The 57,671-nt window shown below is 62.9% G+C and carries 31 protein-coding genes and 2 pseudogenes (1 of these 33 cut by a window edge); 15 read left to right on the forward strand and 18 right to left on the reverse strand.

The window, feature by feature from the left end; translation table 11 throughout:
• Positions 1–389: the final stretch of a colicin-like pore-forming protein gene (locus FW789_RS13680; RefSeq protein ID WP_446431596.1), read on the forward strand. It extends 808 nt beyond the left edge of the window; only the last 389 of its 1,197 coding nucleotides appear in the window; its start codon lies off the left edge, out of view; its stop codon occupies positions 387–389.
• Between the two features lie 642 nt (positions 390–1,031).
• Here FW789_RS13680 and FW789_RS13685 read toward each other — a convergent pair.
• From FW789_RS13685 to FW789_RS13720, 8 genes and pseudogenes are all read right to left on the reverse strand, one after another.
• Entirely contained in the window at positions 1,032–11,501 is a 10,470-nt protein-coding gene (locus FW789_RS13685) for an amino acid adenylation domain-containing protein (protein ID WP_446431597.1), read from the reverse strand.
• On the reverse strand, positions 11,498–12,109 hold the full coding sequence (locus FW789_RS13690; RefSeq protein ID WP_431606909.1) for a phosphopantetheine-binding protein: 612 nt from the start codon (positions 12,107–12,109) through the stop codon (positions 11,498–11,500). The genes FW789_RS13685 and FW789_RS13690 overlap by 4 nt, the downstream gene beginning before the upstream one ends.
• A pseudogene (locus tag FW789_RS13695) lies at positions 12,086–13,276 on the reverse strand (amino acid adenylation domain-containing protein); the annotation flags it as partial. The pseudogene FW789_RS13695 and the gene FW789_RS13690, both read right to left, overlap by 24 nt.
• Positions 13,277–13,699: 423 nt before the next feature.
• A pseudogene (locus tag FW789_RS13700) lies at positions 13,700–14,578 on the reverse strand (condensation domain-containing protein); the annotation flags it as partial.
• 10 nt (positions 14,579–14,588) lie between these two features.
• Positions 14,589–15,647: a TauD/TfdA family dioxygenase gene (locus FW789_RS13705; RefSeq protein ID WP_207073357.1), complete on the reverse strand. Its 1,059-nt coding sequence runs from the start codon at positions 15,645–15,647 to the stop codon at positions 14,589–14,591.
• A 69-nt stretch (positions 15,648–15,716) separates the two neighbouring features.
• Positions 15,717–24,968 (reverse strand): amino acid adenylation domain-containing protein, encoded by a 9,252-nt coding sequence (locus FW789_RS13710; RefSeq protein ID WP_446431598.1) that lies wholly within the window; start codon positions 24,966–24,968, stop codon positions 15,717–15,719.
• A gap of 91 nt (positions 24,969–25,059) precedes the next feature.
• Positions 25,060–27,420: a DNA polymerase II gene (locus FW789_RS13715; RefSeq protein WP_103436958.1), complete on the reverse strand. Its 2,361-nt coding sequence runs from the start codon at positions 27,418–27,420 to the stop codon at positions 25,060–25,062.
• 52 nt (positions 27,421–27,472) lie between these two features.
• The gene (locus FW789_RS13720) at positions 27,473–28,393 is read right to left on the reverse strand and encodes a LysR substrate-binding domain-containing protein (protein ID WP_101318503.1); all 921 of its coding nucleotides are present in this window, start codon (positions 28,391–28,393) and stop codon (positions 27,473–27,475) included.
• Between the two features lie 159 nt (positions 28,394–28,552).
• Between FW789_RS13720 and FW789_RS13725 the strand changes: the two genes are divergently transcribed.
• The 8 genes from FW789_RS13725 to FW789_RS13760 all read left to right on the forward strand — a co-directional run bounded on the left by FW789_RS13725 (position 28,553) and on the right by FW789_RS13760 (position 34,134).
• Positions 28,553–29,329: a YqcI/YcgG family protein gene (locus tag FW789_RS13725; RefSeq protein WP_103436956.1), complete on the forward strand. Its 777-nt coding sequence runs from the start codon at positions 28,553–28,555 to the stop codon at positions 29,327–29,329.
• Positions 29,330–29,332: 3 nt separating this feature from the next.
• Positions 29,333–29,965 carry a LysE family translocator gene (locus FW789_RS13730; protein WP_103436955.1) on the forward strand — a complete coding sequence of 211 codons (633 nt, stop codon included), beginning with the start codon at positions 29,333–29,335 and terminating at the stop codon, positions 29,963–29,965.
• 35 nt (positions 29,966–30,000) lie between these two features.
• Positions 30,001–31,074, forward strand: a complete 1,074-nt coding sequence (locus tag FW789_RS13735) for a hypothetical protein (RefSeq protein ID WP_446431599.1) — start codon at positions 30,001–30,003, stop codon at positions 31,072–31,074.
• A 192-nt stretch (positions 31,075–31,266) separates the two neighbouring features.
• Entirely contained in the window at positions 31,267–31,911 is a 645-nt protein-coding gene (locus FW789_RS13740; protein WP_446431638.1) for a sel1 repeat family protein, read from the forward strand.
• Between the two features lie 92 nt (positions 31,912–32,003).
• The gene (locus FW789_RS13745; RefSeq protein WP_411561876.1) at positions 32,004–32,705 is read left to right on the forward strand and encodes an AzlC family ABC transporter permease; all 702 of its coding nucleotides are present in this window, start codon (positions 32,004–32,006) and stop codon (positions 32,703–32,705) included.
• Positions 32,702–33,016, forward strand: coding sequence for an AzlD domain-containing protein (locus tag FW789_RS13750; RefSeq protein WP_101318495.1), 315 nt, complete (start codon positions 32,702–32,704; stop codon positions 33,014–33,016). Before FW789_RS13745 ends, FW789_RS13750 begins: the two co-directional genes overlap by 4 nt.
• Positions 33,013–33,846 (forward strand): AraC family transcriptional regulator, encoded by an 834-nt coding sequence (locus FW789_RS13755; protein ID WP_186699696.1) that lies wholly within the window; start codon positions 33,013–33,015, stop codon positions 33,844–33,846. The genes FW789_RS13750 and FW789_RS13755 overlap by 4 nt, the downstream gene beginning before the upstream one ends.
• 60 nt (positions 33,847–33,906) lie before the next feature.
• The gene (locus FW789_RS13760; protein WP_101318491.1) at positions 33,907–34,134 is read left to right on the forward strand and encodes a hypothetical protein; all 228 of its coding nucleotides are present in this window, start codon (positions 33,907–33,909) and stop codon (positions 34,132–34,134) included.
• Between the two features lie 68 nt (positions 34,135–34,202).
• Here the strand turns inward: FW789_RS13760 and FW789_RS13765 are convergent, their stop codons facing one another.
• From FW789_RS13765 to FW789_RS13785, 5 genes are all read right to left on the reverse strand, one after another.
• Positions 34,203–34,685 (reverse strand): copper chaperone PCu(A)C, encoded by a 483-nt coding sequence (locus tag FW789_RS13765; RefSeq protein ID WP_446431639.1) that lies wholly within the window; start codon positions 34,683–34,685, stop codon positions 34,203–34,205.
• Between the two features lie 6 nt (positions 34,686–34,691).
• Positions 34,692–35,297 (reverse strand): SCO family protein, encoded by a 606-nt coding sequence (locus FW789_RS13770; protein ID WP_101318489.1) that lies wholly within the window; start codon positions 35,295–35,297, stop codon positions 34,692–34,694.
• A gap of 234 nt (positions 35,298–35,531) precedes the next feature.
• Positions 35,532–36,116: a Fe-S biogenesis protein NfuA gene (nfuA, locus tag FW789_RS13775; RefSeq protein ID WP_101318487.1), complete on the reverse strand. Its 585-nt coding sequence runs from the start codon at positions 36,114–36,116 to the stop codon at positions 35,532–35,534.
• Positions 36,117–36,174: 58 nt separating this feature from the next.
• Positions 36,175–37,209, reverse strand: a complete 1,035-nt coding sequence (locus FW789_RS13780) for an acyltransferase family protein (RefSeq protein WP_103436952.1) — start codon at positions 37,207–37,209, stop codon at positions 36,175–36,177.
• A 142-nt stretch (positions 37,210–37,351) separates the two neighbouring features.
• Entirely contained in the window at positions 37,352–39,661 is a 2,310-nt protein-coding gene (locus FW789_RS13785; protein WP_207073364.1) for a fatty acid cis/trans isomerase, read from the reverse strand.
• 164 nt (positions 39,662–39,825) lie between these two features.
• On the opposite strand from FW789_RS13785, the gene metH reads away from it, so the two are divergent.
• A complete protein-coding gene (gene metH, locus FW789_RS13790; RefSeq protein WP_446431600.1) occupies positions 39,826–43,533 on the forward strand; it encodes a methionine synthase in 3,708 nt (1,235 codons plus the stop codon).
• 102 nt (positions 43,534–43,635) lie between these two features.
• The gene (locus FW789_RS13795; RefSeq protein WP_101318479.1) at positions 43,636–43,854 is read left to right on the forward strand and encodes a DUF2970 domain-containing protein; all 219 of its coding nucleotides are present in this window, start codon (positions 43,636–43,638) and stop codon (positions 43,852–43,854) included.
• A gap of 272 nt (positions 43,855–44,126) precedes the next feature.
• On the opposite strand, the gene FW789_RS13800 is transcribed toward FW789_RS13795, so the two are convergent.
• Complete coding sequence (locus FW789_RS13800; protein WP_186699689.1) at positions 44,127–45,203, reverse strand: ABC transporter substrate-binding protein; 1,077 nt, start codon at positions 45,201–45,203, stop codon at positions 44,127–44,129.
• Between the two features lie 211 nt (positions 45,204–45,414).
• On the opposite strand from FW789_RS13800, the gene FW789_RS13805 reads away from it, so the two are divergent.
• The 4 genes from FW789_RS13805 (at position 45,415) to nhaA (ending at position 50,848) form a co-directional block, all read left to right on the forward strand.
• On the forward strand, positions 45,415–47,067 hold the full coding sequence (locus FW789_RS13805; protein ID WP_101318475.1) for a nitrite/sulfite reductase: 1,653 nt from the start codon (positions 45,415–45,417) through the stop codon (positions 47,065–47,067).
• The gene (locus FW789_RS13810) at positions 47,051–47,545 is read left to right on the forward strand and encodes a DUF934 domain-containing protein (protein WP_103436948.1); all 495 of its coding nucleotides are present in this window, start codon (positions 47,051–47,053) and stop codon (positions 47,543–47,545) included. Before FW789_RS13805 ends, FW789_RS13810 begins: the two co-directional genes overlap by 17 nt.
• A 149-nt stretch (positions 47,546–47,694) precedes the next feature.
• Positions 47,695–49,269 (forward strand): hypothetical protein, encoded by a 1,575-nt coding sequence (locus FW789_RS13815; protein ID WP_446431601.1) that lies wholly within the window; start codon positions 47,695–47,697, stop codon positions 49,267–49,269.
• A 388-nt stretch (positions 49,270–49,657) separates the two neighbouring features.
• Positions 49,658–50,848, forward strand: coding sequence for a Na+/H+ antiporter NhaA (gene nhaA / locus FW789_RS13820; RefSeq protein ID WP_446431602.1), 1,191 nt, complete (start codon positions 49,658–49,660; stop codon positions 50,846–50,848).
• A 61-nt stretch (positions 50,849–50,909) separates the two neighbouring features.
• On the opposite strand, the gene FW789_RS13825 is transcribed toward nhaA, so the two are convergent.
• From FW789_RS13825 to vasI, 4 genes are all read right to left on the reverse strand, one after another.
• Complete coding sequence (locus FW789_RS13825) at positions 50,910–51,779, reverse strand: EamA family transporter (protein ID WP_446431603.1); 870 nt, start codon at positions 51,777–51,779, stop codon at positions 50,910–50,912.
• Between the two features lie 63 nt (positions 51,780–51,842).
• On the reverse strand, positions 51,843–55,481 hold the full coding sequence (gene tssM / locus FW789_RS13830; protein ID WP_446431604.1) for a type VI secretion system membrane subunit TssM: 3,639 nt from the start codon (positions 55,479–55,481) through the stop codon (positions 51,843–51,845).
• 8 nt (positions 55,482–55,489) lie between these two features.
• Entirely contained in the window at positions 55,490–56,944 is a 1,455-nt protein-coding gene (tssA, locus tag FW789_RS13835; RefSeq protein WP_446431605.1) for a type VI secretion system protein TssA, read from the reverse strand.
• A complete protein-coding gene (vasI, locus tag FW789_RS13840; protein WP_446431606.1) occupies positions 56,932–57,522 on the reverse strand; it encodes a type VI secretion system-associated protein VasI in 591 nt (196 codons plus the stop codon). Before vasI ends, tssA begins: the two co-directional genes overlap by 13 nt.
• Between the last annotated feature and the right edge of the window lie 149 nt (positions 57,523–57,671).

Raw genomic sequence — 57,671 nt, forward strand, 5'->3', positions numbered from 1 at the left:
TTCAAAGGAAGTTCGGCGCCGCAGATAGGGCTGCAATCACCACAGCGCTGAAGGCCATGGACAAGAAACAAATGTCGGAGAACCTTGCACGTTTTGCAAAAGGTTTTGGCGTTACTGCCCTAGTCATGGATTTACAGGTCTTACATACCGCTGCAGTCGAAGGCTTCGAGACCAATAACTGGAATTCTTTTTTCCTGGCAACCGAAACTTTCGTGGCAGGGAAGCTCGCAGGAATACTGTTAGCAGCCGCCTTTAGTATGACTATCGGTATGCCGGCAGGGGCTGCTGGAATCCTAGCCTTCGCCGTACTAATGGCTGTAGTCAGCGCTACAATTGATGACAAGCAAATGAAGAAATTCAACGATTTTGTTTTGTCTCTCAAACCTTAATCGAACAAGCTGCCTTATTGAGTCAGCTTTTTCTCGCACTCGCACAGAGAAAATACAGCCCGCCAACTGGCAGCGCTACGACCAAACAAAAGACGTGATAGAGCATAATAAATCCGTTATTTCTGAGGGTTTCGACACCAAAACATCTATGCCACAGGCTATAGGTACGCGTAACATGCGCAAGCTGCTCGAAACACTTAGTAGCATAGGGAAACAATAAGCAACTGGCGACTACCAGCAAGGTATAGACGACATTAGCACCTAAGGGATACGCATCACGCCAATACCAGTTAATCAAAAACACGCCGCTATAGAGCAGCCCACGTTTACATTGCCGAAGATAATATTGAGTGTCCATTTTTGGTCTATCCTGACGTGCTTCAAAAAAAGGCCGCGCCCCTCTTTCGCGGCCTATCTACCTGAGCAATTCACCTGCATGATACCGTTTGGCACAGATGCATGCAAAATGCATATACCCATGCGAGTCTCCCTCATTCAGGTCTCTACGCAAAGCCAAGCGGCTGGGTCGCAACGACTTCAGGCAGCGCAAGTGAGCTACTGCTAACGGGTGCCGCCCATAAGTCATCGCAAAAAAAAGAGGCACCTTTCGGTGCCCCTTTTTCCACCCTTCACGACAAGCCATCACGCCGCCAACGGTCGTTTGCCCAATACCTCCCCCAGGTTGCGATCAACTCGCCCATCCACCAACTGCCACAGCACCTGCAACAATTGCTCGTTGAGCAGACCCACCGCATCCTCAGCGAATGCATCCAGTCGGTAGTCAAAGCGCAGCTGCAATTGGCCTTTCAGCTCCACATACAGCGTCAGCGGGGTATTGGCCTGTTCGACACTATTCATGGCCTGCAAGCGCAAGCCGCGACTGTCACCGCTCGCTTGTGCGGCGCTGACCGGATAGTTCTCAAAGACAATCACGGTATCCGCCAGAGCACCGCCCAGACCCGCCCAACCTTCGATCTCAGCCGGTGCGTTATAGCCATGCTCGCGCACTTGCAGGTTGCGCGCCTGCAAATCCTGCAGCCAGTCGCCCAGCCCTTGTAGGCGATCTATTTCGGCCACCAGCGGCACATCGTTGATATACAGGCCCAACTGCCGCTCGATATCGCGCAAGTGCGGCGGTCGTCCAGACAAGGTCACGCCGCAGGCGACTGTCGATTCACCCGTGTGATGGTGTAGCAGCAACAACCAGGCGGCCTGCATTAGCGTGTTGACGGTGATTTTCTGCCGGCGGGCAAAACTGGCAACCTGCTCGGTCTGCAGTGTGTCAAAGCGGTAGGCCAACTCGCCATGCCCTCCTGCCGCTGCCGCAGTGCGGCCGATGGCGCAGCGCTGCAGCAAGGTCGGCGTGTGCAACAAGGCCAGTTGCCCTTGCCAGAAGTGCTGATCGGCAGAACGGTCACGGCTTTGCAGCCAGGCAATGTAATCGCGATAGCCACCACCACTGCGCACCAGCGCCTGCCCGGTATAGGCAGCCAGGACATCGTTGAACAGCTGAAAACCACTCCAGCCATCCAGCAGAATATGGTGATTGGTACACAGCAGCCGATAGCGCGCGCCACCGCGGTGAATCAACACCAACCGCAACAACGGCTCAGCATCCAGTTCAAACCCACGCAGGCGCTCATCATTGGCCAACTGTTCAAGCTGAGCAGTGCTCAGTTCGCAACCATCCACCTGCCGCAACGGCAACCGTACCTGGCGATGCACCACCTGCACCGGAGCAGCCAACGGCGCCGCCCAGGCAAATCGGGTACGCAGGATCGGATGATGATCCATCGCCGCCTGCCAGGCCTGGCGCAGCCGCTCCGGGTCGACGCCATCGAGGTCCATGCACATCTGGTTGACGAAGTCGCCCGCCACAGCTTCATGCCGCTCATGTTGCAACAGGTACTGTTGCATCGGCGCCAGCGGATAGATGTCTTCGATGGCCGCAGGCGCGACGCCAAGTGCGTCCAGCTGGGGCTGCGCAAGCCCGGCCAAAGGGAAGTCGGACGGGGTGACGCCGGCGTGGCGCTCGTCACAGCAATGTTCGATCAGCTCGGCCAGCGCCTGCACATAGGCATCCGCCAACGCCTGCATCGGCGCAGGGTCGAACATCGTCTGGCTGAAACTCCAGTCCAGGCGTAGACGGCCGTCATACACCTTGCCACTGATCGACAGCCAATTGCCCAGCGGCGCCTCAGCGCTGGAATCGCTGCCATGGGCTTCGCTGGCCGGGCTGAACAAGGCATCATCCTGGCTGAAGCTGCCGTCGAACTGGCCGAGGTAGTTGAAGGTGATGCGCGGTACCGGCAGCGCAGCCAGTTGCCGACGAGTGTCCGCCGAACCGAGGTAACGCAGCACGCCGTAGCCCAAGCCTTTGTCGGGGATGGCGCGCAGTTGTTCTTTGATGGCTTTGATAGAGCTTGCAGGATCGTTAGCCGGTGTCAGCTTCAGCGGAAACACCGAGGTGAACCAGCCGACTGTGCGGCTGAGGTCGATGTCGCCAAACAGCGCCTCGCGGCCATGGCCTTCGAGCTGGATCAAGGTCGAGCCGGCGCCGGTCCACTGGCCGACCACCTGAGCCAACGCGGTGAGCAGCAGGTCATTGACCTGGGTCCGATAGGCTGCCGGCGCCACCTGCAACAGGCGACGGGTCTGTTCGGTGTCGAGCTTGGCGTGCACGCTGGTGGCATCGAGGCCGCTGGCGATCGCGTTGGCTGCAACACCGGGCAGACCGGTAACCGCGCCGCTGAGCTGGCTGCACCAGTAATCCAGTTCGGCCAGCGCGTCGGCGCGCTGCGCATGAGTTTGCAAGCGCTCGGCCCAGCGCTGATAGGCGCTGGATTTTGCCGGCAGTTGCACTGGCTGGTTTTGCAGCGCTTGCTGGTAGGCCTGTTGCAAGTCTTCGAACAGCACCCGCCAGGACACGCCGTCGACCACCAGATGATGCACCACCAGCAACAAGCGCTGGCTGCCATCAGTCAAGGTCGCCAGCACTGCCCGCAACAACGGCCCGGCAGCCAGATCAAAACTGCGCTGGGCAGCTTCGCAGCGTGCTTCCAGTTCAGCGGTATCCGCCACCTCGACCTGCCACAGCAGGCTCTGAGCAACGTCTACGTCACGGTAGTGCGCCTGCCAGCCATCGGCTTGCTCGACAAACGCCAGACGCAGCGCATCGTGGTGTCCAACCAAGGCCTGCAGCGCCTGCTCCAGCGCAGCTGCCTGCAACGGCTCACGGCCTTTGAGCAGTACCGACTGGTTCCAGTGATGCCGGCTCGGGATCGGCTCCTCGAAGAACCACTGCTGCACCGGCAGCAGCACCTGCGTGCCGGTTACCGGGCCTTGTTCGACCTGCTCGCCATCACCCACTTCGGCAACGGCAGCCAAGGCCTGAATGGTTTGCTGCTCGAACAGGTCTTTGGGCGTAAAGCGAATCGACGCCTGCCGCGCACGGCCAACCAGTTGCAGCGAGATGATCGAGTCGCCACCGAGTTCGAAGAAGTTGTCGCTGACGCCAACCTGCTCGACCTTGAGCACGTCCTGCCACAACGCAGCCAGCGTGCTTTCGACGTCATTGCGCGGCGCTACGTAGCTGCGCGCAGCGTGGTCAACCGTCGGCAGCGGCAAGGCCTTGCGGTCGAGCTTTCCATTGGGTGTCAGCGGCAGTTGCTCGAGCAGCAGCCAATGCGCGGGCAGCATGTAATCGGGCAACGCGGCCTTGAGTTCGGCCTTGATCGGCTCGAGCAAGGCTGCATCGGTATGCGCCTGGCGTTGGCCAGCGGCGGCCACCAGATAAGCCACCAGCCTGCGCCCTTGGGCAGTTTCCTGCGCCAGCACCACGGCTTCGCTGATGGCGGCAAAGCCCATCAGGCGCGCTTCGATCTCGCCTAGTTCGATACGGAAGCCGCGAATCTTGACCTGGTTGTCGATGCGGCCGAGGTACTCGAATACCCCCGCCTCGTCCTGGCGCACCACATCGCCGGTGCGGTACAACCGCGCACCGGCTTCGCCATAAGGATCGGGCACGAAGCGCTCGGCACTTTGTCCAGGGCGGTTGAGGTAGCCGCGAGCAAGGCCGGTGCCGCCGATGTACAACTCACCCGCCACACCGACCGGCAACAGGTTGAGGTCGGCGTCGAGCACGTACGCGCTGCGCTCGCCCACGCAACTGCCAATCGGTGCATAGGCCGCGCTGCAGACGTCATTCAAATCAGTGCGCCAGACCATCGGCGTGACCACGGTTTCGGTCGGGCCGTAGCCGTTGATCATCATCTTCGGCTTGAGCACCTGCTGCACCAGCTCGAAGCTGGCCTGCGGCATGGCATCGCCACCAAAGCTGTACAGACGCATCGGCGGTGGATTGCCGACCCGCTGCACGTGCTCGGCCAGCTGGTGCAGATAGGCCGGCGGGAACCCAGCCATGGTCGCGCCGTACTCGCGCAGCGCCTCGCAGGTCTGCTCCGGGGTCCACAGGCTGTCGTCGCGCAAGAGGATGCTGCTGCCATGCAGCAAGCCGGTCAGCCAGCGTTCATGAGCGCCGTCGAAGGCGAACGAGAGAAAGTGCAGTTCGCAATCGGCCGGCGTCATGCGATAGGCCTCGCCGGTGCTGCGACAGTGCATCGCCAGCGGGCCGTGGGCGACAGCGACGCCTTTGGGGCGGCCGGTGGAGCCTGAGGTGTAGATGAGGTAGGCCAGGCTTTCGGGTGCAACCTCGACGACAGGTGTGCTGCTCGCGTGCTGGCTGAGGTCAAGGTTGTTCAGCTCAAGCACCGCCAGCCCCGGCGGGATCGGCAGTTGCGCGCGCTGTGGCGCCACGGTCAGCAGCAGGCTGATGGCGGAATCTTCCATCAAGTACGCCAGACGCTCTCGCGGATAGCTGAGGTCCAGCGGCACGTAGGCGCCACCGGCCTTGAGCACGGCGAGCAAGGCCACCAGCAAGCCGTCACTGCGCGGCAACGCCACGCCCACCCGCAGCTCCTGGCCGACGCCGCGGGCGATCAGCTCATGGGCCAGGCGGTTGGCACGCTGGTCGAGCTCGCCATAGCTAAAGCGCTGGCCGTTGAAAATCAGCGCCTGACGCTCTGGCCAGGCCCTGGCCATGGCGCCAATGCCCAGGTGTACCGGCGGTTCGGCGAAGCGTGGCCAGTTATGGCACAGCGCAGCGCGCTCCGCTTCGGTCAGCAGTTCGATGCTGGCCAAGGGGCGCTCGGCGTCGACCATGAAGGCGGCTAACAGCTGCAACAGATGGCCATTGAGACGCTCGATGGTGACGCGGGTAAACGCTGCGCGGTCGTAGCCGTAGCTGATACTCAGGCGGCGTTCGGCTGCAACTGCCACGGCCAGCGGGTAGTTGGTCCGTTCGCGGCTGGAGACGTCGCCAAAGCGCACGCTACTCTCGGCTTGTTGGCCCAGTGCCTCGGCCACGGGATAGTTGTCGAACACCAGCAGGCTGTCGAACAGTGCCTCGCCGCCGGTGCCGGCCCAGCGCTGGATATCGTTGAGCGGCGTGTGCTCGAACTCACGCAGGGCGAGGTTTTCGGCCTGGACGCTGTGCAGCCAGTCGCCGACGCGCTGGCCTGCCTGCGGGGTGGCAATGACCGGCAAGGTGTTGATGAACAGCCCGACCTGCTGCTCGATCCCCGGCAGCTCTGCCGGCCGCCCGGCCACCGTGGCGCCAAAGGCTACGCTGGCTTGGCCGGTATAGCGCTGCAACAGCAGCAGCCAGGCCGCTTGCACCAGGGTGTTGACGGTGACTTTCTGTTGCCGGGCAAACGCCTGCAGGCGCTTGCTGTTGGCTTCGTCCCAGTCATGGTGGAACTCGCCATGACCGCTCGCACCCGTACCCCGGGCCAGGCTACCGGCCAACCGGGTAGGCTCGTCCAGGGCCGTCAGGCGCTGGCGCCAGAAGCTTTCGCAGGCGGCGCCGTCCTGGCGCTGCAGCCAGCCGATGTAGTCGCGATAACGACCAGGCTGACGGGCCGGCTGCAGGCCGTGATAGCGCTGCATCACTTCGCTCATCAGCTGCGAGCTGCTCCAGCCGTCCATCAGGATGTGATGGTTGGTGTAGATCAGGTGTTGCTTGCCGCCGCCCAGCTCCAGCAGGAGCAGACGCAGCAATGGCGCCTGATCAAAGCGCGAACAGGCCTGCCGCTCGGCAGCGGCAAGTGCCTCCAGATCCACGCCTTGGCCATCGAGCACCTGCAACGGCAGCTCGACCTGACGATGGACAATCTGCACCGGCTCACTCAGCTCGCCCTGCCAGTGGAAGGACGTACGCAGGATGTCGTGGGCTGCAATTGCATCCGCCCACGCCTTGCCGAAACGCTCGGCGTCGAGGCCTTGCACCGGCACCTGCAGTTGATTGACGTAGTCGTCCGAGGCGTGTTGGTAGAGGGTGTGAAAGAGCATGCCCTGCTGCATCGGCGCCAGTGGATACAGGTCGGCGATGGCCCGCGGTGCTACCGGCAAGACATCCAGCTGAGATTGCTCGAGCGCTGCCAGCGGGAAGTCGGACGGCGTAACTCCGCCGTTTGCCACCTGGCAGCAGTGCTCGATCAGCGCCAGCAGGGTCGCCTGATAGTCGTCGGCCAGCCGCTGCACCGTGGCATCGTCGAACACCTCGCTGCTGAAGCTCCAGCTCAGCGCCAACTCGCCGCCGTAGACCTGGCTGTTGAGGGTCAGCCAATTGCCCAGCGGGGCACGTCTGTCGCGCTCGTCCCCGGCGTTTTCCGCTGCCGGCGCAAACAGCGAATGCTCGTCGAAGCTCTGGTCGAACTGACCCAGGTAGTTGAAGGTGATCGCCGGTTTCGGCACTGCCGCCAACGCGGCGCGGCAGGCATCGTCACCGAGATGACGCAGCACACCGAAGCCCAGACCATTGCCCGGTACCTGGCGCAGTTGCTCCTTGATTGCCTTGATCGAACTGGCGATATCGTCGGCTGGGGCCAGACGCACGGGGTACAGGCTGGTGAACCAGCCCACCGTGCGTGACAGGTCGATTTCAGGGAACAGCTCTTCGCGGCCGTGACCTTCCAGTTGCACCAGCACATCAGGGCGACCGGTCCAGCGGCATACAACGTCGGCCAGGGCCAGCAACAGCAGGTCGTTGATCTGCGTGCGGTAGGCTCGTGCAGCGTCCTGCAGCAGGCGGGTGGTGGCCTCACGTGGCAGACGGGTGTTGATAGCGCGGCCATGGCAGGCCAGGTTGGCGCCGTGTGGGCGGTCCAGTGGCAGGCTGGCATCAGCGTCACGCAAGCGTTGCCAGTAGGCCAGTTCAGCCGCGGTCAGCGGACCGCGGGCGTGCTCGCGCAGGCGCAGGGCCCAGCTCTGGAACGCGCTGGTCTTGGCCGGCAGACGCGCCAGCGTGCCTTGTTGCAGATCCCGGTACAGCTGCTGCAAGTCTTCCAGCAACACCCGCCAGGACACGCCATCGACCACCAGATGGTGGATCACCAGCAATAGCCGCTGGCTGCCATCGGCAAGGTCCATCAGCACCGCGCGCAGCACTGGGCCGTTGCTCAGATCCAGACTGGCTTGTGCACGCTGGCCGAGATCGCGGACAGCGGCATCGTCGGCCACGGCTTCGTGCCACAGGCAAGCCTCGATGCTGTCGACGTGGCTGGCCTGCCATTGCCCGGCAACCTGCTGATAGCGCAGGCGCAAGGCGTCATGGTGCTGTTGCAGGCTGTTCAGTGCCTGGGCCAGCAGTGCCGCTTGCAGCGGGCTGCGTGGCGTCAACAGCACGGACTGGTTCCAGTGCTGCAACTGCGGGATGTCGCTGGCGAAAAACACCTGCTGGATCGGCGTCAGCAGCATCTCGCCGCGCACTGGGCCCTGGTCGATCTGCAGCACCTGGATACTACTGGCAACGGCTGCCAGCTCAAGGATGGTCTGGCAGCGGAAGACGTCTTTGGAGGCGATATGAATGCCCGCCTGACGCGCCCTGCCGACCATCTGGATGGCGATGATCGAGTCACCGCCAAGTTCGAAGAAGTTGTCGCTGATGCCCACCCGCTCGACACCGAGCAGCGCTTGCCAGATTTCTACCAGTTGACCTTGGACGTCGTTGGCGGCAGCGCGATAGTCGGCCTGGCTGCTGACGTCGGGTTGCGGCAGTGCCTTGTGATCCAGCTTGCCGTTGGCGGTCAGCGGCAGCGTGGGCAACAACAGCAGATGGCTCGGCACCTGATGCGCTGCCAACCGCTCGCCCAGCCACTGACGGATCCCGGGCAGATCGGCCTCGGCGGCGACCAGATAGGCCACCAGCTGTTTGCCGGTCGGGCCGTCCTGAGCAACCACGGCGCATTCACGCACCTGTGGGTGGCTCTGCAGGCAGGCCTGCACCTCGCCAGGTTCGACCCGGTAGCCGCGAATCTTGACCTGATGATCGACCCGGCCAATGAACTCCAGCAGGCCATCGGCGCGGTAGCGCGCCTGGTCACCGGTGCGGTACAGCCGTGTGCCGTCGGTGTTGAACGGGTTGGGCACGAAGCGCTCGGCGGTCATGCCCGGGCGCAGGTGATAGCCACGGGCGACGCCGGCACCGCCCAGGTACAGCTCACCGGCACAGTTCACCGGCAGCGCGCCAGCATCACTGTCGAGCACGTAGGCGCGCAGATTGGCCAGCGGCCGCCCCAGCGGCAGGCGTGTAGCGTGCGCCCAGTCGCCATCGAGGCTTTGGGTGATGGCGCCGACCGTGGTCTCGGTCGGGCCGTAATGGTTGACCACGCGGCAGGCCGGGGCCAGCTGCTGAATGCGTTGCAACAGGCTCGGCGGGCAGGCTTCGCCGCCCAGCACCAGGCACTGCCGGGGGATGACTGCGGCGTTGTCTTCGCCAAGCAGCGCCGCCAGGTGCGACGGGACGATCTTCAGCACATCGATCTGTTCGTTGTGCAGATAAGCACCCAGGGCGCTGCCATCGACCGCCATGTCGTTGTCGATCAGGTGCAAGGCCTGGCCGTGGCACAGCGCGCCAAACAGCACGGTATGACCAAGGTCAGCAGCCATGGTCGAGACCAGCGCCATGCTCCGCGCCTGAGTGATCGGCAGGCGTTCGCCGATGGCTGCAACGTAGTTGGCCAGCGCGCCGTGGCTGACGGTGACGCCCTTGGCGCGACCGGTGGAGCCGGAAGTAAAGATGACATAAGCCAATTGCTGCGGGTCGCTGATCGGCGCCAGCGCCCAGCCTGCGCCGGACAACGCCTGGGTCGGGTCGGGCAGCAGTTGCTGGTGCACGCCTGTCAGGTCGGCAAAGCGCTCAGCCAGCGGCGCCTGCACCAGCAGGTGCTCGAGGGCGCTGTCGGCGATCATCTGGTTGAGACGTTGCTGCGGGTACTCGGGCGCCAGCGGCACATAGGCGCCGCCGGCCTTGAGCACCGCCAGCAGGCCGACGACCATCTCCAGCGAACGCTCGGCAGCGATACCGACCAGTACATCGGCGCCCACTCCCTGCTCGCGCAAGCGCCCGGCCAAGGCTTCGGCCTGGGCGTCGAGTTGGGCATAGCTGAGGCGCCGTGCGCCTTGCACCACAGCGATGGCCTCAGGTGTGGTTTGCGCATGGGCACTGATCCGCGCCGGCACATCGAGGGCGCGCTGCTGCAACGGGCCGCCTTCGGCCCATTGCGCTAACTGCTGGTGTTCTGCCGGGCTGTACAGCGCAAGGTCGCCAATCGCCTGCTGAGGATCGCGCAGTGCATCAGCGAGCAGATTGCGCCAGTGCTTGGCTAGGCGGGCAATGGTGCTGGCGTCGAACAGATCAGTGGCGTACACCAAGGCTGCATACAAGCGGCCATCGGCTTCGCGGGTGCTCAGGGTCAGGTCGAAGCGCACCGCTTCATGCCCGCTGCCCTGCACCTCGACGGTCAGGCCCGGCAATTCCAGGCGGCCGGCGTCGGCTGCGTCGACCAGATGGTTGTAGAGCACTTGAAACAGCGGGCTACTGTCCAGATTGCGCTCGGGTTGCAGGGCATCGACCAGTTGTTCGAACGGCGTGTCCTGATGCGCCTGGGCCTCGAGGACCCGGCTTTTGACCTGGGCCAGCAGCGCGGCAAAGGTCTGCTGGGGCGTGATATCAGCCTGTAGCACCTGCGTGTTGACGAAAAAGCCGATCAACCCCTCGACTTCAGCGCGAGTACGGTTGGCCACGGGCGTGCCGACGCGGACCTGAGCGGCGCCACTGTAACGGTGCAGTACGGCCTGGAAGCTGGCCAGCAGCAGCATGAACAGCGTGCTGCCGGTCGCCGCCGACATAGCGCGCAGGCGCGCGCCAAAGGCTGCATCGAATTCGATTTCATGGCGCGCACCGTGGTTGCTGCGGCTGGCCGTGCGTGGCCGGTCCAGTGGCAAAGCCAGCTGCATGTGCTCGCTACCGAGTCGCTCGCGCCAGTAGCCCAGCTGCCGCTCGCCCTCACCGGCCTCCAGCCACAGCCGCTGCCAGTGGGCGTAGTCGGCGTAGTGTACGGCCAGAGGCGGCAACGCAGCGCGCTGCCCCTGCAAGGCCTGGCGATAACCTTCGCTGACTTCGCCAACCAGGATCGGCAACGACCAGGCATCGCAGACAATATGGTGGCTGCAGAACAACAGCACATGCTGCTCGGCATCGAGCTTGATCAGCGTTGCCCGCAGCAGCAAGTCACGCTCCAGATCGAAGGGCTGCTCGGCCAGCGCCGTCATCTGTTCGGCCAATAGCGCTTCGGCGCCCTCACCCGCGGCACTGAGGTCGAGCCGGGTCAGGGCAAACCGACGCTGCGGGTGGATCACCTGCAACACCTGCTGCTCGTGCCAGCGGAAGCTGGTGCGCAGCACTTCGTGCCGCTCGATCAACTGCCCGATCGCCTGCTCCAGCGCGGTGCTGTTCAGCTGTCCACGCAAGCGCAGCAGCGCGGGTTGGTTATAGGCGCTGGACTGCGGGTCCAGTTGCCATACCAACCACAGCCGCTGTTGCGCATACGAGGCCGGCAACTCGCTGATGCCCGCCTCGCGCGGCGGAATCGGCAGAATATCCAGCGACAGCCCCTGGGCGATCATCTTCGCCTGCAGGGCGCTGCGTTCCGCTGGGCTGAAGCCGGCAAAGCGTTTGGCCAGGGCCAACATCCGATCGGGTAGCTGACTCATTGCTGCTCAGCCTCGGCGAACAGGGCTTCGAGGGCATCGAGCTTGTCTTCGTTGACTTCGTTATCGCGGTGCAGCTCGACCTGCTGGGCCAGCAACTCGACGGTTTCACCTTCGAAAAATGCGCGCAGCGGCAGGTTGATATTGAGCTCGCTGTGTACCCGCGAGCGAATCCGCGTGGCCAGCAACGAGTGCCCGCCGAGGGCGAAGAAGTTGTCGTGGATACCGACTTGCGGCAGCTCCAGCGCCTCCTGCCAGATGCGCGCCAGCGTCTGCTCCAGCTCATTTCGCGGTGCGACATAGGCCTGACCGCGTTGCTCGCGGGCACTCAGCGCGTTGCGGTCTAGCTTGCCGTTGGGGGTCAACGGCATGCGCTCGAGCGCGTTGATGAAGGCTGGCACCATATGCTCGGGCAATTGCTCGCGCAGCAGCTCCAGCAGCGCCGCTTCACTGGCCTCGGCAGGCGCGTCGGCGTGCAATACCACATAGGCCGCCAACTGCTTGCCGGCCGCGGTATCACGGGCAACCACCGCCGCTTCGCGTACGCGGCTGTCAGCGCCAAGACGCGCTTCGATCTCGCCCAGCTCAATACGGAAGCCGCGAATCTTCAGCTGGAAATCGAGGCGCCCAAGGTAGTCGAGCACGCCGTCCGGGCGGCAGGCCACGCGGTCGCCGGTGCGGTACAGGCGCGCCCCGGGCACTGCCCCGTGCGGGTCCGGCAAGAAGCGGCTGGCGGTCAGGCTCGGCCTTGCCAGGTAGCCGCGGGCCAGGCCGGCGCCGGCGATATACAGCTCACCCGGGCGACCGAAGCCGACCAGTTCGCCCTGCTCGTCGAGCACCTGCAAGCGGGTGCCGGCAATCGCCGTGCCGATCGCCACGCGCTCGGCCAGTACTGGCTCGGCGACTGCCTGGGCAGTGCACCAGACGGCGCTCTCGGACGGCCCGTACTCGTTGACCAGGAGTGTCTGCGGCAAGCGGTGCTGGTGGCGTTCGCTGAGCTCGATCGGGCAGGCCTCGCCGGCCACGATCACGCAGGCCAGGCCGGCGTCAGTTGGCAGTGCTTCGAGGATCTGCGCATAGAACGATGGCAGCGCGAGGAAGTGCGAGATTTGCTGGTCGGCAACCTGCTGCGCGATCTGCAACGGGTCTTTGTGTGCCTGCTCGGCCGGCAGGCACAAGCTGCCGCCTTGAGCGAGGGTCCAGAAAATGCCGGCCACCGAGCTGTCGAAGGAGAACGACGACAGCATCAGGAAGCGTTGGATCGGTTCGCGGTAGAACTGCAAGCGCGCCTGGGTCGAGGCACAGGCGTTGGCATGGCTGATCATCACGCCTTTGGGCAGGCCGGTGGAGCCGGAGGTGTAGATCACATAGGCCAGATCGTCGCTGTGATTGCTTGCCGGCAGCGGGCTGGCGTCGCCCTCCTCCAACGTCTGCGCGGTTACTTCCAGCTGCACGGTTGCAGCGGGCAGCGTCAGTTCCTCAGGCAGCGCCTGCAAGCGCACCAGGCAGCGGACGCCAGCGTCTTCAAGCATGAAGCTCAGCCGTTCGTGCGGATAGGACGGATCCAGCGGCAGATACGCGCCGCCAGCTTTGAGGATGGCCAGCAGGGTTACCACGATTTCCACTGAGCGGCCGCCGTAGACGCCCACTAGGGCATCACGGCCGACACCTTCGGCTTGCAGGCGCCGCGCCAGGCAGTTGGCCTGGCGGTCGAGTTCGGCGTAGCTCAGCTGGCGGCCTTCGACCTGCAAGGCGATATGCTGCGGATGTAGCGCGGCGCGGCGTTCAAATAGTTGGTGCAGCAGTTGCGCCTGCGGCGTCTGCAGGCTGGCACTGTGGTCCAGCGACGCCAGCACCTGCCGCGACTGGCCGGCATCGAGCGTGGCGATGTCGCTGACGGAGTGCTCAGGCGCGGCCGCAGCTCCGGCGATGAACACAGCAAACTGGGCCAGCCAGGCATCCAGCAAGCCCGGTGCGAGCAGGCCGACCGGGGCCAGTAGTTGCAGAATCAGTTGCTGACCGCAGCGGCGCGCCTGCAGGTGGAGTTTTTCGGCTTGAGCGGGATCTTGCACCAGCGCCAGATCGTGCTCAGTCTCCAGCTCGATGTCACCGCCGAGCAGCAACGGGCCGGGATGGTCCAGAGTGCTCTCGAACAGTTCCACTTCATTGAAACATTCAAGCCAGGAGCGGCTCTGCGCCAACTGCTGGGCAAAGCCCTGCAGGTGCTCGCGCACAGACTGCTGCGCCGACACCTCTGCGGCAACCGGCAGAGGCCGGGCGAAGTGGCCCAAGGTGGCGAGCAATTGTTCGTTGCGACCGTCCACCAGCAGGCTCAGCAAAACTCGTTGTTCGCCCACCAGGCCGCCCAGAAAACCTGCCCATAGCCCGCCAAGCGCTACCTGCGCCGGCAGCCCAAGCTGCGCCGCCAGGCCTGCCACGGTCGCCAATGGCAACTCCAGACGGCTCGACTCCCGCTCGCCGCCCAGGCCAACCCGACGCTCGAATGGCAGCTGCGGGGCTTGAGTAAATTGCGCCAGCAGACCGCGCCAATGGGCCAGGCCCTCTTGGCCCAGTTGCTGCTCGGCAAGCTCCTCCTGCCAGGCGGCGTAGTCGGCATATTGCAAGGCATCGAATTCAGGCAATGTCTGGCCCTGGCCAAGCGCCGCCAGTTCATCAGCCAACAGGCGCAGACTGGTCCGGTCAAGGCTGGCCAGCGGCGCGGCGAGCAGCACTTGCTCAGCCCAACGCACTGCCACCAGCGGCGTCTCTGCCAACACTGCGCGAGCCAGCTCGCGGGCTTGCTCAAGGTCAGCCGCGTGCATCAGGCGTACCTCGGCCTGCGCGCTGATCGCCTGGGCGGGCAACTGCAGGCCAGGCACCTGGGTGTAGCGGGTGCGCAGGATTTCGTGGCGCTCGGCCAGTTGCAGCAGCGCGGCGTGCCACTGCGCGTTGTCACCGACAACGCTGGCAGGCAGCTGCAGGGTGGCCAGCAGCGGGCGCCCGGCATTGCGTTCGGCGCGCAGCAGTGCAGCTTGCTGGGCGGAGGTCTGGAAGATTTCTGCTGGAGTGCTGTACGTCATGCTGATGTCCTTAACCAATGGCCACGTCGGTGCTTTTCAGCGGGATTGCCATTGCGGTGAGAATTTTGCGCGGGCCGCTGTAACCGTTGCGGGCATGGATGGTGAAGATGTTGTCCAGCACCACCACGTCGCCCCGCTGCCACGGGAACTCGACCATCACCTCGCGGTACAGCTGCTGCAGGTGGCGGATGTAGTCTTCGGGGATCGGCGAGCCGTCACCGAAGTAGGTGTTTTGCGGCAGGTCCTGCGGTTCGAATTCGGCCAGCAGACTGTCGCGAATGCTCTCGGGCAGGGTCAGCGCGTTGAAGAAGGTGGCGTGGTTGAACCACACCGTGTCGCCCGTACGCGGGTGGCGCACCACTGCGGGGCCTTGTTGGCGGGTGCGCAAGCGATTGCCGGGCTTCCACTCAGGTGTGATACCAATCCTGGCGCAGTAAGCCTCGACTTCGGCGCGGTCTTCGGTCTGGAACACCGTCTGCCAGGGCAGGCCCATGCCGTCGCCGTAATTGCGCACGTAGAGCACGCGCTTGCGGATGAATTCATCGCGCACCTGCGGGTCGATGCGTTCGAGCAGCAGCCGGGTATCACCGAACGGCGTCTCGCCGCCGGTGGCCGAGGGCTGGTCGCAATAGAAGTACAGGTGCAGCGGAAACACCGGCGAATAGGAGTGCTCGTTGTGCGGGAAAATCTTCTCTGCCGACGGGTAGTCGGTGGAGCTGTAAACGTTGAGCTTCTTGGTGATCTGGGTGCGCGGCGAGGCGCGGAACAGGTACTCCAGCGCGCCGCCGGAAATCGCATCGACGCACTGATTGAAGGCGTGGATATCCGGCACGTTGAAGCCACGAAAGAGCAGGGTCGCATGCTGGTCGAGCTTGCTTTCGATCAGGGCGCGGTTCTGCCCGGCCCACTCGATCAGGTTGACCCCGGGCATGCTTGGCGTGCACACCAGCGGCAGCGGGCGGTCGGCGAACATCGGGCTGAAGGTGACCAGGCTGGACTGGTCCAGGCTGAGGCTCTTGCGCCGCCCCTTGCCCAGCGCCGGTATCACTTGCGACTCGAAATTCGACATTGCACCTCTCCCATTCGTGTATCAGGTGGCGCCCCCTGGCGCGCACCTGCCTGACTATCCTTGCCGCCGTTACTCGACCGCCACCCGGCCTGGCCGACGACGCTGGATCGGCTGTTGCTGCAATTGCGCCTGGCGCTCGGCCAGGGCCTGTTGCTCGGCCGCCTGTTGCACCTGCGCTGCACCTTCGAGCAACTGCGCCAGGGCCGCCTGCGGGTCGCCAAGCATGTGCTCGAACACCCCTTGCAACTGGCCAAACAGGCAGGCCATGTCGGCACTGGCGTAGAGCCCGGCATCGCACTTGAGCCCCAGGTATATGCCGGCGGGCGCGTTGACGAACTCGGCGATAAGGTCCAGCTCGGCGGCGGCTTTACCGGCCGGCAATGGCTGGATCTCAAGGCCGTCGATCGACAGCGGCACATCGCTGCTGTCCTGATAGATGAACTTGATCGCAAACAGCGGTGAACGCCCTGCCCTGCGCGGAACTCGCAGGGCTTCCACCAAGCGCTCGAACGGCAGGTCCTGGTGGTCGGCAGCGCCGATCACGGTGCTGCGCGCAGCCTCCAGCAACTGGCTGACGCTGGCCTGTGGCTCGACCGTCAATTGCAGTACCAACTGGTTAACGAAGAAGCCCACCAGATCTTCAACCCCGGCGTGGTTGCGGTTGGCCACATCGGTACCCAGGCGCACCCGGCTGCTGGCGCTGCGCTGGGCCACTACCACGCTGAAGCCGGCCAGCAGCAGCATGTACAAAGTCACGCCCCGCGCCGTGGCGAATTCGCGCAGGGCCTCGCTCAGGGCCGGGCTGAAGTGGAACTCGTGCACCTCGCAATAGGCGGCATTGGCCGAGGCTGCCAACCGCGCAGGGGATGCCGGCAGGCTAGTCAGGCGATGGTCATCGCCCAACTGGGCGCGCCAGTAGGCCAGCTGCCGCTCGAGTTCACCGGCCGCCAGCCACTCGCGCTGCCAGACGGCGAAGTCGACGTATTGCAGGCGTGGCTCCGGCAATGGCGATGGACTGGCGCTGCGAGCCGCCTGGTACAGGCTGACGAACTCCGCCGGCAGCAGACCAAACGACCAGTGGTCGGCGACGATATGGTGCAAGGTGATCAGCAGCACATGGCGCTGCTCGCTCAGACGCAGCAGGCGCACGCGCATCGGCGAGCCGCCGACCAGGTCGAACGGCTGGCGGGCTTCGCTCTGCAGGTGCTGCTCGAGCGCAGCCTGCCCTTGGGCTGAGCCACCGAGATCAGTGAAGGCAAACTCGGGCGCCAACTGCTGATGCACTTGCTGCCAATGCTCGCCATCGGCTTCGAAATAGGTGGTACGCAGCACTGCATGGCGCTGTACGAGCATGTCAAAGGCCTGGCGCACCGCGCCTGGGTCCAGCACGCCGGTCAGCTCAAGCGCGCGGGCAATGTTGTACATCGAGCTGTGCGGCTCGAGTTGCCAGAGGAACCACAGCCGCTGCTGGGCAAACGACTGCAGCTGCGGCTGGCGCTCATCGACCCGGCGCAGCACCGGCATGCTCGCGGCGCGCTCGCTGTGTTCGATGCTGGCGACAAAGTCTTGCAGAGTGGCCGCCTCGAACAGGCTGCGCAGGGCCAGCTGTACGCCCAGCTCCTGACGCACCCGGCTGATCACCTGCGTGGCCAGCAGCGAGTGGCCGCCGAGGGCAAAGAAGTTATCGCCGAGGCCGACCTGCGGCACGTCCAGCACCGACTGCCAGATGGCGGCAACACGGCGCTGCAGATCGGTTTGCGGCAGCGCCTGGCTGTGGCTGACGGCCTGCGGCGCGGGCAGCGCCTTGCGGTCGAGCTTGCCGTTGGGGTTGAGCGGCAGGCGCGCCAGCAGGATCAGCTGGTTGGGCTGCATGTAGTCCGGCAAATCGGCTTTCAACGCGGCTTGAATAACGCCGCGCAGGTCATCCTGCGCTGGCACGGCCAGCGCCTCCAGGTCATCGACTGGCACCACATAGGCCACCAGTTGCAGGCCATGGCGGGCTGGCAGCGCTACGACCACTGCCTCGCGCACGGCGGGCTGAGCCGCGAGGCGCGCTTCGATTTCGCCAAGCTCGATGCGAAAACCACGGATCTTCACCTGGTGGTCGATGCGGCCGACGTATTCGATAGCACCTGCCGGGTTGTAGCGCACCAGGTCGCCGCTGCGGTACAGCCGCGCGCCGGGCTCGCTGGCAAACGGGTCGGGCAAGAAGCGCTCGGCGGTGAGCGCCGGGCGGTCGAAATAACACTGTGCAAGGCTTGCCGCAGCACCAATCCACAGCTCTCCGGTTGCGCCGGCCGGCAGCAGCTCGGCGCCAGCATCAAGAATGCGCAAACTGCGCCCGGCAATCGCCTGACCGATGGGCACGCCATATACGGCACTGGCGTCGGCCAACTGGCAGTCATGCACGCTGGACACCACCGTCGCCTCGGTCGGGCCGTAGGTATTGACCAGGCGCACCGCGCCCAGCCCGGCCGCATGCCACAGGCGCAAGCCCTCGACCGACATCGCCTCGCCGCCGACGTGCACCTGGCGCAACCGCCCCAGGCTGCGGCCTTCGCTGGCACACAGCTTGGCCAACAGATGCCAGTAGGCAGCGGGCAAGTCGGCCAGGGTCACGCCCTGCTCGACCAGCACCTCGGCCAACTGCTCGACCGACCACGGCTGGTCATCGCGCATGATCAGCGCCGCGCCGACGCTCAAGGGTGGGTAGCACTGCTCGACAAAGCCGTCGAAGCTGAACGTGGCGAACTGCAGGACGCGGTCGCTGGCGGCAAGCCGGGAATAGTCAGCGGCGCTTTCGCAGAACTCGCGCAGGGCCGCATGGGCAATCGCCACGCCCTTGGGTTTGCCGGTGGAGCCTGAGGTGTAGATGACGTAAGCGAGGTCTTCAGGACACGCGCGGCTCGCCGGGTCCAGCGTTGATGCGTTGGCCAGCTGATCGCCCAGCGCGTCGAGTTGCAGCCGCGTCAAGCCAGCCGGCAGTGCCAGCTGAGCAAGCAGCTCACCCTCACTGAGCAACAGGTCGAGGCGGCTGTCTTCGACCATGAACAGCAAACGCTCGTCCGGGTAGCTGGGGTCGAGTGGCACATACGCGGCGCCACTCTTGAGCACCGCCAGCAGGCTGACGATCAACTGCGGGGTACGCCGCAGTGCCAAGCCGACGCGTTGGCCGGGGCCGACGCCGGATTCGATCAGGCAATGGGCAAGGCGGTTGGCCTGTTGGTTAAGGCTGGCATAGTCAAGGCTTGCCGCCGAGGTCCACACCGCCAATGCTCCAGGCGTGCTGGCGGCCTGGGCAGCGATACGCTGATGCACCAGCGCTTGATCACGCAGCGCCATGCAGCTGTCGCCCTGGCGTTGCAGCAGGTTGTGCTGGCCGGTGTGATCAAGCAGGGTCAGGTTGCCGAGCATGCCTTGCGGGGCGGCGACAAACTGCTCAAGCAGGTGGCGCAATTGGCTGCACAACCCGGCTACTTGCTCGCTCCTGAACCGCGCCAGATCGTAGCTGAAGTCCAGGCGCAGGGTCGCGCCCAGTTCGATGCCGAGGGTCAGCGGATAGCTGGTCTGCTCGTGGTTGCTCAGGTTGCGCATGCGCAACCCGCTGCTGTCAGCCTGGCTCAAGGCCTCGGCCACCGGGAAGTTTTCGAATACCAGCAGGCTGTCGAACAGCGCGTTGCCCTGCTGCCCAGCCCAAGCCTGGATCTCGTATAGCGGCACATGCTCAAACTCGCGCAGCGCCAGGTTGTGCGACTGCAAGGCCTGCAGCCACTGCGCCACACTGTGCTGCGGGTGCGGCTGGCAGACGATCGGCAAGGTGTTGATGAACAGCCCAAGCTGCGCGTCGATGCCCGGCAACTCGGCCGGGCGCCCAGCCACGGTGGCGCCGAAGGCTACGCACGCTTGCCCACTGTAACGCTGCAACAACACCGCCCAGGCCCCCTGCAGCAAGGTGTTGAGGGTGGCTTTATGTGCGCGGGCGAACGCCTTCAGCGCCTCGGTCTGCACGGGCTCGAGCTCGGCCAGCAGCTGCCCGTAGCCGCTGCCGTGAGCCGGTCGGCGCAGGCTTTCGGCGAGCAGGGTCGGCTGCTCCAGCGCTGCCAGGTTGACTTGCCAGTAGGCCTTGGCGGCTTCAGCAGAGCGCCCCTGCAACCAGGCCAGATAGTCGCGGTAACGCCCTGGTGCAGCGCTCGGCTGTATGCCTGCATAACGGCCGAGCACCTCAGCCAGCAGGCTGGCGTTGCTCCAGCCGTCGAGCAGAATATGGTGGCTGGTGTAGATCAGGTGCCAGTCGCCGCTACCGGTCGGCACCAGGCTCAGGCGCAGCAATGGCGCGCGAGCCAGATCGAAGCCCAGCGCGCGCTCGGCGGCGGCCAACTGGTCAAGATCATGTTCACCCGCTTCGAGCAACGTCAGCGGCAGTTGCAGCTGGCGATGGACCAACTGATGCGCGTGCTCAAGGCCCTGCCAATGGATGCTGCTGCGCAGGATCGGGTGATGATCCAGCGCCGCTTGCCAGGCCTGACGGAAGCGCTCGACGTCGAGGCCGGCGATGTCCAGGCGCATCTGGTTGACGTACGCGCCATCTGCCGGCTGGTACAGGCTGTGAAAGAGCATGCCCTGCTGCATCGGCGCCAGCGGGTACAGGTCTTCGATCTGATCGGCGCTGGCCGGCAGCTGATCGAGCTGCACCTGGCTGATGCTGGCGAGCGGGAAGTCCGAGGGCGTCACCTGTCCGGCCGGCACTTGCAGGCAGTGGGCAATCAGGGCGTGCAGCTCCTGCAGATAACCGTCGGCCAGTTGCTGGACGCTGGCATCGTCATACATGGCGCTGCTGTAGCCCCACTGCAAGGTCAGCTCCCCGGCATACACCTGGCCTTCAACGGTCAGCCAGTTGGCCAGCGGCGCTTGAGGGTCCTGCGCCTGGCCGCTGCGTTCGCTGGCCGGGGCGAACAGCGCCGCCTGGTCGAATTGGCCATCGAATTGGCCCAGGTAGTTGAAGGTCACCCGCGGCGCCGGCAGCGCGGCCAGTTGTGCGCCGACGGCAGGCTCGGCGAGGTAACGCAGCAGGCCATAACCGAGACCCTTGCCGGGCACCCGGCGCAACTGCTCCTTGACCGCCTTGATCGAACCCGGCCAGTCGGCCGTGGCTTGCAGGCGTACCGGGAACAGGCTGGTAAACCAGCCGACGCTGCGGGTCAGGTCGAGGTCGTCGCCCAGGTCTTCGCGGCCATGGCCTTCGAGCTGGATCAGGCAGCCTGGTTGCGCCGTCCAGCGTTGCAGCAGGCGCGCCAGAGCGGTCAGCAGCAGGTCGTTGACCTGGGTGCGGTAGGCCGCCGGGGCGACTTGCAAGAGTTGCCGGGTGCCCTCTCGCGACAGGCGCGCTTCGACCTTGCGCTGCAGTTGATTGGTCAGTGCGCCGTGGGGGTGGTCGCACGGTAGCTCGGCGATGTCTTGATGCTGGGCAAGCCAGTACGGCAGCTGATCGAGCACAGCCGGTACGTGCTGCTGCAGGCGCGCGGCCCAGGCTTGATAGCTGCTGGTCTTGGCAGGCAGCCTGGCCGGTTGGCCGGCGGCCAATTGCTGATAAGCCAGTTGCAGGTCTTCGAGGAGCACCCGCCAGGACACTCCATCGACCACCAGGTGATGAATGACCAGCAGCAAGCGTTGCTCGCCATCAGGCAGCTCTACCAACAACGCACGCAGCAGTGGCCCTGCCTGCAGATCGAGGCTGCGCTGCAACCCATCGCAGAGTGCTGCCAGTTGGGCGGTGTCGGTTGCCTGCGCGGATTCCAGTACTCGAGCGTTGCTGACGGGCGCATACGCCTGCTGCCAGCCTTGCGTCTGCGCGATGTAACGCAGGCGCAGCGCATCGTGCTGGGCCAGCAACAGCTGCAAGGCTTGCGCGAGCACTTCGGTTTGCACCGGTTCACGCGGGCTCAACAGCAGCGACTGGTTCCAGTGACTGCGCTGCGGCATGTCCAGCGCGAAGAACGCGTACTGGATCGGCGTCAGCTGTACGTCGCCGGTTACCGGCCCCTGCTCTTGCTGGCCGTGGCTGTCGCGCACCGCGACCTGGGCCAGGCTACGCACCGTCTGATGCTGGAACAGGTCACGCGGCTTGAGCCGCACGCCGACCTGACGCGCGCGACTGACCAACTGAATGGAGACGATCGAATCGCCGCCAAGCTCGAAGAAATTGTCTTCCAGGCCCACCTGGGCCACGCCGAGCACGTCCTGCCAGATCCCGGCCAGCAGCCGTTGCAGTTCGTCCTGCGGGGCCACGTAGGTTTGCTGCGGCGCCGCCTCCGGCAGCGGCAAGGCTTTGCGGTCGAGCTTGCCGTTGGCAGTCACGGGCAGCTGGTCCAATGCCAGCCAGTAGGTCGGCACCATGTACTCGGGCAGGCATTCGAGCAGCGCATGCTTGAGCTGGGCCTGCCAGCCCTCCTGTGGCTCCTGAGCAAGTACCAGATACGCCACCAGGTGCTTGCTTTCCTGCACCAGCACGACCGCCTCAGCGACCTGCGGCTGCTGCATCAGGCGCGTCTCGATCTCGCCCAGCTCGATGCGCAGGCCACGCAGCTTGACCTGATGGTCGAAGCGGCCCAGATATTCGATCACCCCGTCGCGGCGCTGGCGGACCCGGTCACCGGTGCGATACAGCCGCTCACCAGCAACGAACGGACAGGCGACGAAGCGCTCGGCGGTCAGCCCGGGGCGGCGATGATAGCTGCGCGCCAGGCCGATCCCGCCCAGGTACAGCTCGCCGGCAACACCTGCCGGCACCGGTTGCAGCTGGGCATCCAGCACCAGGGTACGCAGGTTGGCAATCGGCTGACCAATCGGCACGGCCAGCGCGCCTTCGTCGATGCAGGTCCAGTGCGTGACATCGATGGCTGCTTCGGTCGGCCCGTAGAGGTTGTACAGCGCAGCCTGCGGCAAGCGGGCAAAAACCTGCTGCTGCGCTTCCAGCGGCAGTGCCTCGCCGCTGCAGACAATGCGCTGCAGGCTCTGGCAGGCCTCAACGCCGTATTCATGGATAAATGCCTGCAGCATCGAAGGCACGAAATGCAGGGTGGTCACGCCGTTGTCGACGATGGTTTCGATCAGCCGCTCTGGGTCGCGATGCGCACCGGGTGCAGCGACCACCAGGCAAGCGCCGGTCAGCAGCGGCCAGAAGAACTCCCACACCGACACGTCGAAACTGAACGGGGTTTTCTGCAGGACCACATCGCTGCTGTTCAGTGCATAGGCCTGCTGCATCCAGCACAGTCGGTTGACCAGCGCCGAATGGCTGTTGCCCGCGCCTTTGGGTTTGCCGGTGGAACCTGAGGTGTAGATCACGTAGGCCAGGTGCTGGGGCAAAGTCTGCGACAGTGGTACTTGCTCGGAGTAGTTGTCGAGCCAGCCTTGCGGCTGATCCAGATCGATCATCTGCAGGCCGGCCTGCCCTTCTAGCAACGGTCGCAGCGCACGCTGAGTCAGCAACAGGCGCACGGCACTGTCGTCGATCATGTAGTGCAGGCGTTCCTGCGGGTATTCCGGGTCAAGCGGCACGTAGGCACCGCCGGCCTTGTGGATGGCCAGCAGGGCCACGACCATTTCCAGCGAGCGCTCCAGGCATACGCCGACCAGCACATCCGGGCCAACTCCGCGCTCCCGCAGCAGGTTGGCCAGCTGGTTGGCGCGGCGTTCGAGGGCCGCGTAGCTCAGGGTCTGTTCGGCGAAACGCACGGCCGGCGCATCGGGTGTGCGCTGCACCTGCTCGCCGATCAGGCTGTGCAGGCACTGATCCAGCGGATAGGCCTGGGCGGTCTGGTTCCAGCCGCTGATCAGGGTGTCGCGTTCTTCATCCCCCAGCAGTGCCAGCTCGCCAACGCGCTGATTTGGGTCGGCCACCAGAGCTGCCAGCAGGCCGGTGAAGTGTTTGGCCATGCGCGCAATAGTAGCGGCATCGAACAGTTCATCCGCGTACGTGAGGGCGCCGCGCAGTTGCCCGCCCTGCTCATAGGTATCCAGAGTCAGGTCGAACTGAGTGGTGCGGCTCTGCCACTGCACCGCACTCAGGCTCAGGCCCGAGGCCGTTTGCAGGCTGGCCATGTCGGCTACGTGCGGCTGGTGGTTGTACATCACCTGAAACAGCGGCGTGTGGCTCAGGCTGCGCTCCAGCTGCAGCGCTTCGACCAACTGTTCGAAGGGCAAATCCTGATGCGCCTGGGCCCCGAGCACGCGCTCCTTGACCGTTTGCAGCAAGCTGGCGAATGGCTGCAGGGCGTCGACTTGAGTGCGCAGCACCAGGGTATTGACGAAGAAGCCGATCAGGCCTTCGATCTCGCTGCGATTGCGGTTGGCGATCGGCACGCCGACACGCAGGTCGGTTTGCCCGCTGTAACGCAGCAGCAGCACGTTGAAGGCGCCGAGCAGCAGCATGAACAAGGTCACGTTATGCTGGCGGGCCAGTTCGCGCAGGCCGTCGGCCAACGCTGTGTCGATGGCGAATTCCAGGCGCCGGCCGCGCTGGCTTGGCAGCGCCGGGCGTAGATGATCGGTGGGCAGTTCAAGCGGATCGTGCTCGTTGCCGAGCACATCCTGCCAGTAGCTTAGCTGACGCGCCTGCTCACCCGCCTCGAGCCAGCGTCGTTGCCACAGGGCATAGTCGGCGTACTGTACCGGCAACGGCGCCAGCGCAGGGTTCTTGCCCAGCGCGAAAGCGTCGTAGCAACGAGTGAATTCTTCGATCAACACGTTCATCGACCAGCCATCGGAGACGATGTGGTGCAGGGTCAGCAGCAACACGTGCTCGTCGCTGGCCAGACGCAGCAGGCTGACCCGCAGCAGTGGGCCTTGCTCAAGGTCGAAGGGCTGCACGGCCTGGGCTTCGGCTGCCTCTCGTACCGCCTGCTCGCGCGCATCAATAGCCAGCGCCGAAAAGTCCTGATGAACGATGTGCAGCGGCTGCTCGGCGGGCACCTGCTGCACGCTGTCGTCATCAAGACGACGGAAAACGGTGCGCAGGGTCTGATGCCGCTCGATCAGGTTGGCGAAGGCGCGCTCCAGCGCGCTGATATCCAGCGCACCTTTGAGCCGCACTGCACCGGGCAGGTTGTAGGCGCCGCTGTGCGGGTCCAGTTGCCACAACACCCACATGCGCCGCTGGGCATAGGACAACGCCTGGCGATCCTCGGCGGGCACGTCGGCCGGGATCGGAAACTGGGCAAAATCCACCCCTTCGCGGGCCAATGCAGCGAGAAACAGCTGACGTTTCTCCACCGGCAGGCCAATAAAGCGACGAGCGAGTTTCAGGGCGTCTTCAGCATTCATTGTGTGGGCATCCGAATCTATAGGCGTGGGGCGGTGGCGAACCATCCCTATAGAACGAATGCAACGAGGAAAAATTAGCGCCCGCGCGGCCTCAGAACAGCATCAATTGGCGGCCGGTCAGGGCATTGAAGTCATCCCCAACGAACGGCAGGATCGCGTCCGCCACCGGTTGCAGTTGGCGGCTCAGGTAGTGCTCGTAGTCGATCGGCGACTGCAGGTTTTCCAGCGGTTCGGGGCCTGCTGTGGTGATCACGTAGCTGATCCAGCCGCCGCGCTGGTACTGCTTGGGACGGCCCAGCCGCGCATTGAAGTCATCGGCCAGCCGCGCCGCGCGCACGTGCGGCGGCACGTTGCGCTGGTAATCGGCCAGCGGCCGGCGCAGACGCTTGCGGTAGATCAGCAGCTCGTCCTGCGCGCCAGCGAGGGTGCGCTGTACGTAATCGCGTAGATAGTCACGATAAGGTTGGTTGCGAAAGATCCGCTCATACAGCCCTTGCTGAAACTGCCGCGCCAGTGGCGACCAGTCAGTGCGCACCGACTCCAGGCCCTTGTAGATCATCTGCAGCTCGCCGTCGGCACCCTGCGCCAGGCCGGCGTAGCGCTTCTTGCTGCCCTCCTCGGCGCCGCGGATGGTCGGCATCAGAAAACGCTGGTAATGGGTTTCGTATTGCAGCTCCAGTGCACAGTCGAGATTCAGGCTCTGGCGCAGGTGCTCGCGCCACCACTGGTTGACCTTGACCACCAGCGCCTTGCCGATGCGCGCCGCCGCCTGCTCGTCGTGGGCGTGCTTGAGCCAGACGAAGGTCGAGTCGGTGTCGCCATAAATGACGTCGTAACCCTCGGCCTCGATCAGGGCGCGGGTCTGGCGCATGATTTCGTGGCCACGCAGGGTGATCGACGAGGCCAGGCGCGTGTCGAAGAAGCGGCAACCGTTGGAGCCGAGCACGCCATAAAAGGCGTTCATGATGATCTTCAAGGCTTGCGAGAGTGCCGCGTTACCGTCGCGCTTGGCCGCTTCCCGGCCTTGCCAGACGCGCTCGACGATGGCTGGCAGGCAATGCCGGGTGCGGGAAAACCGCGCGCCGCGAAAACCCTCGACCGAGTGCTCGTCATCGGGCTGGCTGAGCCCTTCGACCAACCCGACCGGGTCGATCAGAAAGGTGCGGATAATCGACGGGTACAGGCTCTTGTAGTCGAGCACCAGCACCGAGTCATACAGGCCAGGGCGCGAGTCCATGACAAAACCGCCAGGGCTGGCGGTGTCCGGCTGGCTGCCCATGTTCGGCGCGACAAACCCCATCCGGTGCATATGCGGAATGTACAAATGGCAGAACGCCGCGACCGAGCCACCGCTGCGGTCCACCGGCAGGCCGGTGACGCTGGCGCGCTCCAGAAGGAATTCGAGCAGGCGGGTATGGGCGAAAATCCGCGTGACCAGTTCGCAGTCCTTGAGGTTGTAGCGGGCCAGGGCCGGCTTGTCCTCGGCGAACATACGATTGATTTCGTCCATGCGCTGGTACGGCGTATCGATCGCCTTGCCTTCGCCGAGCAGGGTCTGGGCGACGTTTTCCAGGCTGAATGAAGGGAAGCTCCAGGTCGCCGAACGTAGCGCCTCGATGCCGTCGATCAACAAGCGGCCCGGCGCTTCGACGAACACATGGTTGCGCTCGGGATGTGCGCGCAGGGTCAGTGTTGCGCCGTTACGGCCAAGCAGCAACGGCACCTGCAAGCGCGCGGCATGCTCGTGGAGCAAGCGCAGATCGAACTGCAGCACGTTCCAGCCGATGATCGCATCGGGGTCGTGGCTGGCCATCCATTGATTGAGGCAGTGCAGCAGTTGCGCGCGGTCGGCGCAGTAGTGCAGATCGAAGTCGACGATGCTGTGGTCGCCATTGGCCGGCCCGAGCATGTACACCTGACGCTGGCCGCAGCCCTCGATGGCAATGCTGTACAACTCGCCACGCTCGGTGGTTTCGATGTCCAGCGAGGCCAGGCGCAACGGCGGGCGGTAATCGGGATGCGGCTTGAGCTGACCGTTGCAGAGCACGCCGTGGGCATCCGGCTGGCCGCTGAAGAGCACCGGCGCGGTAATGAAGCGCTCCATCAGGTAGCGTTCCGGTGGACGGATATCCGCCTCGTATACATCGATACCAGCGCTGCGCAGACGGTGCTCAAGCTGGATCAGCTGGCGATGTTGCCGGCAGTACAGGCCCAGCACCGGACGTTGCTCGAAATCACGCAAACGCAATGGTTTGAGTTCAGCGCCCTGCTCGCCCTTGAGCACTGCACGGGCGTGGGCGGCAAAGCGCTCGGGGATGAACGCCACCGATTCCTGCGGCGCCAGACGCAGCTGGCGCGGGCCCTGATCGGTTGCCAACCAGAACTCCACGCAGGTGCCTTCGGGCGTATCGTGCCACTGTCGGGTGAGGACAAAGCCCTGCTGCAACTCCACTGCGATGACCTCTGTGATACGGCGTGCTGAGCAGGGATTCTACCCTGTTGCGTCAGCCGTAGAGGTAGTTGATCTCCTTGGACACCAGCGGCGGCACCTGGGCCAGCAGAAAATCGCGCAGCCGCAGCATCTGTCGAGCCTTGGGGCTGGCCTTGAGCCAGGTCATGTAATAGCCGTCGCCGGTTGCCACAGCGTGCTTGAACGGCATCACCAGGCGCCCGGCAGCGACGTCGGCGCTGGCCAGCACCAGATCCACCACCGAGATGCCCAGGCCTTGCTGGGCGGCGGAAATGCCTTGATCAAGGGTGTCGAACACCTGCCCCTGGTCGATGCTGATGTGCAATGCGTCCATCCGCGCCAGCCAGCGCCGCCAGTCACGCCGGTCGGTCGAGGGGTGCAGGAAGTCGCACTGGCTGAGTATGGCCAGATCCGGGTTGGGGTCTTGCAGGTAATCGGGGTGGCAAACCGGAATCAGCCACTCGTCGAACAGCTTGAAGCCCTCGACGTCGGCAGGGAAACGACCGTTGGCCAGAAGAATCGCGCAGTCGTACGGTTCTGAATAAAAATCGACGCTATCGATGTCCATCCACACGCTCGACAGCTGCACGCTGCAGCTGTTTTCCACCTTCTTGAAGCCATCCAGCGCGCGCAATAGCCAACGTACGGTGAGCGTCGATGGTGCTTTCAGGCGCAAGCCGTAGCGATCCTGGCGCAGCAAGGCGCAGGCGTTTTCGATGATCTTGAAGCCGACCTTGAGCTCCTGCGCCAGCAAGCGGCCATGTTCGGTCAGGCGCAGCTTGGGCCCGCGACGCTCGAACAGGCTGCAGCCAAACATCGACTCAAGGGTCTTGATGTGATGACTGACGGCGCCCTGGGTCAGGGCCAGCTCTTCGGCTGCACGAGTGAATGAGCCGTAGCGCGAAGCCACTTCAAAAGCGCGCAGGGCATGCAGTGCTTGAATCCGTTCCGACATCGGTGGCCGTCCGCAGCATTAGTGAGACTAATAGTAGGTCATAAATCTAGGCGTTTTACAACGCTGGTAGCTTCTCAGAAAATGCCTGTAAACCATAAATATATAGAGCTAATCAGCCTTAGCTAGGCAGAAATGATCATTAGAACGTTTGGGGAAACCATGTTTACGGGATATGGAAACTGCTATCGCCTGGATGCGCTAGAGCTGGCCGCCGAACATGTCCAGAATACGAGTCACTGGACCTTCAAAACCATAGAACACTTTCGCGCAATTCTCGCCAATCCTGAATTTCCTTGTTTGTTTGGCCGCAAGGCGGTCGGGGCCAAGACTTGTCATATTGTCTTCGCCCGTGCTGAGCACATGGCTGATGACATGGCCAGGGGCTTGACCGACTACGTGCGCACCATCGAACCGATACCTCGCAAGCAACGCATCGGCACGCCGCTGCTGGTGTTCATCGAAACCGCCCCTGGCGGCAGCCTCGACGAGCAGCAGGCGCTGGCCTGGAAAGTGCTGCAAGGCGTGCATGCCCGCGACCCGCAGCCCTGGCCTCAGGACGTGCCGGGCGACCCGCACGACAATCAATGGTCGTTCTGCTTCGCCGGCATGCCGCTGTTCATCAACATGAACTTCCCCGCGCACCGGCTGATGAAGAGCCGCAACCTGGGCGACAGCATGGTCTTCGTGATCAACCCCCGCGAGAGCTTCGAAGAAGTCGCGAGTGCCCAGACCGAGAGCGGTCAGCGCATTCGCGCGCGCATTCGTGAACGGGTCAGCCACTACAACGACGGTGTCGTGCCTGACTCGCTGGGGTACTTCGGCGAAGACGACAATTTTGAATGGAAGCAGTACCAGTTGCAGGAGCAGGGGTCGCTGAACCCGTCGCGCTGCCCTTTCCATGCCCACAAGGCACCCGACACACTGATCGAGAACTGAATCGTGAATACCGCCCTGACTGCCACCTATGCCCTGACCGTGCTGCTGCTGATCGCCACCCCCGGCCCAGTCGTCGCCCTGATCGTCAACACTGCTGCAGCGTCCGGCTCACGTAAAGCGCTGTTTACGGCCATCGGTACCAACTGGGCATCACTGGTCCTGATCGGCGCTGCGGCCTGGATCATCATGACCAGCGCCGCCATCGACAAGGCCTGGCTCAACGGCATGAGCCTGCTCGGTTGCCTGTTCATCGGCTACATCGCCGTGGCGACTCTGCGCGAGGCACTGCAACCGCCTACGGCTACAGCGGCAGCCGTGGCAGAAACGCCGCAACCGGCCCGCGGCGGCTTGCTGCAGGGGTTCATGGTGGGCATTTCCAACCCCAAGGACATTATCTTCTTCATCTCGTTCTTCCCGCAGTTCATCCAGATCACCGAGTCGTTCGGCAAGAGCATGGTGGTGTTGTCGCTGCTGTGGATCGCCATCGATTTCGCCGTACTAAGTCTGTATATCTTCGCCATCGGCAGGATCGCTTCGCAGCGCAGCAGCCGCATGATCAGCCTTGCCTCCGGCGTAGCGCTGCTGCTGATTGCAGCGGTCGGCCTGCTTTACAACCTGAAGGAACTGACGGCCTGAGCCGCACACGCCTGCTGACCGAGTGAGGAGGTTTGATGAGCCTGATCGATAGCGCCACGGACGGCCAACTGCTTCCCTTGCAACTGGACTACCAGCGCTTTATGCAGCTGGGCAGCCGGCGTTTGCCGCAAACCCTGTACATGCACGAGCGGGGTTATCGCTCGGATACCATCAATACCGATGCATTGGGCTTGCGCTATAGCCACTGGGCGGGCAAGCGCTACTCGCCCGCCGAACGTGGCAGTACGGCGCGAGTCAACTTGCTGGTGGGCGGCTCGACCGCTTTTGGCATAGGCGCGAGCGGTGATGACGCTACGGTTGCCTCGCACCTGTCGGCGCTCACCGGTGAGGTCTGGCTGAGCCTGGCTGGCTGCGGGCTGAGCGCTACGCAAGAGCTGCTGCTGTTCCTTACACACCAGCATCGGCTGGGCAAGATCGGCCATGTGGTGATCCTCAGCGGGCTCAACACGTTGGCCCAAGAGGCCCTCAGCGAGTTGCTGGCCACGGGTTCCGACCCGCGTCAGGCATACTTGAACAGCTTCAATGAGACCTTGCAGGCACCGCCCTGCAAAGGCGTCGAGTCGCTCTGGCAACGCTTGCGCCAGGCGCTGGTGCCACACCGCGAGCAGCCTGCCTTGAGCTGGTCACTGCCGCCTGCGGACAAGCGCCTGATGCGCGCTGCCGACTGTATTGGGCGCACCTTGCGCCAGTGGGACCGCTTGCTGGCCGACAGTCATGCCACCCTCACCTTCATCTTGCAGCCGCTGCTGCCCTGGTGCCGCGAAACGGTGCCCGCGGCTGAGCAGGCCAGGCTCGATGCTTTGCAACAGCAGCCGGTACCGTTCGATCAGTTGCTGGCGGGCGTTTTCGATGCCGAACGGCACTCGGCATTCTTTCGCCGGATCAAGAACGAAGCCGATTCTGTCGCCTGTTATGACATGAACTGCATGCTCGACAGCTCACCGGTATTCGCCCAGTCACTGTTCGTAGATCGCTTGCATTTCAATGACTTGGGGAACAATACCTTGGCCAAGGTAATCACTGCCAAGCTGGGTCTGGCGCAGGATAAACAACGCTTGCGCAAGCTGACGCCGATCAAGCTCGTCTGATAAACGCAGCCATGGTCTATCGGCATGGGCATTGGGATGGCTAGAATAGCCGGTCATCGCTGTGATTTACCGAGGCATATGCGCATCTGCAAAGAACATCGAAGCTCCAACGCTGCCAACAGCGGCACGCCACGTTCAATCGTCACGCGTGCTGTGCTGTTCTCGCCCCTGCTCATCGCCCTGGCTGCGCCCATGGCATATGCGTTTGAGAGCCAGATCGACCCGCACGCTGATCTGCTCTACCGGCAGGCCTTGCCGCTGCTAGAGCAAGCCGACAGCGTCAGCGACAGCCCCTCGCCGCTACGCTCGGTTGCCGACAGCGACCCTGAGCTGAGCCGCCAGGGCCAGGCGCTGGCGCAGACCCTGCCGACCGCGGTGGCGTTGCTGAAAAAGTCGGTGGCGCTGGGGCATCCAGTGGCGCAATACCGGCTGGCGCTGTATTACATGACCTACCTGCCGGCCGCGCAGATTCCCGACGCTGCCTGCCCTTTGCTTGAAGCCAGCCTGCAGCAAGGCTTTGCCCCGCCCGCGCCGGCCATTTCGACCTGGTGCCCACCGTACAACGCCAGCCCGGCGTATCGCGACGCGATGGAAGCCATCCCCAACATGGCCACGCTGTACGCGCAATACTACCCGCAACCCGCTGTGCGCCTGGCCTGTAACCGCAGCCAGCCACAAGGGTTGCAGATGCAATGGGGGCGGCAGCGCGATTATCAGGCCGAGGTCTACCGGTTGCTGGGTGATCTGGACCCGCAGCATCGGCAGACCCTGCTGCAGAAGGCAGTAGAGATCAACGGCTGCGCCGCTGCGCAGCAACGCCTGACCAGCAATCGCTGAAGCACAGGCTGGCCGTAGACGAGCAAGATCGTTCAAGCCAGCCTTGAGCTGTTCTGCCATGCTGCGCTGCCTTGTTGTTTGCAGCCGTCATCATGCCCAGCAGTCAGCCAATCACTCGCCACGCCTTTCTCCACGGTGCCGTCGCCAGCCTGCCGCTGTCGCTGGCGGTGGCTCCCTGGGGCCTGCTGGCAGGCTCGATGGCCATCGAGGCCAACCTCACCCCATGGCAAGGCCAAGGCCTGTCGGCGATCGTGTTTGCCGGTGCAGCGCAGTTGGTGGCGATCGGGATGCTCAAGGGTGGCGCCAGCCTGCTGGCGATCCTGCTCACGACCTTGCTGCTGACCTCCCAGCATTTGCTCTACGGGCTGTCGATGCGCCCGCTGCTGTCGGGCCAGCCATTGCGCTGGCGGCTGGGCCTGGGCTTCCTGCTCACCGATGAATTTTTTGCGCTGACCAGCCACTACGACCAACAGCAGTTCAACCGCTGGTATGCCCTGGGCGTTGGCCTGACTTTCTACGTGGCGTGGAACCTGTTTACCCTGGCCGGCATTGTGCTCGGCCAGAACATCCCGCACCTGGACCAACTGGGCCTGGATTTCTCCATCGTCGCCACCTTCGTTGCCCTGATAGCGCCCACCGTGCGCAACGTGCCGGCATTGGTGTGCGTACTGGTATCGCTGTTCAGCTCGGTGCTGTTCACCTACTGGCACTGGGAGACCGCACTGATTGCTGCAGGGTTGCTAGGCATGGGTGCAGGCTTTGTCTGTCAAAAACTGGCTGGCGCACGGGCATGATCTGGCTATTGATTCTGGGCATGGGCCTGCTGGTATTTCTCAACCGCTACGCGTTTCTCGAACCGCGTTTACCGCTGCGCCTGAGCTCCAACGCACGGCAGTTTCTCGGTTTTGCCGTACCCGGCATGCTCACGGCCATCTGCGGGCCAATCATCTTTCTGCCTGAGCACCAGCTTGACCTGAGCCTGACCAATCCGTACCTGCTCGGTTCGGTGGTGGCTGTGGCGCTGGTGCTGTTGACCCGCAGTGTGCTGCTGAGCATGCTGGTGAGCATGTTGATCTTCTTCCTGCTGCGCAGCTGGCTGGCATGAGCACACCCCTGCGTGAACAAACCCACCTCTGGCAGGCGCCGGCACTTGGTGACGTCGAGATGCTGCACGCGCGTTATGTGCAGCAACGGTTTGCCCCGCATGTGCACGAGGGCTATGTGTTCACCGTGATCGAATCGGGCGCGCAGCGCTTCTGGCACCGTGGCAGCGAGCACCTGGCGCCGGTGGGCAGCATGGTCCTGATCAACCCCGACGAACTGCACACCGGAGCTACCGCGCACGAGAGTGGCTGGCGCTATCGTGGCTTTTATCCCGAGCATGCGCGGGTTACGGGCGTGCTCGACGAGCTGGAACTGAGCGGCCAGGGCATGCCGTACTTTCAGCAGAGCGTGATCAATGATCCCGCCCTGGCGGCGGCGTTCAGTCAGTTGCACCAGCTCTCGGAAGCCGGGGCTAGCGCCTTGCAACAGCAGACTGCCTGGCGCCAAGCGGTGCTGGCCCTGGCCCAGCGCCACGGCCAGTGCAGCGCGCCACGCGATCCAGGCTGTGAGCCGCTGGCTGTCGCCCGCGCCCGTGAGCTGCTGGAGAGCCAGCTCGCCGACCCGCCTTCGTTGGAGGCGTTGGCGGCGGCGGTGAACCTGTCTGCGTTTCACTTTGCCCGGGTATTCTGCCGCGCTACCGGGCTGCCACCGCACAGCTGGCTGAAACAACGGCGCCTGGCCCGCGCGCGGGAGTTGCTCAAGGGTGGCATGGCCGCTGCCGATGCCGCGTTCGCCTTGGGCTTTGCCGATCAAAGCCACCTTAACCGCCAGTTCAAGCAAGCCTACGGCGTCACCCCTGGCGCCTACCGCAGCGCCTGCCTGAGCCGCTGAGGCGCCCGGCAAATTCTGCCAGCGCTGCTACACTTCAAGCGCTGAACGGAGGAACCTGCCATGTCTGCAAAAGAGCTCAACACCCTGCTGACGTTGATGAATCAGCGCCAAACCCACTTGACCAGCGCGTGCAAGGAAATTGCCGCTTGGATCGACCGGCAGGGTGATGTGCCCGCAGCCGGCAAGATCCGCGACAGCTTGCGGGCACTGGAGGCTGAAGAAGCACAGGTGCGCAAAACGCTGACCTCGCTGAAGACCGACCGCCCGCTGCCACGTTTTCGCGGTTGATTCTCGGCAAAAAAAAGCCGCTCTCCAGGGAGCGGCTTTGTTTGCTGAGCGAATAGCTCCGGCAGCTGTCAGTGCTGATGCGCGTGCTCGTGGCCACCAGTGCTGCCATCGGCTGTCAGGCCGCGCACAGGCGCCTGGACCTGCAAGGTCTGCTTGGCGCCCTCGGCGTCTTCGATGGTCAGCGTCAGCGGCACTTGGGTGCCTTCCTTGACCTGCTCATGCAAGCCCATCAGCATCACATGGTAGCCGTTCGGATCCAGGCTCACGGCTTTGCCAGCAGGCAGCTCGATCGACTTGACCTGGCGCATGCCCATGACTTCACCGTTCATGGTCATCTCATGCACTTGCACGTCCTTGGCTACTGGCGAAGCGACCCCGACCAATTTGCTGTCGGTGGTGGCAGTCAGCACCATGAAGGCGCCGGTAGCGTGCTGCTGCGGCACGGTGGCCCGCACCCAGGCATCGCTGACGCTGGTCTCGGCCAGGGCCGGCAGCGCCATGCCCATCAGCGCCAGAGCGGCCAGGCCGCGCTTGATCGGTTGCAGCGAAATTGCCATTTAGCAGATCTCCATCAGGGTAAGCAGGTCTTCTGTGCATTCCTTGGCATTCAGGGAATGCCCCAGGCTCAGGCGCAGTGTGCTGCGCGAATCGTAGACGTAGCTGGTGGACGAATGGGAGATGGTGTACGTGTCGCCGGTGGGGACCTTTTCGTAGAACACCTTGAATTCCCGCGCAACCGCGGCGATCTCTTCCGGCGTACCGGTCAGGGCCGTGAACGATGGGTCGAACGCCTTGACATAGGCGTCAAGCACTTCGGGCGTATCACGTTCGGGGTCGAGGGTGATGAATACCACCTGCAAGAAGCCAGCATCGCGGCCCATCAGCTTCTTGATCTGGGCGGCACGCGCCAGCGCAGTCGGGCATACGGCCGGGCACTGGGTGAAGCCGAAGAAGATCATCGGCATGGTGCCGTAGAAGCTCGACAAGGTCCGCACATTGCCCTGGCTATCGGTCAGGCGGAACGAACGGCCGAGGATTTCGTTGCTCATGTTCTTGCCGTACTTGAAATCAAGGCCGCGCGCCGGGTTGCAACCGGCCAACAGGCCAAGCCCGAGTACGCCCATGCCGGCGACAACGGCACGCCGGCTCAACAGATCAGTCATGGAACCATCCTTTACAGGGAAGGTGCCAGCCCCTGGGCAGGGCCGGTCAAAAAGCCGCGGCATTCTGGCATGACCTCTGTTGGCTATCTACCCAACAAAGCCGGTGATCGGCCTGCAGCCCTTGTAATACGCGGCTGCGACCTGTTGTCGCGGGGGTTGAATCAGTAACAGATTGTTGCTAGAAGCGCGACCCGCGCGGTGCTGCCCGGGTCTGCTCGCACACCACCACCGCTATCAGTAGTAGGCGTTTTCTTTCTGGGTGTGGTCAGTCACATCGCGCACGCCCTTGAGCTCGGGGATGCGTTCGAGCAAGGTGCGCTCGATGCCGTCCTTGAGGGTCACGTCGGCCTGGCCGCAGCCCTGGCAACCACCACCGAACTGCAGGACGGCAATGCCGTCGTCGACCACGTCGATCAGGCTCACCGCGCCACCGTGGCTGGCCAGCCCTGGGTTGATCTCGGTTTGCAGGTAGTAGTTGATGCGCTCGTTGATCGGGCTGTCTTCATTGACCATCGGCACTTTGGCGTTTGGCGCCTTGATGGTCAGCTGGCCGCCCATACGATCGGTGGCGTAGTCGACCAGCGCGTCATCCAGAAACGGTTCGCTGACGGCGTCGATGTAGGCCGTGAAGCTTTTCAGGCCGAGGGCAGTGTCCTCTGGCTTCTCTTCGCCCGGCTTGCAGTAGGCAATGCACGTCTCTGCGTACTGGGTGCCTGGCTGGGTAATGAATACGCGGATGCCGATACCCGGGGTGTTCTGCTTGGAGAGCAGATCGGCCAGGTAATCATGGGCGGCGTCGGTAATGGTTATAGCGCTCATGGAAGTTCCTCACAGACTTGTTGGCAAGTGTACGCCAACCCAGGCCCCGAACAAAGTCCTAGCATTTGACTCGGGATAACTCCCAGGCTGGCTGCTGCGCCGAACGTGCGTCGATCCAGGCCTTCATCCGTTGATACAGGCCGCGTTCCAGCCATTGGTAGCTCAGCCACGACATTAGTCCAATGGACGGCACACAGAAGGCGAAGACCAGATAAGGGTTGAGTGCAAAACGCTCGCTGACGAACCAGCCGGCATGCAGCACCAGCACATGGATCAGGTATACCGAGTAGGAGCAGTCACCGAGCATCTTGAGCAGCTGGTTGCCACGGAAATACGGCTCAAGCGAGATGAACGCCAGCACCACCAGCGCGCTCGGCAGGCCCCAGTGCAGCAGGCGCAGCGACGCATCCAGTCGGTATAGGGCAAACCCGGCCAGCGCCAGCAATGCCAACGGCAACCACAAGCCCTCGCGGATCAGGCCTCGGCGGTAGAGCACGCCCAGGCCGATACCCAACAGAAATTCGTAGATGATGCCGTTGTTGTAGAAGTGACTGAGCACCCCCAGCCGCCCCAGAACTTCGCTGACCAGCAACAGCGCGGTCGTTACCAGCAGCAGGTGCAGACGCCGACGTACCATGAAGGCGAGGCCGAACAGCAGATAGAAGAACATCTCGAAATTCAGTGTCCAGCCCACATTGAGCGTTGGATACATGCCGTAGCCGCCGGGGTTTTCTGCCGGGATGAACAGCAACGACAGCAGCAGATGCTGCCAGTCGAACACCTGATGCGGCATCCAGCGGCTGGCGCCGAACAGCAGCAGGGCCATCAGCGCGGTGTAAAACCAGTAGGCGGGAATGATACGCAACGCGCGGTTGAGCAGAAACTGACTGGGGACGATGTCCTTGTCACGGGTCGACAGGTAGATCACCAACCCGCTGATCACAAAAAAGATATCCACCCCAACTGCGCCGCGCTCGGCGAGCAGGGCGCCAACGGGGCCGCTGGCGTGGAAGTCGAAGAATACCTGCATGAAATGGTGGCAAACCACCACCCAGGCGGCGAACGCCCGAAGTGCCTGAAGCGAGTACAACATGCAATGCCCTGTGGTCCTGGTGCATTCAAGCCTGGGGTTCGGCGCAGACGCGCCACCGAGAGCGGCGAGCCGAACCACAGACCACTTGCTATTGGGACCACGACATCGATGAAAAGATCAGCCCTCCTGCCGGGCGGTCAACTCACAGGTTTTCATAGCGGTTCATGTCCAGCACGCCTGCTTCCAGCGGCTCGGTCTCCTCGATAAAGGTATTCAGATCATGGAAGTACTGCCAGAACTGCGGGTGACTGCGGCGCACGCCCCAACGCATGACGATGCGCTCGAACTTGGCCGGATCGTCGCGCGCAGCTTCCATGTCTTCGACCCACTCCGGGACATCGCTGGCCGGGATGTTGAAGATGAAATTGGGGTAGCTGCTGAGCACGCCCGGCACCAGGGTCAGGGTGTCCAGACCCGGCTGATAGCGCGATTCCTCACCCAGCAGGAACGCCACGTTGCTGTGCGCACGGTTGCGCAGCAGGCTGTAGACCTGGCGTTGCCCACCCTGCCCTTCGATACGCAGCATGCTCGCTTCGGGCAGCTGATTGATTACCTTCAGGCCAGCAGCAGGACGTGATACCAAGCGGCTGAGGCTCTGCTCGACATCGCGAAACTCGGCGCTCATCTGCGGCCGCGAGCAGTACGCGCCCTGGCAGCGGTTGATCGGGTCGGGCGTGACATTGAGGCTCTTGGTGCGCTGCAGCAATTGCAGGCCGAAGTCGCGCTTGGGGTCACGTTCGTCGAGCTTGAAAGCGCTTGCCGTATCGGTGTCGATGTCTTCGTAATCCAGCCACATCTTGACCTTGCCGGTGGTCTGGTACCAATCGCTGAGGATCGCGCCGCGCTGGTCAGCGGGCATCAACCGCAGGAAATTGACCTCCGCGCCGTTACGGATCAGGTCGAAGTAGAGCCGGGTCTGCAACTGGTGCGAGACGTTGCCGAACACATCGAAGTTGACCGCCAGTTGGTAATAGGTGCGCTCAAGCAGCGGGTAGTCGAACAGCCAGGTAGTCAGTGGCACGTCGCCGATCAAGCCTTTGCTCACCGAGGCGCTGTCGAAGTGGCGGAAGATGCTCAGCAGCGCGTTGTCATTACCGGCCCACAAGGTCGACCAGCTCGGCGCGGGGGCCTCAGCATAGGCTTCGCGGCGCAGCTTTTCGTATTCGTTACGCTTGTCGCGGTAGGAATGCCAGAGGCTGATCACGCTGCCAACGTCGTCGATCTGGCCGGGCATGGCCAACAACGGCGTCGCCTCACCGCGAAAACGTGCGTCGGTGATGTACAGGTCATGTGCAGGCTCCTGGAACAATGCCCAGAAGTTGTCGCGAATCACATCGGTGGCAATCTGCCCACGGCAGACCGGCCCGCGGATGAATGTGCGCACGAAGTACTCGGCGTTATCCAGCATGAACTGGTAGCGCGCCACCGCCGGAATCGCTTCGAAGGTCTCGAACGGGTTTGCCCGGTGTCTTGGACCATAGCCTGGCAATGAGGTGGCATGCCAGTCGCCACTATAGAACAGCTGCTTGACCCGTTTGAGTTTCTGCGGCCCGAGCGGGTAGCTGATGTGCGTTTTGTGAACGATCACGCCTTGCACCGGGACCAACCGGTAATAGAAGTCAGTACCGGGCGGGTCGTTGGGTCGGCGAGTGGCGATGATATCGGCCGGCTGACCGCTGGGCGTGCGCGAACGCACCCACTGGAAGAAGTGCCCAGGCTGGCCACCGACGAAGTCGATATGGGCAAGAAACAGGTGTTCGTACAGCCAGCGACCGATCAACGCCTCGGATGAACCTGGGCGGTTGAGCAGCGCTTCCCACTCGGCGATCTGGCTGGCTTCCGCAGCGCTCGGCTGTAGCGCCTGGGCATCGACCGGCGCGCCGGCTGCCAGCCAGCGCTGCAAGGTCTGGTATTCCTGATCGGTCAGGCCGGTGACGGCCAGGGGCATACCTTCGCCAGGATGAACACCGGCGTAGGCATCGAATTCATGGGGCAACGGGCACATATTGTTGCGATTGAGGCCTAGCACAATGCTCTCGGGCAGTTTGGCGTTGGGCGTCAGCGGCGTCTTGTGGGCCAATTCGAGCATGCGCGCCATCAATGCCGCCTGGCTACCCTGGCCGTCGAGCACCGAATAGAAGCCCTGCTTGCGCCAGGCCTGCTCGCTGTGGGCGTCATAGAACAAACGTGTGGTCGGCACCGCCTGGCTGCGGTCACCTTGATACACCGGCACCTTGGAGGCGCCGCGCTGAGCGCCGTCGGCACTGCCCAGGTTGAGCTGGCAGGCAGCGTCGTTGCAGGCGTGGCAGGCCACACACTTGTTGGTAAAGATCGGCTGAATGTCCCGGGTGTAGGAGATTGCCGGGCTCGATTGCGGGGCCTGCCCCAGCGCCATACCGCTGACCGACAGGGCCAGCGTACCAGCTAGGGCAAGTAAACAGCGGTGTACCATGTACCGAATGTCCTGGTTTCGAATAAAGCCATCACGATGTATCTAACGGGCCGGCGGGATGCGCAAACATGAGAGAAATTCATGCAAAAGTCCTGCGCACCTAAAAACCGCGCAGCTTTGCTATCATTCCGCACCTTCTGTTTTTCGCCCGACCAGGTAGTCCTATGTCCGACCGTAGCGCTCGTCTCCAAGCACTCCAGCACGCACTCAAGGAGCGCATACTGATCCTCGACGGAGGCATGGGCACTATGATCCAAAGCTATCGTCTCGAGGAACACGACTATCGTGGCACGCGCTTTGCCGATTGGCCAAGTGACATCAAGGGCAATAACGATCTTTTGCTGCTGACCCAGCCCGATATCATTGCCGCGATCGAGAAAGCCTACCTCGACGCAGGTGCCGATATCCTCGAAACCAACACGTTCAACGCCACGCGGATTTCCCAGGCCGATTACGGCATGGAAGCGCTGGCCTATGAGATGAACCTGGAAGGCGCGCGTATTGCCCGCCAGGTGGCCGACGCAAAAACCCTGGAGACGCCAGACAAGCCGCGCTTCGTCGCCGGCGTGCTCGGCCCGACCAGCCGCACCTGCTCGATTTCGCCCGACGTCAACGACCCGGGCTATCGCAACGTCACCTTCGATGAGCTGGTCGAAAACTACATCGAGTCGACCCGCGGGCTGATTGCCGGGGGCGCCGACCTGATCCTGATCGAAACCATTTTCGACACCCTCAACGCCAAGGCGGCCATCTTCGCCGTGCAGCAGGTGTTCGAAAACGACGGCATCGAGCTGCCGATCATGATCTCCGGAACCATCACCGACGCCTCCGGGCGGACCTTGTCCGGGCAGACCACCGAAGCCTTCTGGAACTCGGTGCGTCACGCCAAGCCCATTTCGGTCGGCCTCAACTGCGCCCTCGGCGCCAAAGACCTGCGCCCGTACCTGGAAGAGCTGTCGACCAAAGCCGACACCCACGTTTCTGCGCACCCCAACGCCGGCTTGCCGAATGCCTTTGGCGAATACGACGAAACCCCGGCAGAAATGGCCGAAGTGGTCGAAGAATTTGCCGCCAGCGGCTTCCTCAATATCATCGGCGGTTGCTGCGGCACCACCCCAGGGCACATTCAGGCGATTGCCGAGGCGGTGGCCAAGTACCCGCCGCGGGTCATCCCGGAGATCGCCAAGGCCTGCCGCCTGTCGGGCCTGGAACCGTTCACCATCGACCGCCAGTCGTTGTTCGTCAACGTCGGCGAGCGCACCAACATTACCGGTTCGGCCAAGTTCGCCCGACTGATCCGCGAAGAGAACTACACCGAGGCGCTGGAAGTCGCCCTGCAGCAGGTTGAAGCCGGCGCGCAAGTGATCGATATCAACATGGACGAAGGGATGCTCGACTCCCAGGCTGCCATGGTCCGCTTCCTCAACCTGATTGCCGGTGAACCGGACATCTCGCGCGTGCCGATCATGATCGACTCGTCCAAGTGGGAAGTGATCGAAGCCGGTCTCAAGTGCATCCAGGGCAAGGGCATCGTCAACTCGATCTCGATGAAAGAAGGTGTAGATGCCTTCAAACATCACGCCCGCCTCTGCAAGCGCTATGGCGCAGCGGTAGTGGTAATGGCCTTCGACGAACTGGGCCAGGCCGACACAGCGGCGCGCAAGCGCGAAATCTGCCAGCGCAGCTACGACATTCTGGTCAACGAAGTGGGCTTCCCAGCTGAAGACATCATCTTCGACCCGAACATCTTCGCCGTTGCCACCGGCATCGAAGAGCACAACAACTATGCCGTCGACTTCATCGAGGCCTGTGCCTTCATTCGCGCTCACCTGCCCCACGCACTGACCAGTGGCGGCGTCTCCAACGTATCGTTCTCGTTCCGTGGCAACAACCCGGTGCGTGAGGCGATTCACTCGGTGTTCCTCTACCACGCGATCCAGAATGGCCTGACCATGGGTATCGTCAACGCCGGCCAGCTGGAGATCTACGACGAGATCCCGCCTGCGCTGCGTGAAAAAGTCGAGGACGTGGTGCTCAACCGCACCTCCGAGGGCACCGACGCGCTGCTGGCGATTGCCGACGACTATAAGGGCGGCGGCGCCACCAAAGAGGTCGAGAACGAAGAGTGGCGCTCGCTGCCGGTCGGCAAGCGCCTCGAACACGCACTGGTCAAAGGCATCACTGCGTTCATCGTCGAAGACACCGAAGAATGCCGGCAGCTGGCGACGCGCCCGATCGAGGTCATCGAAGGGCCGCTGATGAGCGGCATGAACGTGGTCGGCGACCTGTTCGGCGCGGGCAAGATGTTCCTGCCGCAGGTGGTCAAGTCGGCCCGCGTCATGAAGCAGGCGGTGGCCCACCTGATCCCGTTCATCGAAGCGGAAAAAGGCGACAAGCCCGAAGCCAAGGGCAAGATCCTCATGGCCACGGTCAAGGGCGACGTGCACGACATCGGCAAGAACATCGTCGGCGTGGTGCTCGGTTGCAACGGCTATGACATCGTCGACATGGGCGTGATGGTCCCGGCCGAGAAAATCCTGCAGACCGCCCGCGAGCAGAAGTGCGACATCATTGGCCTGTCCGGGCTGATCACGCCGTCGCTGGACGAAATGGTCCACGTCGCCCGCGAAATGCAGCGCCAGGACTTCCACCTGCCGCTGATGATCGGTGGCGCGACCACCTCCAAGGCGCACACCGCTGTGAAGATCGAGCCCAAGTACTCCAACGACGCGGTGATCTACGTGACCGACGCCTCGCGTGCGGTCGGCGTGGCCACCCAGTTGCTGTCCAAGGAGCTCAAACCGGAGTTCGTCGAGCGCACTCGCCTGGACTACATCGAAGTCCGTGAACGCACCGCCAACCGCAGTGCCCGCACCGAACGCCTCAGCTACGCCCAGGCGATTGCTGCCAAGCCCAAATACGACTGGGCCGAGTACACCCCGGCAGTGCCCTCCTTCACCGGCGTCAAGGTGCTGGAAGACATCGACCTGCGGACCCTGGCCGAGTACATCGACTGGACCCCGTTCTTCATCTCCTGGGACCTGGCCGGCAAGTTCCCGCGCATCCTCACCGACGAAGTGGTCGGCGAAGCGGCGACCGCGCTGTATCAAGATGCCCGCGAGATGCTCGACAAACTGATGGACGAGAAGCTGATCAGCGCGCGTGCGGTGTTCGGCTTCTGGCCGGCCAATCAGGTTGCCGACGACGACATCGAAGTGTACGGCGCCGACGGCCAACCTCTGGCCAAACTGCACCACCTGCGCCAGCAGACGATCAAGCCCGACGGCAAGCCAAACCTGTCGCTGGCCGACTTTGTCGCACCAAAGGACAGCGGCGTCAGCGACTATGTCGGCGGCTTCATCACTACCGCCGGCATCGGCGCCGAGGAAGTGGCCAAGGCTTATCAGGACAAAGGCGACGACTACAGCTCGATCATGGTCAAAGCGCTCGCCGACCGCCTCGCCGAAGCCTGCGCCGAGTGGCTGCACGAGCAGGTGCGCAAGGACTACTGGGGTTATGCCCGTGATGAACACCTGGACAACGATGCGCTGATCAAGGAGCAGTACAGCGGTATCCGCCCTGCCCCAGGCTACCCCGCGTGCCCGGACCACACCGAGAAGGAAACCCTGTTCCGCCTGCTCGACGGCACGGCCATTGGCGAGACCGGCCAGAGTGGTGTGTTCCTTACCGAGCACTTCGCGATGTTCCCGGCGGCAGCGGTCAGCGGCTGGTACTTTGCCCATCCAAAAGCGCAGTACTTTGCCGTCGGCAAGATCGACAAGGACCAGGTCGAGCGCTACAGCGAGCGCAAAGGCCAGGCGCTGAATGTCACCGAGCGCTGGTTGGCACCTAATCTGGGTTACGACAACTAAAGCCTGCCAGGGCTAGAGCCTGCCAGGGGCTGCTGCGCGGCCTCTGCCTGCTGAAGGTCTACACTGTGCATTGATCGCCTGCGCTACCTACAGGAGGCCAGCATGGACGACCCCAGCCAAGGCAAACCGCCGACCTTCTGGCAGATGCTGCACAGCGTGCTTGCCGCTGCCCTCGGCGTGCAGAGCGGTAAGAACCGCGCCCGCGACTTCACTCACGGCAAGGCCAGCCATTTCATCGCCCTGGGCGTGCTGTTCACGCTGGTATTCGTACTGGTGCTGATTGGCCTGGTGCAACTGGCCATGCACCTGACCGCCCGTTGAAAGGCAAGCCGCCCGTGGCGGTGCCTGCCACGGGCGGTTCAGGTTGCAATCACGGTCGAAAGCGGTGATGCGCTACTGATGGCTGACCCAGTACACCGCAGTGACTACGACCAGCACGATCAGACACAGGATCGCCCAGGCATCGACACTGCTGTCGTTTTTGCGCAGCTTGGTGGAGTTACCCATTGCATTGCCTCTTGTAGTGGTTATGGGAATGCACATACACCACCAGCAGTTAAGTCGAGCAATGCCCTTGATTCAAGCAGGGTCTTTCAATAGTCGACCGGTGACGTCAGAAACGGGTAACGATAATCGGCTGGTCGCCCTTCGGCGCTGAAACGGTGGAAGTCCAGACCATAATCGTCGGCCTCCTGCAGGGCCAGCCAGCGCCGCGCCTTGGCCTGATCGATTGACTGCAGCACCGGCAAGCTGTATTCGTCGCTACCGTCGCGATTGATGGCGATGCCCTGAGCGTGGTCATGCAGCATAACCATGGCCCAGCCGCCAACAGTGACATGGCCGCCCATCAATACGCTGAGGCGCCCGTCGATACGCGCGCGCAGCGCTTCAGGCGAGCCGTTGACCGCACCGAACAGCACGTCGACGCCAGGTTTGCGCCCCGCTGCCTCGAACGCCTGCATCGCTCCAAAAGCCATTTCGTCATTGGCCGACCACACCAACTGCGCTTGCGGATAGCGCTCAAGCAGCAGCTGCGCTTGCTCGAAGGCGCGCTCGCGGTTCCAGCCGCCGTATACCACCTGGCGCAAGCGTACCTGCGGGTGATCGGCCAAGGCCCGGCGCATGCCTTGCTCGCGGCGCTGCGAGGCCGGGGTGGTCTTGACGCCGGCAAACGCCAGCAGGTCGATCGGCTCGTCCGATGGCGGCAACTTCGCGACCATCTCGCGCAGCATCTGATAACCGGCCTGCTCATCGTTACTGGTCAGCGTGCCCAGCACTGGCGGGTATTTGTCCGGTTGCGCCCGGACGCTCTCGAGCTGGTTATCGGTCAGGCCGTTGTTGACCAGAAACAGCTGCACGCCGCTGTCGCGGGACAGGCGAATGATCTCCGGAGCGACATACAGCTCGTTGACCAGCACCAGATAGTCGGGGCGCTGCGGCCCGCTCAAGATAGCCCGCGCCTGGCTCAACACCAGATCGGCGCGGCGCTCGCTGTATTCCACCCGCAGCTGCATGCCGAGATCGTCAGCCGCGGCCTGCATGAAGCGCGTGTATCCCACCCAGAAGTTCTCGTTGGCATGACCCGGATTGAGAAACACCACGGACGCCGCCTGGGCACCGGCCGATAACGGCAGAAACAGGCACAGACTCTGGCACAGCGCTTTGAACATGGGTGCATCTCTGTGGAGCAAAGCGCGGATTATACCCAGCGCCGACGCCTAGAATAAATGCCAGTCAGTCTCACTTAGTCCGTTTAGTTCTTTTCATATGCAAAAACATCACTTTAGCGCATAAATGCAACCTGATATCGTTCCCCGGCTCCGAACCGGAGTGCGCGGCCGTGCGCGCGATTAGCTGCATGCAGCCTGAGACAGGACTTTTATGTACGTATACGACGAGTACGATCAGCGGATCATCGAGGACCGCGTCAAGCAGTTCCGTGATCAGACCCGCCGCTATCTGGCCGGTGAACTGAGCGAAGAAGAATTCCGCCCTCTGCGCCTGCAGAACGGCCTGTATGTCCAACGTTTCGCCCCGATGTTGCGGGTGGCCGTGCCTTACGGCCAACTCAACTCGACGCAAGTGCGGGTGCTGGCGAAGATCGCCCGCGACTACGACAAGGGCTATGCGCACATCAGCACCCGGCAGAACGTCCAGTACAACTGGCCGGCGCTGGAAGACATCCCGGACATCCTTGCCGAGCTGGCCACCGTGCAGATGCACGCGATCCAGACCAGCGGCAACTGCCTGCGCAACACCACCACCGACCAGTTTGCCGGCGTCGCCGCCGACGAGCTGATCGATCCGCGCCCATGGTGCGAGATCATCCGTCAGTGGACCACCTTCCACCCCGAATTCGCCTACCTGCCGCGCAAGTTCAAGATCGCCGTGAACGGCTCGAAGGACGACCGCGCGGCCATCGAAGTGCACGATATCGGCCTGGAGCCGGTGCACAACGAAGCCGGCGAACTGGGCTTCCGCGTGTTGGTCGGCGGCGGCCTGGGGCGTACACCGGTGGTCGGCTCGTTCATCAACGAGTTCCTGCCGTGGCAGGACCTGATCAGCTACCTCGACGCGATCCTGCGCGTGTACAACCGTTACGGTCGTCGTGACAACAAGTACAAGGCGCGGATCAAGATCCTGGTCAAGGCCCTGACCCCGCAAGTGTTCGCGGAAAAGGTCGAAGCCGAAATGGCCCACCTGCGCGGTGGCAACACGACCCTGACCGAAGCCGAAATCGAGCGCGTTTCGCGCCACTTCGTCGACCCCGCCTACCAGGCGCTGGACAACGTCGACTACGCCGAGCTCGATCAGGAGTTCCCAGGCTTCGCCCGCTGGCGTTCGCGCAATACCCGTGCGCACAAGCGCCCAGGCTATGTGGCCGTGACCCTGTCGCTGAAGCCGACCGGAGTTGCCCCGGGCGACCTCACCGACAAGCAGCTGGACGCCGTTGCCGATCTGGCCGAGCGCTACAGCTTCGGCTTCCTGCGGACCTCGCACGAGCAGAACATCATCCTTGCCGATGTCGAGCAGCGTCAGTTGCACACGCTCTGGCAAGAGCTGCGCGAAAGCGGCTTCGCCACGCCGAACATCGGTCTGCTGACCGACATCATCTGCTGCCCGGGGGGTGACTACTGCTCGCTGGCGAACGCCAAGTCGATCCCGATTGCCGAGTCGATCCAGCGTCGCTTCGACGATCTCGACTACCTGTTCGACATCGGTGAGCTGGACCTGAACATCTCTGGTTGCATGAACGCCTGTGGTCACCACCACGTCGGTCACATCGGCATTCTTGGTGTCGACAAGAAGGGCGAGGAGTTCTACCAGGTCTCGTTGGGTGGCAACGCCGCCCGTGACGCGAGCCTGGGCAAGATCCTTGGCCCATCGTTCGCTCAGGACCAGATGGCCGATGTGATCGAGAAGCTGATCGACGTCTACGTTGAACAACGTACCGAAGAAGAGCGCTTCATCGACACCTACCAACGTATTGGCATCGACCCCTTCAAGGAGCGCGTCTATGCAGCGAATCATTAAGAACAACCAGCTGGTCGACGAAACCTGGCACTTGCTGCCCAAGGATGCCTCGTTCGACGAACTGACCAACTGCGACGACTACATCGTGCCGCTGCAACTCTGGCGTGATCACGCCCATGCGCTCAAGGCCCGCGATGGCGGCCTTGGCGTATGGCTGGACAGCGACGAAGAAGCCGAAGAAATCGGTGACGACGTTGCGCATTTCCAGGTAATTGCCCTGAACTTCCCGGCCTTCACCGACGGGCGCAACTACTCCAATGCGCGCCTGCTGCGTGATCGCTATCAGTTCAAAGGTGAGCTGCGCGCAATCGGCGATATCCTGCGTGACCAGCTGTTCTACCTGGCGCGTTGCGGCTTCGATGCGTTTGCCATTCGCGCCGACAAAGACCCGGTCGATGCCCTGGAAGGCCTGAAAGATTTTTCGGTGACCTACCAGGCCGCAGCCGACGAACCGCTACCGCTGTTCCGCCGCCGCTGATCGCCTGTGCTTGAGCAATCAGCCCGCCCTTTGGCGGGCTGATTTGTTTCTGGCTGGCGCAGCGCCGCCAATAGCTGCATGAACGCTAAGGTTTTGCCTGACCGCGCCGATACCCTGGGTTAGACCCAAGATCTGCACGGAAGCCGACCATGAATGCGATAACTGCTGCGCAGCGCCTTACCCCGATCTACACCGCCCAGGCACCTGTTCAAGTGCAGGCGGTTGATCAGGCCACCCCGCCCCTGACCTCGCCCAGCACCTCGGTCAACCTCGGCCAGGCGGTGGACGCCACGCCCAACCAGACCTACACCGCCAACGGTGCCCTGACGGGCCCGCAGGTGCGCTATGCCTGGGAGCAGGAAAGCTCGGACAAGCTGGGCATGGCGATGATGAACAGCATTCAGTCATTGTCCAACGGAGGTCGCTTCCAGAACATCGGCGCCGCGCTGCTGGAGCAACTGGCGGGCAACGGCGGCAAGGCTGTATCGCAGTCCATCATGACCATCGCCGGCGGCGAGCAGCCCGATGCGGCCGCGCTGCAACTGCAACTGGCCAACCTGCGCTCGCACCCCACCAATGGCGTCACCTTCAGCCTGACCACGGCCTCCGGAGCGACGGTCAACCTGTCTCTGGCGAGCAACGCACAAGGCCTGGCAGTGAGTGCCGAAGTGCTCGGCGGTGAACTCAGCGACGATGAACTCAAAGGCCTGGCGGCAATGGCCGACGACTTCCAGTCTGCCATCAATGGCCTGACCCAGGTGCCGCCGCGCTTGCAGCTCGGCAACCTGGTCAAGTTTGACACGACGCTGTTCAGCGGCCTGCAACTGAACGCCAAGCTCGACGTCAACGGCGAACCACAGACCTTTGACCTCAACGTCAACGAGCAGTCGCGCAACCTGACACTGGACGGCCCCTCCGGGCGCGTACAGATGAACCTCGACACGCCGGACGCTGCCAAGCTGGGCAGCAGCAGCCAGCGCCAGGCCGCCATCAGCAATTACCTGAGCCAGTTCGACGCCGCGCAAAAGCGCGGTAAAGGCGATGAGAACCTGATGAACCTGTTCAAGGACGCCTTCACCCAGCTCAACGCCGTCGATGACGGCAAGCAGGCGGTGACCGAGCGTGGCTCGTTGCAGAGCGCCAGCGACCGCGCCCTGCTCAGCGGCCTGGCCGACTTCAATGCCTCGATCAGCCAGACCTCGCAGCAGAGCAACCCGATGCGCCTGGAAGAATCCGACCGCTTCGATTACCGCGCTTCGCAATCGACCAGCATTACAGGTGGCGGCCAGCTGACCCGCTCGGTACAGCAGGATCAGCAGAGCGCACTGAAAGCGGGTTATCACCTGGGCCTCAACCCGCTGACGGACATGCAGCTCGGGCTGGACCGCGAATCGCAGAACTACCGCTATCACGAGATCAACGACCAGGCCAGCAGCAGCACGCGCCTGGCCTTCGACAAAGGCCGCCTGGTCGAAGCCAGTGCCTCGCAATCCGCCAGTCAGAGCGAGCGGGTGCGTACTTATGTGAATGGCGACCTGACCGATGACGTGACCACGCCAAGCTCGAGCAGCCGCAGCCAGAGCCTGCTGACGGTACTGGACGACAGCTTCCGTCAGGAGCGCATGGCGCGCGAGCAGAGCGGCATCTCGATCCTTGATGATGCACTGCAGTCGCTGCGCAGCCGCTGGCAGCTGCAAGGGTCGGCTGCGGCCATCGGCGGCTGACCCCTGACCGCGCTCGAGCAGACGCCCGCAATGGGCTGAGGCTCGAGCGCGGAGCCCCATTGCAACATTTCGATGCAGACCCTCGCCCACCTTGACTGCCAACTCTGTATAATTCGCCGCCTGGCGTGTGCTGCGTGCGCCCGGGAGCTATCCCGAATACGGAGAACATTCATTTGTTTTCCGAGAGTCCATCCATGTTGCACGCAGCCTTGCTATTCCTTTGGCGTATGCCGTTCCCGCGTTTTTTGCCGGGTACGTGCTCGCTGCATCCCCTTCCCTTCTTCTCGCCTCTTGTTGCAGTGGCCCATTCGGTGCCAGCGCTTTGCCGTGGCCGTCGTTCGGCCAATGCCTGCAACATCCAGGGCGAATCCATGAACGAGGACCTCGCATGACCGTTTCTCTGAACAGCGCCGAGCGGCGCCCATTGCTGCAGCGCCTGCTCGCCAGCGAAGCCGCTGGCGGCGTGGTGTTGATGCTCGCCGCAGCAGTGGCCATCATCATCGCCAACAGCCCATGGGCCGCAGCCTATCAACACCTGCTGCACCTGCCCCTCGGCCCCACCTTCACAGAAAAGCTCGGGCCGATGACCGTGCACCTGTGGATCAACGACGGCCTGATGGCAATCTTCTTCCTGATGGTCGGCCTGGAGATCAAGCGCGAGATGGTCGACGGCCGCCTGGCCACTTGGGAACAACGCCGCCTGCCAGCGCTGCCAGCGCTGATGGGCATGGCAGTGCCAGCGCTGATCTACCTCAAGGTGTCCGCCGTAGAGCCCGGCCTGGCCAGTGGCTGGGCAATCCCCGCCGCCACCGACATCGCCTTTGCCGTCGGCGCCCTGGCGCTGCTCGGCAAGCACGCACCGCTGTCGCTGAAAGTGATGCTGGTATCGGTGGCGATCATCGACGACATGGGCGCAGTAGCGATCATTGCGCTGTTCTATACCTCTTCGATCAACCTCATCGCCCTCGCCGGCGCCGGCGCTATCGTCGCACTTCTGCTGGGCCTGAACCGCCTGCGCGTGGTCAGCCTGTGGCCATACATGATCGGCGTCGCCGCCCTGTGGTACTTCACCCTGCTATCCGGCGTGCACGCGACCATCGCTGGCGTGGTCGGCGCACTGCTGATCCCCTACACCGCCGGCGATGCCAAGAGCCCGCTGCTGACGCTGGAGCATGCCATTGCGCCGTGGGTAGGTTTCCTGATCGTACCCGCGTTCGGCTTTGCCAATGCCGGCGTGGCGTTTACCCATTTGAGCTGGAGCGACGTATTTGCGCCGTTGCCGCTGGCGATTGCCTTGGGACTGCTGCTGGGCAAGCAGCTTGGGGTGTTTGCCGGGGTGTTGCTGGCGGTCAAGACTGGTCTGGCTTCCAAGCCGCAAGGGGCTAGCTGGTTGCAGATTTATGGGGTGGCGATGCTCTGTGGGATTGGTTTCACCATGAGCCTGTTTATCGGTGAGTTGGCGTTTGCGGGGCAGACTGAGCTGATTGATAAAGCCAAGATCGGGATTTTGCTGGGGTCGCTACTGTCGGCGGTGATTGCTTGTTTGATATTGCGCTTTGCGCCTAGGACGGTGAAGTGAAGGGGAACGGCGCCGGATCAGCGGCGCCGTTCAGCCGCGGCGGTCATGGCCAGGAACCCTCTTAGCCATACAGGTGGATAAGGCCAGCGCCGATCAGCACAAAGCTAATGCCCGAGACCTGCAGAGCTGTGAGGCGCTCGCTGTGAAAGATGTAGCCGAGCACGGATGCGATACCGCCGGACAGAGTACTGATTACCGTAACGATCGAAACTGAGCCGCTCATTGCACCCAAGGAAAAGGCGGCAAAGCCGCTCAAATTGCACAAGCTCGCGGCGCAGAGGGTTCCATAGGCCTTGAGCTGAATAGCGCTCTGCCGTGACGACATCGGGATCACTTCTCGCCACAGCACAGCCACGCCAATGATATAGATGAGCCACAGCATATTTATTGGGCCGAGTGCGGGAAGTGCATAGGTGCCTTGCAACCATAAGCTCGTGCCGTAACAGAGGGCAGCCGCAAGCGCATAGATGATGGATGCCCTCCCCCGTCGCACTGGAGTGTGGTTGCGGGCAGATGGCCTGCGGCTTACCAAGAGCACCCCGCAGACACAAATAAAGACACCTGCGAATTGCCAGTTGGTCAACGTCTCACCCGCTACCCATGCGATCAGAGTAGTGACAACTCCATAGCTTGTGACCAGCGGCGCGACCAAGGCGGTTTTGCCTATTGCGAACGCATTTGCCAACGCGAGAGCACCTGCCACTGCACAAACGGCTGCGAGCATGCCAAGCATGATGGCTAACAGTGGCGCATCGATCAGACGCATCAGGTGTCGACTCGACATCAGCAATATCAAGCTCATCACGATCAAGCCAACGAGCTGCCCGAATAAAACAGATCGCCTGACACCGAACAGCCGCGCATTGATACCCACCAGAAAATCGGTCACGCCCCAGAAAACCGCAGCCAACAGGCCCATTGATACATCCATATCAGTGCTCTCTTTCTTATTGTTATTGGCCCCGACTGCGTCACTCGCCGGGTTGTCCCAGCTTTAAAACGCGCTACTCCTGCCTTCCTCCAACACGCTCGCCTGGAGTAGATTCGAAGATTGCTGTAACAACCCGCGCGGCAGCTTGAAGCCCTTGAACGGCTGCTGGGTAATCGGGTTGAAGGCCTTCTCGGAATTCAACCGGTAGCGCATCACCCCCTCTCCTGTTGTGAAGCTCAAGTCGACACTGGTTGCAGTGCGACCGTTGAGCGCGCCTCGGCTGAGCAGGCGGAACATCGACCATGGACCGCGGTACTCCAGGCGGCTGCTGTTGCCATTGAGCCTGAGCAACGTCAGGTTGCTGCGCACCTGCTGGCCAAGCGTATTGGGCCAGACAACACCTGTAATCTGGCTCGGGCCATGGGTGTAGGAAATCAGCTGACCGTCGAGGTCCAGCAGACTGGTGCGTTGGTTGGCGCTGAGCCCAAGCGGCTCGATGCTGAATTGCACACTGAGGTTGCCGCGCTGATCAAAGAAGGTGTCGCGGATGCGCTCTGCCGCTTGCAACTGAGCGATCACATCAGGGCGGATCAGCGACTCGCCGTATTGGTCGGCCTGCAAAGCCTCGATGTTGTCTTTCAGGAAGACTGTCAGGTACTGATCCTGAAACTGCTGCAAGCGCCCCTTCGGTCCAAAGAAGGCCTCAAAATCATCCAGCGAGGCATCGACAGCGGCCGCTGTAAACGGATAGCGACCGGCCAACCGCTGCTGGAAAAAGCTGTAAACGTCGGCATCCCATCGCCGCTCCAGTTCACGCAGCGCTTCGATGTTGAGCACGCGAGTGGTCTGGTCTGCAACCTTTTTGACCTGCTGATTGAACGGCTCTGGCAAGCCGCTGGCAACGCGTTGCAACGTGCCAATCGGATCGTGCCCGGTCATCGAGAAGCGCTGCAGTACCGCATTCAGTGCGGCCCGGCCACGATCGGGGCTATCGTGGACCAGTCTGGCGTAGTCGTGCACGGCAGTGATCGCGGTCAGGGTTTCATCGTAGTAGCTAGGCTTCTCGCCTTTGGCTTCCAACATGGAATTAAGGCCGGCAAAGGCAAGGCGGATGCTCACGGTCTGCGGCGACTCAGGCATGCTCGCTGCAGGGTGGACACCATTGGGCTGCTCCTGCCCGGTACGCACCACCGGCAACGAACTCAGCGAGGTATTTTCCGACACCGTTTCCAGCAACCGCTGCATAGGCGCAGCAGGACCGGTCAGTTGCTCCAGTACCGTCACAGCATGCTTCAGGTCCTGGAAGTCAGTGATAGCAACAGCGTTCAGGGCCTGCCGCCAGCTATTGACGTAATCGGCGCTGTAGAGGCTGCGAACGCGCTCGGTCAAGGCTTTACGGTCGGCGTCCGAGTAGTCGAGTTGATCGCGCTCTCCTAGTACCCACTGGTCAATCATGGCTATGTCGGTGATCTTCTCGCTGTGAGGCTCAAAATAGCTTTTGTAGCCTTCAGCCGTGAGCAGCTTTGCCAGCAGCAAGCTCTGATGATCAGGTTTGCCTGCAGTGCTTGACTGGTAAACCACATCGAACGCAGGCCCGACCTGATTGCGCAGGTCAAGGTTGCCGTGCAGCTGCTCCTGCGCCTGCTGCTTGAGCGCGTTGTACACCCGTTGCGGGAGCGGTAATTCGCGCAGGGTTCGCTGAATCTCGCTGACCCGCAGACGATACTGCGGCAGATCGGTATCGGCGTAGGCCATGGCATAATGCAGATGGCGCATCAGATTACGCTGAACCTGGCCTTGCCCAGGAAAGGCCGCTTGCCACTGCTGGGCCATCCATTCCTCTACCCACTGCGGGCGGCGATTGCTACGGTCCTCGATCATGCGATAAACCCGCAGCGCAGCCATCTGCTGCTCGCTGCCGGCAGGCGCAGCGTCCATGGCCTTGATGACGCCAGCCGCCAGCGAAGGCAGAAAGCCTCTGGACAGCAGACTCAGGTACGCTTCGTCTACCCTCGGCCCAATTGCGCGCCCGTGATAAAGGCCCAGATCTGCCACACCAGGCCATGCTCCGCGATAGTCACCGAACACAGCTACTGCATCGCGGATCTGGTCCAACGGACCTAGCAGGTTACGCCCGGTGGGGTCGATATGCTGGTCGACCTCGTGAAGGCTGTACTCCTGACTCTTTGCCAGTACAGCAGCGGCTTTCAGCTGGTTGACGTCGAAGTAGCGTTGCCAGCTGGCGGTCGCCACTGCCAGCGCCAGAATTCCTACACCAGAGCCAAGCCACAGTAACTGGCGCTTGTTGTGGGCTACCTTGGCATTGTCGCCAGCGAGGCCAGCCTCCTTGTAGATGACCCGTTCGAACAGTTGCTGGATGAAGTAAACCACTGGCTGACCATGCGGCTTGCTTTCACGCAGCACCTGTTTGATTACGTAAGGCTGGGCCGCCTCGCGAACGAACGCATTGGTGATCTGCCCCTGCTGCAGTACTGACGACCAGTACACACCGCGCACCAAGGCCGGGGTGGTGAAGCGATCACTCGCCAGGACTTCATTGAGAAAATTCAAACTGACGGGTCGCAGACCGATGAATTGGGCATGCAGCGAGATGAGGCGCTCCCGCTGGGATGGGCATGCCAATAGCCGCAGCTGCTCGAGTACTTGTTCGTAGAGCAGAGCGGTCAGTTTGTCGTAGTGGTTGGCGAACTCATCCAACCAGGCGTCGAAGTCATTGACGGCGTCCAGCCTGAAGGTGAAACCCAGTATTTGCTCGCGCTCCTTTGCAGGCATGCGCGCGAAAAACTGGTCGAAGCCATCGAGCAAGTCGAGTTTACTCATCACCACATACACCGGCAGGCGCGAACCTAGCTGAGTACTCACGTCGTACAGCCGGGTGCGCAAGGTGTTGGCTAGCTCGGTGCGTTGCTCTGGCGAAGCATGCAGCAGGGCTGGCAGATCCACTACCAGTAAAAGGCCATTGAGAGCCCGGCGGCTTCGATTGCGGACTAGCCAGTCGAGCAGATGATTCCACAGCTTCGCCTGGCTGCCGGCAGGTATTGCAGCATTGGATTCGGACGAGGTATCGCCTGACTCAGTCTTCGCCATTGCCTGGGTGATCAAAGCCCCGGGCGGATCGATGATCACGGCGTCATCGCTGATCCACCAGCCGATTGGATAAGCGAGAGTATCCAGCGAATGCCCTCGGGTCTGAGCCTGATCGATCCGGGTAAGCGCGAAGCGCTGATTGGAACGTTCGATGAAACTGCTCTTGCCGGCATCCGCCACCCCCACGGCCATGTACCACGGCAGCCGATACAAAGCTCGACGCCCGCCAGCATTGCCGAGGTAGTGTTCAAGGCTGCGCTGCAACGCTCGATCCTGTGCCTGCACCAGCGGCAAGCAAGGGTCTGCTTCAGCAGCCAGTTCATGCGTGCGCTGCGCTTGCAGCCGAGCGAACCCTGCCCGCAGCACCAGCGCCCACGCCAGCAGCGGGACCAGTACAAGTAGCAGGCTGGCCAGGCTGCGTTGCGTCACACTTGCCAGCGGTTGCTGGCCACGCCAGCTCCAGTGCGGGCCGAGCCACCAGATGGCGATCAGCACGAGTACGGCGCCAAGCCCCAACAGAATCGGCAGGGCCAGGCCGACTCGTCTTGCCAACGGCACGCCCCAACGTTTGAATACAGTCCAGAGTTGTTTCATGAGGGCTCCTAATCCTTGTTCTGGTTGAGCAACGCCGAGGTTGCCGCTACCTGCTGCAGCCGGTTGAACACCTCTGGTTCCCAGGCAGCGGCGCTGGTTTGCTGCATGGTTCGCACCACGCTTGCGCACAGGTCCTGAGCCAACCAAGAGACGCCTTTGGTGGCGAGCAGGTCGGCGGCAATAGCGGTGGTATGGCAACGCTCACGCGGCGAGCGATAGTCTGTTTGCAACGCTTGCAGCTGCAGCAGCACCGGCTCCACCCCTGCCACTTCCAGCTGGCTGACCAGCTCGGCGCGCAGGCTGCTGAATTCTTGCGAAGCCGTTGTCTGCTCTGTCGGGCCATGGCCGCCTTTGAGCCACGCCAGGCACTGCTCATCGATAAAAGCCGTGCCGTCGCTGAAGCACAGCGACTGCAACGCGGGCAGGCGCAGTACGAAACGCGCAGTGGCGCTGCGAATAGCTTCTGCAACCTCACCCATTGCCAGCCGACCGGCGATGCTGGCAGCGAGAAAACTGCCGCGGATCCAGTAGGGCGAAGCCGCTACGCTTTTCTCCACCCGAAGTAGCAGCGCGGGGTCAATTGCAGTTCCGGCGACCGCTTCTTCGTAGCTGATGGCGATGTCAGCCGGAACTACCATCAGCTCGGTGCGCTGGTCCTGCCTTGCAATAGGCGCCAGCTGAATATGAGCCCATAGGCCAAAGCGCCGTAGCTGAAAGCCGGTAGGGTCATAGATATCCTGCTGATTGATGAATTCGGCCATGCTCAACAGAGCGCGGCGGGTCTCGCGCTCATTGCCAAGAGAGATGCCCGGCTTGGCCGGCAAGAACGCTTCGGCCAATGGCGCGGCCTCCCTTGGTGATGGCGCTGGGCTGACCTGCGTCGGCTCGCCGGTACCGCTGGCAAAGTCCACCTGCTTGAGTAGCAAGCGCTGCAGATCATCGACCGCAGCCGCGTCAAGCTGCGCTGACTTGACCTGTTGCTGCAAGCTGGTGAGCGCTCGTTGCGCAGCCGCTGCATTGGCCGGGGTGTAGGTAAATCGATCCAACTGCGAAATCGCATCGGTGAGTCGTTTGATGATCAAAGCGACTGACTTGCGTTTACCCAGGAAGCCCTTGGGTCCGGCCTTGGGGTGCGCAGTTTCCCAGTAGCGCTCCAGCATCCCCGCAAGCAGCTCCAGGGTGAACCCCCAGCGCTCCCAGCAGGCGCTGCGTAGCCAAACGACGCTCAGATGACCAACGATGCGCAAATGTTTGCATTGTTGACTCAAGTACTGGCGCGACGCTTCCTCGATGTAGCACCAGTCGATCGAAGACTCCTGCATGCCGCCCAGTTTGACCATTTCCTGGTCAATCGCCTGATAAGTCTCGTCCTCCACGTCGAACAGACCTGCCGGCGCTGCGGGGTCGATCGGCGCAAGCAGCCGCGCAATTTCTTCCGCCGAGACTGGCGCTACCAACGACATGCTCTGCGCGCCTCCTCGATCAATGGATCCAAGCCCTGGGCATCGAAGCTCAGGCCATTGAGGTCTGCGTGTTCGCTGACAACATGGATGCGCTCGGCACCAATGATCTGCTTGATCTGCTCGATAGCCGGCAAGCCTCGGCCGGCATCCAGCACCTGGCCGTTTTCCATCACCTGCCAGGGTGTAGGAAGGGTCGATCCGCGCTCGCCTTGCAGCTGGACCCTGACCCATCGAGCGTCAATGGGGCGCGAGCTGATCAACTGCAATCTTGAGATGTTCTGCACGCAGCTGATGGCCAGGTAGGGTCGTGGTTCGCCTTCGGCGATTGCCGGAGCCGAGATTACCAGCCGCTTGTGCGCGGGCCCGCCATCATCATGAACTCGAAGGCGGAAGGTCAGGTCATCACCCGCCCGCTCGACCTCGTTGGTCATGACGCTCTGCACGCTGGGGGAATCCTGCTCGGGCACCGACCAGTTCTGCCTGGCAACCCGCGCCGGAGTTCCAGCAGCCTGGTCAAAGCAGCCCAGACGCTCCAGGTTGGACGTAATGCTCGGGCAATCACGCACAGGGTCGGCCAATACCTCGCCTGCATTTATCAGCAGTGAAAAGACAATGCCAGACGCACTCCGAATTAACACCGAATTGAACTCCATTCAATAGGACGCACGCCCAATAGAGCGTAGGAATTTTCTTAAATAACAAGCCTAGCGCCAGAATTTATATGTGA

Source organism: Pseudomonas sp. 1121_17 (assembly GCF_052850745.1).

Excerpts from the sequence above, each read along its gene's own strand:
- FW789_RS13685 (WP_446431597.1), bottom strand. The coding sequence starts at position 11,501 with ATGAGTCAGCTACCCGATCGGATGTTGGCCCTGGCCAAACGCTTTGCC.
- FW789_RS13705 (WP_207073357.1), bottom strand. The coding sequence starts at position 15,647 with ATGTCGAATTTCGAGTCGCAAGTGATACCGGCGCTGGGCAAGGGGCGG.
- FW789_RS13710 (WP_446431598.1), bottom strand. The coding sequence starts at position 24,968 with ATGAATGCTGAAGACGCCCTGAAACTCGCTCGTCGCTTTATTGGCCTG.
- FW789_RS13720 (WP_101318503.1), bottom strand. The coding sequence starts at position 28,393 with ATGTCGGAACGGATTCAAGCACTGCATGCCCTGCGCGCTTTTGAAGTG.
- FW789_RS13725 (WP_103436956.1), top strand. The coding sequence starts at position 28,553 with ATGTTTACGGGATATGGAAACTGCTATCGCCTGGATGCGCTAGAGCTG.
- FW789_RS13735 (WP_446431599.1), top strand. The coding sequence starts at position 30,001 with ATGAGCCTGATCGATAGCGCCACGGACGGCCAACTGCTTCCCTTGCAA.
- FW789_RS13740 (WP_446431638.1), top strand. The coding sequence starts at position 31,267 with ATGGCATATGCGTTTGAGAGCCAGATCGACCCGCACGCTGATCTGCTC.
- FW789_RS13745 (WP_411561876.1), top strand. The coding sequence starts at position 32,004 with ATGCCCAGCAGTCAGCCAATCACTCGCCACGCCTTTCTCCACGGTGCC.
- FW789_RS13750 (WP_101318495.1), top strand. The coding sequence starts at position 32,702 with ATGATCTGGCTATTGATTCTGGGCATGGGCCTGCTGGTATTTCTCAAC.
- FW789_RS13755 (WP_186699696.1), top strand. The coding sequence starts at position 33,013 with ATGAGCACACCCCTGCGTGAACAAACCCACCTCTGGCAGGCGCCGGCA.
- FW789_RS13760 (WP_101318491.1), top strand. The coding sequence starts at position 33,907 with ATGTCTGCAAAAGAGCTCAACACCCTGCTGACGTTGATGAATCAGCGC.
- FW789_RS13770 (WP_101318489.1), bottom strand. The coding sequence starts at position 35,297 with ATGACTGATCTGTTGAGCCGGCGTGCCGTTGTCGCCGGCATGGGCGTA.
- nfuA (WP_101318487.1), bottom strand. The coding sequence starts at position 36,116 with ATGAGCGCTATAACCATTACCGACGCCGCCCATGATTACCTGGCCGAT.
- FW789_RS13780 (WP_103436952.1), bottom strand. The coding sequence starts at position 37,209 with ATGTTGTACTCGCTTCAGGCACTTCGGGCGTTCGCCGCCTGGGTGGTG.
- FW789_RS13785 (WP_207073364.1), bottom strand. The coding sequence starts at position 39,661 with ATGGTACACCGCTGTTTACTTGCCCTAGCTGGTACGCTGGCCCTGTCG.
- metH (WP_446431600.1), top strand. The coding sequence starts at position 39,826 with ATGTCCGACCGTAGCGCTCGTCTCCAAGCACTCCAGCACGCACTCAAG.
- FW789_RS13795 (WP_101318479.1), top strand. The coding sequence starts at position 43,636 with ATGGACGACCCCAGCCAAGGCAAACCGCCGACCTTCTGGCAGATGCTG.
- FW789_RS13800 (WP_186699689.1), bottom strand. The coding sequence starts at position 45,203 with ATGTTCAAAGCGCTGTGCCAGAGTCTGTGCCTGTTTCTGCCGTTATCG.
- FW789_RS13805 (WP_101318475.1), top strand. The coding sequence starts at position 45,415 with ATGTACGTATACGACGAGTACGATCAGCGGATCATCGAGGACCGCGTC.
- FW789_RS13810 (WP_103436948.1), top strand. The coding sequence starts at position 47,051 with ATGCAGCGAATCATTAAGAACAACCAGCTGGTCGACGAAACCTGGCAC.
- FW789_RS13815 (WP_446431601.1), top strand. The coding sequence starts at position 47,695 with ATGAATGCGATAACTGCTGCGCAGCGCCTTACCCCGATCTACACCGCC.
- nhaA (WP_446431602.1), top strand. The coding sequence starts at position 49,658 with ATGACCGTTTCTCTGAACAGCGCCGAGCGGCGCCCATTGCTGCAGCGC.
- FW789_RS13825 (WP_446431603.1), bottom strand. The coding sequence starts at position 51,779 with ATGGATGTATCAATGGGCCTGTTGGCTGCGGTTTTCTGGGGCGTGACC.
- tssM (WP_446431604.1), bottom strand. The coding sequence starts at position 55,481 with ATGAAACAACTCTGGACTGTATTCAAACGTTGGGGCGTGCCGTTGGCA.
- tssA (WP_446431605.1), bottom strand. The coding sequence starts at position 56,944 with ATGTCGTTGGTAGCGCCAGTCTCGGCGGAAGAAATTGCGCGGCTGCTT.